The organism is Lentimicrobium sp. S6 (assembly GCF_013166635.1).
Lineage (GTDB): Bacteria > Bacteroidota > Bacteroidia > Bacteroidales > UBA12170 > UBA12170.
In genome coordinates, this window is sequence record NZ_JABKBZ010000013.1 from 1 (window position 1) to 57,671 (window position 57,671).

Annotated in this window: 40 protein-coding genes and 1 other RNA gene (1 of these 41 running past the window's edge); 20 read left to right on the forward strand and 21 right to left on the reverse strand. The window is 34.7% G+C overall.

Annotation, left to right across the window (positions count from 1 at the left end; all coding sequences use genetic code 11):
- Positions 1–285: 285 nt before the first annotated feature.
- The 5 genes from HNS40_RS06520 to HNS40_RS06540 all read right to left on the reverse strand — a co-directional run bounded on the left by HNS40_RS06520 (position 286) and on the right by HNS40_RS06540 (position 9,019).
- Positions 286–591 (reverse strand): hypothetical protein, encoded by a 306-nt coding sequence (locus HNS40_RS06520; RefSeq protein ID WP_172278898.1) that lies wholly within the window; start codon positions 589–591, stop codon positions 286–288.
- A gap of 151 nt (positions 592–742) precedes the next feature.
- A complete protein-coding gene (locus tag HNS40_RS06525; protein WP_172278900.1) occupies positions 743–1,606 on the reverse strand; it encodes a pseudouridine synthase in 864 nt (287 codons plus the stop codon).
- Between the two features lie 313 nt (positions 1,607–1,919).
- Positions 1,920–6,053, reverse strand: coding sequence for a hypothetical protein (locus tag HNS40_RS06530; protein WP_172278903.1), 4,134 nt, complete (start codon positions 6,051–6,053; stop codon positions 1,920–1,922).
- Positions 6,054–6,144: 91 nt separating this feature from the next.
- Entirely contained in the window at positions 6,145–7,167 is a 1,023-nt protein-coding gene (locus HNS40_RS06535; RefSeq protein ID WP_172278905.1) for a 2-oxoacid:ferredoxin oxidoreductase subunit beta, read from the reverse strand.
- Between the two features lies 1 nt (position 7,168).
- Positions 7,169–9,019, reverse strand: coding sequence for a 2-oxoacid:acceptor oxidoreductase subunit alpha (locus HNS40_RS06540; RefSeq protein WP_172278907.1), 1,851 nt, complete (start codon positions 9,017–9,019; stop codon positions 7,169–7,171).
- A gap of 202 nt (positions 9,020–9,221) precedes the next feature.
- Between HNS40_RS06540 and HNS40_RS06545 the strand changes: the two genes are divergently transcribed.
- Entirely contained in the window at positions 9,222–9,389 is a 168-nt protein-coding gene (locus tag HNS40_RS06545; RefSeq protein WP_172278909.1) for a DUF362 domain-containing protein, read from the forward strand.
- Between the two features lie 79 nt (positions 9,390–9,468).
- On the opposite strand, the gene HNS40_RS06550 is transcribed toward HNS40_RS06545, so the two are convergent.
- The 8 genes from HNS40_RS06550 to HNS40_RS06585 form a co-directional block, all read right to left on the reverse strand.
- Positions 9,469–10,302 (reverse strand): enoyl-ACP reductase, encoded by an 834-nt coding sequence (locus HNS40_RS06550; RefSeq protein ID WP_172278911.1) that lies wholly within the window; start codon positions 10,300–10,302, stop codon positions 9,469–9,471.
- Positions 10,303–10,319: 17 nt separating this feature from the next.
- A complete protein-coding gene (gene recN / locus HNS40_RS06555; protein WP_172278913.1) occupies positions 10,320–11,981 on the reverse strand; it encodes a DNA repair protein RecN in 1,662 nt (553 codons plus the stop codon).
- Positions 11,982–11,990: 9 nt separating this feature from the next.
- Positions 11,991–12,887 carry a DUF4835 family protein gene (locus HNS40_RS06560; protein ID WP_172278915.1) on the reverse strand — a complete coding sequence of 299 codons (897 nt, stop codon included), beginning with the start codon at positions 12,885–12,887 and terminating at the stop codon, positions 11,991–11,993.
- Between the two features lie 81 nt (positions 12,888–12,968).
- A complete protein-coding gene (coaBC, locus tag HNS40_RS06565) occupies positions 12,969–14,171 on the reverse strand; it encodes a bifunctional phosphopantothenoylcysteine decarboxylase/phosphopantothenate--cysteine ligase CoaBC (RefSeq protein ID WP_172278917.1) in 1,203 nt (400 codons plus the stop codon).
- Positions 14,172–14,265: 94 nt separating this feature from the next.
- Positions 14,266–14,607, reverse strand: coding sequence for a DNA-directed RNA polymerase subunit omega (locus tag HNS40_RS06570; RefSeq protein WP_172278919.1), 342 nt, complete (start codon positions 14,605–14,607; stop codon positions 14,266–14,268).
- A gap of 4 nt (positions 14,608–14,611) precedes the next feature.
- Positions 14,612–15,463, reverse strand: a complete 852-nt coding sequence (locus HNS40_RS06575; protein ID WP_172278921.1) for an outer membrane protein assembly factor BamD — start codon at positions 15,461–15,463, stop codon at positions 14,612–14,614.
- A 151-nt stretch (positions 15,464–15,614) separates the two neighbouring features.
- Positions 15,615–16,625 carry an endonuclease/exonuclease/phosphatase family protein gene (locus HNS40_RS06580; protein ID WP_172278923.1) on the reverse strand — a complete coding sequence of 337 codons (1,011 nt, stop codon included), beginning with the start codon at positions 16,623–16,625 and terminating at the stop codon, positions 15,615–15,617.
- 99 nt (positions 16,626–16,724) lie between these two features.
- Positions 16,725–16,979, reverse strand: a complete 255-nt coding sequence (locus HNS40_RS06585) for a hypothetical protein (RefSeq protein ID WP_172278925.1) — start codon at positions 16,977–16,979, stop codon at positions 16,725–16,727.
- A gap of 453 nt (positions 16,980–17,432) precedes the next feature.
- On the opposite strand from HNS40_RS06585, the gene ruvB reads away from it, so the two are divergent.
- The 4 genes from ruvB to HNS40_RS06605 all read left to right on the forward strand — a co-directional run bounded on the left by ruvB (position 17,433) and on the right by HNS40_RS06605 (position 20,873).
- Complete coding sequence (ruvB, locus tag HNS40_RS06590) at positions 17,433–18,476, forward strand: Holliday junction branch migration DNA helicase RuvB (RefSeq protein WP_172278927.1); 1,044 nt, start codon at positions 17,433–17,435, stop codon at positions 18,474–18,476.
- A complete protein-coding gene (gene queG / locus HNS40_RS06595) occupies positions 18,477–19,412 on the forward strand; it encodes a tRNA epoxyqueuosine(34) reductase QueG (protein WP_172278929.1) in 936 nt (311 codons plus the stop codon).
- A 124-nt stretch (positions 19,413–19,536) separates the two neighbouring features.
- Positions 19,537–19,854 (forward strand): thioredoxin, encoded by a 318-nt coding sequence (gene trxA, locus HNS40_RS06600; protein ID WP_172278931.1) that lies wholly within the window; start codon positions 19,537–19,539, stop codon positions 19,852–19,854.
- Positions 19,855–19,940: 86 nt separating this feature from the next.
- Positions 19,941–20,873, forward strand: a complete 933-nt coding sequence (locus tag HNS40_RS06605) for a DUF58 domain-containing protein (RefSeq protein ID WP_172278934.1) — start codon at positions 19,941–19,943, stop codon at positions 20,871–20,873.
- Between the two features lie 82 nt (positions 20,874–20,955).
- On the opposite strand, the gene HNS40_RS06610 is transcribed toward HNS40_RS06605, so the two are convergent.
- Together HNS40_RS06610 and HNS40_RS06615 are read right to left on the reverse strand one after the other, a co-directional pair.
- Complete coding sequence (locus HNS40_RS06610; RefSeq protein WP_172278936.1) at positions 20,956–28,053, reverse strand: immunoglobulin domain-containing protein; 7,098 nt, start codon at positions 28,051–28,053, stop codon at positions 20,956–20,958.
- A 13-nt stretch (positions 28,054–28,066) separates the two neighbouring features.
- Complete coding sequence (locus HNS40_RS06615) at positions 28,067–28,423, reverse strand: DUF4907 domain-containing protein (protein ID WP_172278938.1); 357 nt, start codon at positions 28,421–28,423, stop codon at positions 28,067–28,069.
- A 174-nt stretch (positions 28,424–28,597) separates the two neighbouring features.
- On the opposite strand from HNS40_RS06615, the gene HNS40_RS06620 reads away from it, so the two are divergent.
- Together HNS40_RS06620 and rnpB are read left to right on the forward strand one after the other, a co-directional pair.
- Entirely contained in the window at positions 28,598–29,662 is a 1,065-nt protein-coding gene (locus tag HNS40_RS06620; protein WP_172278940.1) for a DUF2027 domain-containing protein, read from the forward strand.
- 223 nt (positions 29,663–29,885) lie between these two features.
- An RNA gene (gene rnpB / locus HNS40_RS06625) (RNase P RNA component class A) lies at positions 29,886–30,274 on the forward strand.
- A gap of 54 nt (positions 30,275–30,328) precedes the next feature.
- Here rnpB and HNS40_RS06630 read toward each other — a convergent pair.
- Positions 30,329–31,132, reverse strand: coding sequence for a DUF1338 domain-containing protein (locus HNS40_RS06630; RefSeq protein ID WP_172278942.1), 804 nt, complete (start codon positions 31,130–31,132; stop codon positions 30,329–30,331).
- 162 nt (positions 31,133–31,294) lie between these two features.
- On the opposite strand from HNS40_RS06630, the gene HNS40_RS06635 reads away from it, so the two are divergent.
- On the forward strand, positions 31,295–32,488 hold the full coding sequence (locus HNS40_RS06635) for an aspartate aminotransferase family protein (protein WP_172278944.1): 1,194 nt from the start codon (positions 31,295–31,297) through the stop codon (positions 32,486–32,488).
- 17 nt (positions 32,489–32,505) lie between these two features.
- On the opposite strand, the gene mfd is transcribed toward HNS40_RS06635, so the two are convergent.
- The 3 genes from mfd to dinB all read right to left on the reverse strand — a co-directional run bounded on the left by mfd (position 32,506) and on the right by dinB (position 37,334).
- A complete protein-coding gene (gene mfd / locus HNS40_RS06640) occupies positions 32,506–35,862 on the reverse strand; it encodes a transcription-repair coupling factor (protein ID WP_216663702.1) in 3,357 nt (1,118 codons plus the stop codon).
- Between the two features lie 33 nt (positions 35,863–35,895).
- The gene (locus HNS40_RS06645; protein WP_172278946.1) at positions 35,896–36,054 is read right to left on the reverse strand and encodes a hypothetical protein; all 159 of its coding nucleotides are present in this window, start codon (positions 36,052–36,054) and stop codon (positions 35,896–35,898) included.
- Positions 36,055–36,140: 86 nt separating this feature from the next.
- The gene (gene dinB, locus HNS40_RS06650) at positions 36,141–37,334 is read right to left on the reverse strand and encodes a DNA polymerase IV (RefSeq protein WP_216663703.1); all 1,194 of its coding nucleotides are present in this window, start codon (positions 37,332–37,334) and stop codon (positions 36,141–36,143) included.
- Positions 37,335–37,855: 521 nt separating this feature from the next.
- Between dinB and HNS40_RS06655 the strand changes: the two genes are divergently transcribed.
- From HNS40_RS06655 to HNS40_RS06685, 7 genes are all read left to right on the forward strand, one after another.
- On the forward strand, positions 37,856–38,662 hold the full coding sequence (locus HNS40_RS06655; RefSeq protein ID WP_172278948.1) for a LexA family transcriptional regulator: 807 nt from the start codon (positions 37,856–37,858) through the stop codon (positions 38,660–38,662).
- Between the two features lie 27 nt (positions 38,663–38,689).
- Positions 38,690–38,983: a transporter suffix domain-containing protein gene (locus HNS40_RS06660; protein ID WP_172278950.1), complete on the forward strand. Its 294-nt coding sequence runs from the start codon at positions 38,690–38,692 to the stop codon at positions 38,981–38,983.
- A complete protein-coding gene (locus HNS40_RS06665) occupies positions 38,952–39,254 on the forward strand; it encodes a DUF3795 domain-containing protein (RefSeq protein ID WP_216663704.1) in 303 nt (100 codons plus the stop codon). The genes HNS40_RS06660 and HNS40_RS06665 overlap by 32 nt, the downstream gene beginning before the upstream one ends.
- 59 nt (positions 39,255–39,313) lie before the next feature.
- Complete coding sequence (locus HNS40_RS06670; protein WP_172278952.1) at positions 39,314–39,685, forward strand: TfoX/Sxy family protein; 372 nt, start codon at positions 39,314–39,316, stop codon at positions 39,683–39,685.
- A gap of 91 nt (positions 39,686–39,776) precedes the next feature.
- Positions 39,777–40,304, forward strand: a complete 528-nt coding sequence (locus HNS40_RS06675) for a hypothetical protein (RefSeq protein ID WP_172278954.1) — start codon at positions 39,777–39,779, stop codon at positions 40,302–40,304.
- A gap of 125 nt (positions 40,305–40,429) precedes the next feature.
- Complete coding sequence (locus HNS40_RS06680) at positions 40,430–42,067, forward strand: ABC-F family ATP-binding cassette domain-containing protein (RefSeq protein WP_172278956.1); 1,638 nt, start codon at positions 40,430–40,432, stop codon at positions 42,065–42,067.
- A 234-nt stretch (positions 42,068–42,301) separates the two neighbouring features.
- Positions 42,302–44,056, forward strand: a complete 1,755-nt coding sequence (locus HNS40_RS06685) for a T9SS type A sorting domain-containing protein (RefSeq protein ID WP_172278958.1) — start codon at positions 42,302–42,304, stop codon at positions 44,054–44,056.
- 67 nt (positions 44,057–44,123) lie between these two features.
- Here the strand turns inward: HNS40_RS06685 and HNS40_RS06690 are convergent, their stop codons facing one another.
- A complete protein-coding gene (locus HNS40_RS06690; protein WP_172278960.1) occupies positions 44,124–44,885 on the reverse strand; it encodes a dimethylarginine dimethylaminohydrolase family protein in 762 nt (253 codons plus the stop codon).
- A gap of 82 nt (positions 44,886–44,967) precedes the next feature.
- Here HNS40_RS06690 and HNS40_RS06695 point away from each other — a divergent pair, with 82 nt between their 5' ends.
- Both HNS40_RS06695 and HNS40_RS06700 read left to right on the forward strand, forming a co-directional pair.
- Positions 44,968–45,192 (forward strand): hypothetical protein, encoded by a 225-nt coding sequence (locus HNS40_RS06695; RefSeq protein ID WP_172278962.1) that lies wholly within the window; start codon positions 44,968–44,970, stop codon positions 45,190–45,192.
- A 124-nt stretch (positions 45,193–45,316) separates the two neighbouring features.
- Positions 45,317–45,997 carry a T9SS type A sorting domain-containing protein gene (locus HNS40_RS06700; protein ID WP_172278964.1) on the forward strand — a complete coding sequence of 227 codons (681 nt, stop codon included), beginning with the start codon at positions 45,317–45,319 and terminating at the stop codon, positions 45,995–45,997.
- Between the two features lie 69 nt (positions 45,998–46,066).
- Here the strand turns inward: HNS40_RS06700 and HNS40_RS06705 are convergent, their stop codons facing one another.
- Entirely contained in the window at positions 46,067–47,470 is a 1,404-nt protein-coding gene (locus HNS40_RS06705) for an aminopeptidase P family protein (protein WP_172278966.1), read from the reverse strand.
- Positions 47,471–47,952: 482 nt separating this feature from the next.
- Between HNS40_RS06705 and HNS40_RS06710 the strand changes: the two genes are divergently transcribed.
- The 3 genes from HNS40_RS06710 to HNS40_RS06720 all read left to right on the forward strand — a co-directional run.
- A complete protein-coding gene (locus tag HNS40_RS06710) occupies positions 47,953–51,186 on the forward strand; it encodes a T9SS type A sorting domain-containing protein (RefSeq protein WP_172278968.1) in 3,234 nt (1,077 codons plus the stop codon).
- A gap of 260 nt (positions 51,187–51,446) precedes the next feature.
- Positions 51,447–53,219 carry a tetratricopeptide repeat protein gene (locus HNS40_RS06715; protein ID WP_172278970.1) on the forward strand — a complete coding sequence of 591 codons (1,773 nt, stop codon included), beginning with the start codon at positions 51,447–51,449 and terminating at the stop codon, positions 53,217–53,219.
- A gap of 627 nt (positions 53,220–53,846) precedes the next feature.
- Positions 53,847–57,671, forward strand: partial view of a T9SS-dependent choice-of-anchor J family protein gene (locus tag HNS40_RS06720; protein WP_172278972.1) — the 5' portion only. 204 nt of this gene lie beyond the right edge of the window; the window shows 3,825 of its 4,029 coding nt (coding positions 1–3,825); it begins with the start codon at positions 53,847–53,849; its stop codon lies off the right edge, out of view.

Sequence of the window (57,671 nt, forward strand, 5' to 3'; positions counted from 1 at the left end):
TGACTGTACATGTTTATCAGAACCAAAGCAGTCGGTTCTATTTCCATCACCTCCAATGTCATTATTTTAAAAGCTAAAGCCCTTTGCTGAAAAATCTAATATTCTATAATTCACCGATTACACTTCGACGTGTTTGGGAAAAGCCACCCCGCCTAATTCCTAAGTCTATTATTGCTTAATAGCATTGTAACTATGAAAAGGCTAAAAACCATTGCTCCCCATAATTTTTAATGTGACCCCTAATTATTTGAAAATGTGGCCTTATTTAATGTAGAACAGAGGTTTTTAATAACATAAAAGCTTCGAAGGTTGAAATAAATAATCAAAATTGGAAGCATCGTAAAAGTCTGTATATATAAAATCATAAGGGTCCCTATTAGTCAATACTTGTTGGCATTGAGCCGATGGATATATTCCTTGTGTATCTGGATTGTCAATAATATCTTGTGAGGCTACATGGAAATTCCACTCTTGATAATAATTATCCCAATTTGCAAACGTATCGTTGGTTTGGCTCATGGCCATCGAACCTATGAGTACATAAGTAATTAGTAAACACAGTTGTAGGCGGTGGTAAAAAGAGTTTATCATTAGTTTTACTAGTTTGTATCTGCTTCAAAGATAAATAAACCAAATTAATGGTTTACTACCGCCTTCTCATTTATAATACCTATTTCAATAAAAAACAAAAGCTTCACAAAACGAATTTCATGAAGCTTTAATATCTTATTCTTTAATGGAATTAGGACAGTACTTTCAACATATTAATCTCAGGAAGAGTTAAGAATCTCCATTTACTCCTTGGTAAGTCTTTTTTGGTCAAACCTCCAAACTTCACTCTATCCAGCTTGAATACTTGATAATCGAACTTTTCAAAAATACGCCTTACAATCCTATTTTTACCTGAATGTATCTCTATTCCAATTTCTCTTTTATTATCATCATAAACATAGGCAATGGCATCGGGTTTTATTAAGCCATCCTCTAGATCTACTCCCTCGTTCATTATGGTCTCGAAATGCTCAAGCTCAAGGTCTTTATCTAAAGTAACGTGATAAATCTTTTTAATTTGATGCGAAGGATGTGTTAGCTTCTTAGCCATTTGTCCATCATTGGTAAAAAGCAATAATCCTGTAGTATTTCTATCCAATCTGCCTACTGGGTATATTCTTTCTTTCACTGCATGTTCTACCAAACTCATTACTGTTTTTCTTTCAAAAGGATCGTCCATAGAAGTAATGAAACCTTTAGGCTTATTTAATAATACATAAACCAGTTTTTCACGTTTTAGGGTTTTCCCATCATACTGAATTCTATCAGTTGGATGAACTTTATGCCCCATTTCTTTAATCACTTCCCCGTTTACTCTCACCATTCCGGCTTGAATATGTTTATCTGCCTCTCTCCTGCTACAAACACCAGAATGTGCAAGAAATTTATTGAGTCTAATTAATTCATCTTCTGAGCGATTTTGAATTGAAGTTAATGTACTGGCAGAAACACGTTGTCTCTTCTTTTTAGGCTTTACAGGTTCTTGCTTTTCCAATTCTTCCATTTCTGGCTTTTCTTCTCTATAAAACTTTCTAAAACCTTTATTACTTTCCATCGCGTTAATTATTTTGAGCCTGCAAAAATATTTCTTTTATTGATACCAATTTACTCATTCTCTAAAATATCTAAGAATAAAGTAAAATATTATGTTCGAATGATAAAGTTAGCACTTTTTTTTTTAATAACCAGAATAGAAACTTTAGATCATCTACCTAGGTTAAAACTACTCCTTATGATAATCAGAAAGAATTTGCCAAGCAATTAAAACTCCTAAACCACCAAGGCAGATAAAAATATTACACCATCCAAAAAAGAAACGGAGGATGGCTATCATTATTAAAGAAAAGACTAAAACAATATGGAAGAGTCTATTTTTGGAGAGCTTTTTCAATTTGTTTAATTTTTCTTGCTGTTTTACGGGTGTCAATCCCTAGACTTGTTTTAGCTCCCATAATGGCAAAATGTGATAAATAATGTATGACTCCTCTATAAGGGGTTCTCTCATAAAAAATAGGCCCCTTCCGTATTCTAAATATATTATTATTGTTTTGTTTAATGAGAATAGAATTGGCTAAAAAAGATGCCAAATTACTTTCCTCCATATTTTTTTTCAGAACTTCAACTTTTAAATCTTCATAACGCAAGACCATATATCCATAACCTTCTTTATCATTACCTTTTACATTCATCTGTAACTGACTTAAAACACCAGCTTTAGCTTGCATTCTTGTTAAGGGCTGTAATAGAGGATTTAAAGAGGTCGCATCTAAGGTATTCATAGAAGCAAGCACAACAAAATTCTGTTCTTTCGAATTTAAAGGAAAATAGGCATTTAAGGAAACATCAGCTTCAGACATTAGCCTTGCCTGAGCATTAATCTTCAAAGTTCCACCAAAATTTCTAAAATCGGTATCATTGCTAAATCCTATTATTTTCCCATTCATTCGATCAAAAAAAATGACTCCATTATCATCTACAATCTGACTTCGCTCCTCATATTTAACAAAGCCATCATTAAATTGAATGGTATCAATATTCAAATAAAAACGAATATTTTCAATAGCCTGTGCCGGCATAGTTTTATACTTAGAAGTATCAGGAGGAAGCCTTTTATCCTTATAAATAAAGATTTGAGCTTCAGAAAATTCTAGTTTCTCTAAAGTATATCTATTTCGAAAAATAGCTTCCCTATACCCTATTCCCTCTAATTTCAATATAGGAATAGTGATATCCATTTGATCTGTCTGATACGTCTGATTGGCTACAAAAGTCTTTCTATCATATCTAGAGACTATCATCACTGAATCAAAGTGAATAGATTTATCATGGCTACTCAAACTCATATTCTCGAAGCTATAATTATAAAAACGATCTGGCGAAATCATTGAAAATTGTGGAAGATTCAATCTCACATCATCGCAGTAAAAAAACTTGTCGTTTGTAAAAGCTATATTATTACTATCGATCACGATTCCTTCTAAAGTCAAATCAATATTTTTAAAATCATAGATTTTGGAACTTTGCTTAATCCTTATTGGCATGCTGAAATCAAAATCAGACAATTCAATTCGGTTAATATTTATGGCCGAGAACTGTCCTTTTATGGAATTAAAGAAATCTATTTCCTCTAAACTAAAAGCCTTTTTCTGCTCTTTTTTATTTTTATAACTTTTTAAATCGAGTTCAGGTTCTTGAAATAACAGACTGCCTATAAATAAACGGGGCTGTATATTTCCTGGACTCATTTTTAAATCATTGAGTAAAATGTCTTTCACTCGTATATTGGCAGGAAACCTAATAGAATCTCCTAAAGACAACACCTGTAAATCACTAACCTGAAGCCTATTATCTGAAGTAGAACCTTTGGCACTCTTCAAATAAATAAGCCGCTCTCCATTATTTACACTTTGGAAGTATTCATTTAATTCAAGCTCAGTGTTCTCTGAAAATAAAAAACGATCTAATTTATGGAATACTTTATAATCCACATAAAAATCGTGAACATGTAGGTCAAAAGATTCTAAGCCAATATGATCCATCCTTTCCATATATTTATTTTTTATAGAAAGATTTAAATCTTCTACAACAAAGTCGTTTACCCCTACTGCTTTTACTTTGTCTATATAGTGCCCTAATGACTCGTAAAAACTTTTAGCATTGGTTTGGTAAACTATTTTGGTTTGTCTATCTCCATTAAGCTTTAATTTAGGATTATTAATATAGATGGAATCAAAAAGAAACTGCTTCTCCAAATACATATCAAATGGCTCTATACCCCCTATTGATAACTTATCTATATCTATTTGTAGATGAGATTTTATTTTGGAGGAATCTTCTTGGTTTTCATATTGAAACATAACCTGATGACCATCAAACCTCTTTTGGGCTAAAGTAAAACTCCAACTAGCTATTCTCAGCAAAAGTGAGTCTTGAATTTGTGAATAGAAAGATTTCATAGCAGAAAACTTCAATTTCTTAGCTTCCAAAAAGTAGGGCCTAGCGAAATCTAAATTTAAGCCAGCACCTTCAATGTCTAGCTCCTCCAGGTTTATCTTCGATGTATTATTTAAAGCTGAATGTTCAATATGGGCATATATATTAGGTAAATTTATATAGGAACAAAAAGCTGACCAAGGTATTGTATTATTTCTCTTAGAAGATTGATTTTGACTTATGATATTCCCTATTACATTCAAACTCATACATTTTATTGTATCAACCTTTATTAAGGAAGAATGATTCAATAACTCTTTCCAATTAACCCCATTAATCATCAATTCTTCCGCCTGAATCAGTCCAGGATTTTCTTTAGAAAAATATAGCGACTTCACATCTATTTCTTTTAAAGCCAATAATCCCAAATTTGTATCAAATTTAAAATCCTTTGAATTGACTTGCATTTTTCCATCATGAGACTGATATTCCAACTTGCCGATAAGCCCTTGTCCACTTTCAAATACACTTTCCCAATGACCTGAAAACCCAGGAGGAATTATAATATTATCGATATAAAGGTCTGTTTGACCTATTTCAATTCCTTTTTCTTTCCATTCAAATCTAGCGTTTTGCATATCGAATTTATCAATATCTAAAAGTATAGGAAACGTATTGCTTTGATTATGTACAAATTCTGATTTATTTATATTCACTTCAGGTGTCATAATATGCATGTGATTTAATTTCAGAATATCCTCTTCTAAAAATTGAAATGGAGAAAACCCCTCCAATTTAAGCATCGCAATATACCAAGCACTAACCAATCCCTTGTTTTTAACAAAATGAATGTCCTTTATATTTAATGTAGATTGAGATTGATCAAATATAAAAGACGAAAAAGAAAGACTATCTCCTTCCTTTTTTAGCAACAAAGACATAGTATCACTTTCCAAAGTATAGCTATTCATCTCAAACTTTTGCTGATGGGTCAAAGCTTGGATTATTTGATAATTCAAATCTACAATCTCAAAATCCATTTGAGGATGCTCTTGTTTTAAATTTTTCAGTTCCACATGTATTTTATCAACCTCAAAATCTAATCCGGAATTTTCAATTACGTTTTTAATCTTTTGCAAACTTGCTTCAGGCTTTTCACCAGTCAGTGTATTAACAGTGTTTACAAGTCGCGACAAGCTAAGTCTTAAGGTATTTCCCTTTAGAAAAGATTTTTCAGGGTGTTCTATCCATGCGATTGAATCAAGCTCAAAGCTAGCCTCCTCAATTCTTTGCTGATTATCATTTAATAAGTTCTTATGCAGCAATTCTTTAAATTTTAATACAGCCTGATGAATAGTCTGGTTTTCGCTGAACGTTAAATCCTGAATGGAAATAGAAGTTTTCTTTTTTTGAAAATCAACATTTTTTGCATTGATGTTCACAGCTTCAAAAATTGGCAAGTCAATAGAGTTAGGATAATTCAAAGAATCAGCAAATAATTGAAGAACACTAAAATCTGCTTTGCGAATCTGTAATAAGCTGTCTCCATCTAAGTTAATATCCATATTAAATTTATCCAAATTAAACTTCTCTAACTCTAAAGAGTGTAAAAAACCAGATCTATTTACCACTTTAGTATTCATTTTTTCACTGCTATCTATCTCTGTATAAATATTTAATCCAAGATTAAGATTTATAAGCTCAAGAGATTTAACCTTTGCCTCCCCAGTTAATAGATCAAGGTATTGTATCCCATTAATAGATAGGGTATCTAGTTCTACATATTGAATATGAGGATTATATACACTATCATTAGCTTGTTGAATTCTAATGTGATTTAAAAAAATACTTCGATTAAACAATTTCCATCTCATTTTATCAAAATCCAATTGATACCTCTCGTTGGTGAGCTGCGAAAATGTTTCTTCCAACATGGGTCGCAATATATATTTTGTATATAGTGGAGGAAATAGAAAAATGGTCAGAATCAAAAGAATGAAAACAGTAGAAAATAGATATTTTATCCATTTTCGCCATAAGCTTCTATCTATTTTCTCTTCTTTTTCCATGATTTATCAAATTTAAGAAAACTTTGATGACTAGGTGCAAAAAAAGCCCGCAAATGCGGGCTTACTCATTATCTTAATTTGGGTACAGCAACTAATCAACTTGCCATGTAGCTCCTGAATGTAAGAGATCATTCATGGTCTTAATTGATGATTTCTCTTTTCGTTCAGCCACTTGAGCTTCCATTTTGTCACCATAAGTAGTACCTTCAGTCTCTCTAATTACACCTAAAGCTATTGGAAATTCTGGCCCTTTCATTCTGATTAACATCCAATGTAAAAAAGGACTTTCTTCATGGGCATCATGAACAAGGATATCATCCTCAGAAATCCCATCTTCACCTATTTTCACCACTTTAAGTTTCATTCCATCAAGAATTAAACCTTTGTCATTCTCTTTTCCAAAAATCATCTTCTCACCATGACGCAAAATAATCTGACGATCTAATTTCTCAGCTTTATCAGTATAGTAACCATGAGTTTTATCATTAAAAATCACACAGTTCTGAAGTATTTCAACAATAGATGTTCCATTATGAGCTTCCGCATTTTCCAATATCTCATTGGTTAATTTCATACTGACATCTATGGAGCGAGCAAAATAATGACCATTAGAACCCAATACAAGTTCACCAGGGTTAAAAGGATGTTCAATACTTCCATTTGGAGAAGTTTTTGTTACCAAACCTTCTTGAGTAGTTGGACTATACTGTCCCTTGGTTAAACCATAAATCTCATTATTGAATAATAAAACATTCATATTGATATTACGGCGAATAGCATGAATAAAGTGGTTTCCGCCAATAGCTAAACCATCACCATCACCTGTAATTACCCAAACGCTTAAATCTGGATTAGCAGTTTTAGTTCCACTAGCAATAGCCAATGCACGTCCATGAATAGTATGAAAAGCATAGGTATTCATATAGTATGGAAACCTTGATGAACAACCAATACCACTAATTATGGTATAGTTTTCACGTGGCTTACCAATAGCTGCCAAAGTCTTATGAACTGAATTTAAAATGGCATGATCCCCACATCCGGCACACCATCTAACTTCTTGGTCACTTTTAAAATCTTTAAAAGTAAGTTTTACTGTTTCTTGCGTAGCCATTTTATTTCTCCTCCATTAATTTGTTAAAATGATTGGTCAATTCTTCTACAGTAAATGGTAAACCCATCATCTTGTTATACTGTAAGAAATCAATATTAGTGAAATTCTGACGCAGATATTTCGCAAATTGACCATTATTTAATTCTGCTACAACAACTTTCTTAGAACTTCTTAAAATATCTTCTGTATTTTTTGGAAGAGGTTTAATATAGTTAAAATGAGCAAGAGCGATACTCTTACCTTCAGCTTGAAGGTCATGAACTGCAGTTAAAAGGTGACCATAGGTTCCTCCCCATCCAACAACTAATAAATCTGCATCAGGTGCACCTATTAGTACTTGTTCAGGGATTACATTCTCAATGTAATCGACTTTTCTCTCCCTATAATCAGTCATGAGCTCGTGATTTTCAGGAACATAAGATACAGTGCCTGTTTTATCCATTTTCTCTAAACCACCAATACGATGTTCTAAACCAGCAACTCCAGGAGCTGCCCATTTTCTAACTAAGGTTTTCTCATCACGCTCATAAGGTAAATATTCTTCTCCTTCTTTAAAAGTGGCATGAGGTACTATAATATCTGGAAGTGTATCTGTATTTTCAATTTTCATGGGTTGACTACCATTTGCCAAGAACCCATCAGTTAAAAGAATAACGGGTGTCATATGTTCCAAAGCAATTTTACTTGCTGCAAAGGCATAATCATAGCAATTAGAAGGAGTACTTGCAGCAATTACTGGTACAGGAGCTTCTCCATTTCTACCTTGCACTGCTTGTAATAAATCCGATTGCTCCGTTTTAGTTGGAAGTCCGGTACTTGGCCCTCCTCTTTGTACATTTACAATAACTAGAGGTAATTCTGTAATCATAGCTAAACCAATAGCTTCCGTTTTCAAGGCTAAACCTGGACCAGAAGTAGTTGTTACAGCAAAGTTTCCAGCAAAACTAGCACCAATGGCTGATGTAATACCTCCAATTTCATCCTCTGCCTGAAAAGTTCTAACATTTAAACTATTGTGTTTTGCTAATTCTTGAAGAATTTCCGTAGCAGGGGTTATAGGATACGAACCACAAAACAAAGGCAAGTTTGCTTTTTCAGCAGCAGCAATACATCCCCAGGCAGTGGCTGTATTACCATTAATATTTCTATAAGTTCCTTTTTCAATTTCGTCAGCAGTCACTTTATATGGAGTCAATTCTTGAACCACATAACCATAATTATACCCAGCTTTTAAAACCATTTTATTGGCTTCAATAATTTTTGGAACTTTTTTAAATTTCTTTTCAAAGAAAGCTTCAGTAAATTTTAATGGTTTATTGAATAAGTAGAAACAAATACCAAGAGCAAACATATTTTTACTTCTTAGGACTGTTTTATTATCCAAACCTGAGTTTTTCAATGTTTCTTGAGTCATGGTACTGATAGGAGCATAAATAATATTGAATCCTCCAATTCCATCCTCTTTTATTGGATCGTCAGTTTCATAGCCAGCCTTTAATAGGTTTTTAGCAGTAAAAGCATCACGATCTAGTAACATTGTACCACCTCGTTTGGTCCATTTTGCATTGGCTTTAAGAGCTGCCGGATTCATGGCCACCAATACATCGGCATAATCACCAGGAGTATTGATATCATAACCAAAATGAACCTGGAAGCCAGATACGCCGCCAACGGTACCTTGAGGAGCTCTGATCTCTGCAGGGTAATCAGGAAAGGTTGCAATTCCATTCCCTAATATTGCAGCGGTGTCAGAAAACAGGGTTCCAGTTAGTTGCATCCCATCACCGGAGTCACCTGAAAAGCGAATTACGACATGGTCGAGTTCAATCGCTTTATCTTTATTGTTAGTCATTTCAATGAGTTTTTTTTATCTATACAAATGTAGTGCGAATTTCATTTGCTATTAACAAATACCAATGCAAACGTTTGTTTTTGTTATCTATTTAGAATCTATTTAAATTTTCTTTAACATGAATTTTAGTTTTTACCAATTAAAAAAAAATATACTTTTGCAGGGAATAACTAAATTAAATTTAATTTTAAAACTTATCATTATGGCCTATGTAATTAATGATGATTGTATTGCTTGTGGAACTTGTATTGACGAGTGTCCAGTAGATGCAATCTCAGAAGGTGATATTTATAAAATCGATCCTGAACTTTGTACTGATTGTGGTGCTTGTGCTGATGTTTGTCCAACAGATGCTATTTCTCCAGAATAATCAGAATCAAATAGAAAAAAAAGCTTCTAAACAATTGTTTAGAAGCTTTTTTTTGATATAAATCGTATCATTTGATCTTCTACTCTTCAATATCCATGTCTAAACTCTTTCCATATTGAGTCATTGCCCTTAAACTCATACCCATACTACTAAATCCACCATCATGGAATAAGTTTTGCATGGTCACCTTTCGGGTAAGGTCACTAAATAATGTCAAACAATAATCGGCACACTCTTCAGCAGTTGCATTTCCCAGTGGTGACATTCTTTCTGTGAAATCCATCAAACCATCAATTCCTTTAACTCCAGAGCCTGCAGTTGTAATAGTTGGAGACTGACTAATTGTATTTACTCTTACTTTATTCTCTCTTCCGTAAATATATCCAAAGCTTCTTGCAATCGATTCCAATAGAGCTTTAGCATCGGCCATATCGTTATATCCATAGAGTGTACGTTGTGCTGCAACATATGATAAGGCAACGATAGAACCCCAATCACTCATGGCATTATGCTTCTTCAAAGTTGCAATTACTTTATGAAAAGAAAGTGCACTGATATCTAATGTTTTATGATAATAATCATAGTTCAATTTATCATAAACTAATTTCTTTCTTACGTTTGGTGACATTCCAATAGAATGCAATACAAAATCAACTTTACCAAACTTCTCAATAGCTTTCTGAACTAGGTTCTCTATGTCTTTGTCATTTGTTGCATCAGCTGGAATAACTTCAGTATTACATTTTTCTGCCAATTTATCCACAGAACCTAAACGCATACTCACAGGAGTATTAGTTAGGATAAACTCTGCACCTTCATCATATGCTTTTTCGGCCACTTTCCATGCTATCGACATATCATTCAATGCACCGAAAATAATACCTTTTTTACCTTTTAATAAATTATAAGCCATAATTAATCTGTTTTTGTTTAGCTTTTTGTTCCCAACAATTCTTTCGCATGCTTAATGGCCGAATCCCCAACCTTGGAACCACTGAGCATAGCTGCGATTTCTTCGAGACGTTCTTGTTGGTTAAGTTTTTTGATTTTTGAGCGAGTAAAAATAGAGTCATTTTCCTTATAAACCAAATAATGATGATTGGCTTGTGCAGCAATTTGAGGAAGATGAGAGATAGAAATTACCTGAAGTTTTTCTCCTAAGCCCATCATTAATTTTGCAAGTTTATCGGCAACTTCACCTGATACCCCTGTATCAATTTCATCAAAAACAATACTAGGCAAAGCCTTCTTCAATGCCAGTACATACTTGAATGACAGCATTAACCGTGACATTTCTCCACCTGAGGCCACTTTAGTCATATCAGAAAAACGAGAGCCTGCATTGGCTTTAAAAAGAAATTGGATTTGATCGGAACCATTTTTTGCAAGCTCGCCTAAATCGTTCACCTCTATCTTAAGCTCAGCCTTCTCCAAGCCTAATTCTTTTAACTGCTTCTTAACTAATTCTTCAATTTTCTTGGCCGCATTAATTCGGGTTCCTCTAATTTTAAAGGCTCGATTCTTCAGTTCATCTAATTGTTTAGTCAATGAAAATTCTAATTCCTGTATTTTGGCATCTAAATTTTGTACTGAAAAAATTTTTGAGGAGAGTTCTTCTTTAAATTCGACTAATTCATCTGCATTATTGAGTCTATGCTTTCTGCATAATGATAAATATGATTCCAATTTATCGTTAAGGTATTGCATTCTAACTGGATCATACTGAAATTGATCTTCTAAAACTGAAGCTTCATTTCCCAAATCCTTCAATTCAATAATACATGAATTTAATCTTTCATCTAATAGAGCAATATCTGTTTGAAAGCTTGATACCCTTTGTAACTGTGCCAAAATAGATTCTAATTGCTCAACAATACTATTATCTTCACCTGTAATATGAGAAGAGGCTTGAAATAAAGCGAGTTTTATATCCTCAGCATGTGATAATACCTGAAGCTCCTCCTCTATTTCTTTCTGCTCACCTTTATGAACCTCTGCTTTTTCAATTTCATCAAATAAGAACTGATGATATTCTTGTTCATTTATTTGTTTCTGATAGTTCTCTTTTAAAAGTTCTAACTCTTCTATTCCATTTTTGTATGTGGAAAAAAGGGATTGATATTGAAACAATTGTTTATCATGATCGGCATAAGCATCCACTATATTCATCCTAAATTCAGCCTGATTTAATTGCTGATTTTGATTTTGTGAATGAATATCCATTAACCGAATACCTAATGCTTTTAAGACCTGTAAATTTACTGGAGTATCATTCACAAAAGCTCTGCTTTTGCCTGTTTTGGACACTTCTCTTCTAACTATACAATTGGCCTCATAATCTAAATCAAATGCTTCGAAAAATGCTTTTAGATTCAATGCCTCAATTCCAAAGCTACCCTCGACTATGCATTTTAGCTCTTTATCTATTACCACTTCCTTGTCGGCTCTATCCCCTAAAAGCAATCCTAATGCTCCTATAATAATAGATTTACCAGCTCCTGTTTCTCCTGTAATTACAGAAAAACCCGATTGAAAATCAATAATCTGATTCTCAATGAGAACATAATTTTTTATAGAAAGTTGTTGTAACATTTTACACTATTACTTTAAAATAGCTGAGTATTTATCTCCGTTGGCTGGATCTATCTCTTTCATGATATTCACTACTTCAGTCTTGGTGTTTGGGCTACCTTCTCCAAAAACTTTAATTATTTCATCTCGTTTTGAATCCACATAAAGCCTCAATAGAAAAGACCCCGGTTTTGTACGGTTGGCTTTTTGAAGATTTTTCAAACTTTCCGCAATATTATTCCTTCCAGATTCTACGTTGTCATACATTAAGTCTAAACCTTTTCTATGGTATTCATAAATACTCTCTCTAATTGGTCGGTATTGGGGATTCATTAGGTTTTCAGTCAACCAATATCTATTTTTCATATTCTCAAATGCTTTCCATCCAGGTTCACTAGTATTTTGAGCATCTTGAACTACTCCTTGGGCTTTTTCAAAATATGGAGTTCCACCTAAGTTACTATATGAATCGGCATCTATACCAAGAAAAACATATACATAATAGGCAATCAAACTTGTTAAATTATTTGAGAAGCTATTCTCAGCATATAACAATGGCTCACCTAGACTATAAGTAAATTCGACATCACTATCCACATAATTAAACATAGTAGAATTATAATTGGTTTTATATACTGGGCGACGAAGTACTAAATTTAACTTCCCTCTATATTGATCCGAAGAAATTTTTTCTGATAAGGTTAAAAGAATAGTACATTCTATCCTTTCTTCTAATTTATAATTGTAGTTGGTCCAAATGGTGTTATTTACAAATTCATAAAGAGCTTGTTGAAGTTCTTTAAATGCCTCTCTATCTGTACCTTCTATCTGCCTTGCAGACACTTGAACTGAGCCATTAATTTCTTGGCCAATGGTAGAAAAACTAATGAGTAGAATGCTAATAAAAAGAAAAAATCTAGTTTTCATAAATCTAAGTTTAAACAATCATGTTGTTAGTAGTAAACGCCATATAAATCAATATATTTTAATGTAAAATTACAAAATAAACTATTGGGAAATATGCTTTTCAATATAATTGCAAATATCCTTTGCTACTTCTGTTTTTGGCTTTAAACCAAAAGCGATGGGTTCATGATGATGGCCTAGAATAAATATCTTATTCGTATCATGACCAAAACCTGCACCAGCATCTTGCATAGAGTTTAGAATCAGTGCATCACAGTTTTTAGATTGAAGTTTCTTTTGAGCGTTTTCCATTTCATTATTAGTTTCTAAAGCAAAACCAACTATAAATTGCTTATCTTTCTTCTTACCCAAACTTCTCAGAATATCAACATTAGGCTGAAGTTTGATTTCTAAAGACTCATCCCTTTTTTTTATTTTATTAGCACTAATAATTAAGGGCTTATAATCGGCTACAGCAGCTGACATTACAGCAATATCAGCATCATCAAAATGTTTTGAAGTATTCTCAAACATCTCATCAGCAGATTTTACCATAATCAAATTGATATTTGAATGGGTAGCTTTTATTGATACTGGTCCACTCACTAAGTCAACTAAAGCACCTCTCTGGGCAAACTCTTCGGCAATAGCATAACCCATTTTACCTGTAGAATGGTTTCCAATAAAACGAACTGGATCAATAGCTTCATAAGTAGGTCCAGCAGTGATTAGAACTTTTTTATTGAGGAAACTATTTTTTTTTTTGAAATGTTCAATAATAATTTTCACTATTTTCTCTGGCTCTTCCATTCTACCTGCTCCACAAAGCCCGCTAGCCAATTCACCTGTTTGCGCTTCAATCATCACATGACCAAAGGACAATAGCTTTTCGATATTAATTTGTGTACTTGGGTGAGCATACATATCTAAATCCATAGCTGGAGCAAAATACACAGGACATTTGGCTGACAAATAGGTTGTAGTCAACAAACTATCACTTAAGCCATTGGCCATTTTCGCCATAGTAGATGCTGATAATGGAGCCATTAATAGCAAATCGGCCCATTGGCCCATATCCACATGACTATTCCAGCTTCCATCAACTGGATCAAAAGGCTTGTATAATGCAGGATTTCCTGAAAGTGTGGATAAGGTTAGAGGAGTTACAAAATCTCTTGCAGATTCTGACATGACCACCTGAACATCAGCACCTTCTTTCTTTAATAGACGTACTAAGATTGGAATTTTATATGCAGCAATACTACCAGTAATTCCTAATAGAATTTTCTTTCCTTCTAATTGCATGAATCACTATTTTTTCAATTTTAATAAAAATACAAAAAAACTCCTTTCTAATGCAGAACATTAATAAAGGAGTCCAATATGCTCTTTTAAAAAATTACGAAATTTTATTATTCGCAACTTCTTTAGCTGGATTTCTGTAATAAATTTCATCCTCAAGAAACTCTTGAATAGCTAATAATGTAGGTTTTGGAAGTCTTTCATAGAACTTAGCAATTTCTATTTGTTCTCTATTCTCAAACACTTCTTCCAAATTATCACCCGTAGTAGAAAATTCTTCAATCTTACGATTCAACTCTTCTTTTAAATCTTTACTAATTTGATTGGCTCTTTTTGCTAAAATAGCAATAGATTCATAAATGTTTTCAGTTGACTCGTCAAAATCTCTTAAGTTTCTGGTTACGGCAACCTTATCGGTTTTTACTTTTTTGTAATCCATATTATTATTTATTATTATTTTCGTCCTCAATATTTTCCTCGTCATCAGTTTCAGAACTCACAACTTCTCTTCCAATATATGCAGATGCTTCAGCATGCATCTCATCAGCTTCTTTCCTGTATTTGCTTTCAGGATACAAAGCTACAAAATCAACATAAGCACCTATAGATTTAGTAAATCTATCCTCCTGCTTGGCACTAAAACTTAATAATGCATAATCGTAATAGCACTTCATCACATAAAACATGACATCCTCACGATAATCACTTTCATTATAATTCTTTAAATAGGTTTTTAATGCTGTTATGGCTGCATTATAATCCTCCATTTTATAATATTGTTTAGCAATATCATACTCTTTTTTCTCGAGCTTAGCTTCTAACTCATTCACAATGATTTCAGCATTTACATACTGCTTGCTCTCTGGAAACCGAACCATAAAAAGCTTCATCTCTTGAATTGCAGCCTTTGTGGTTTCCTGATCCAATGAGGAGCGCGGACTATCTAGATAATTACAATAGGCACTATAATACAATGCATCTTCTGCTTGTTCACTACTGGGATAATTTTTATAATATCTCTTAAAATAGTAACTAGCTAGAATATAATCATTTTGCATGAAATAACTCATAGCATACATGAACTCCAATTCTTGAGACTTTGCTGTTCCTTTATATATAGGAACAATTTGATCCATCAATTGAAGAGCTCTATTATAATCTTTCTGATTGTAAAACTCCAAGGCCATGGCGTACTTCTCATCGTAGTCACTACTCTTCAATAGCTTCTGAAAACGACATCCTGAAAACAGGACAACCACACTCACGAACAATATAACCCGTACACTATTAATCATGCTGCAAAAATATATGTTTTTATGGAATATAAAACCTTCTTAAATAATATTTTCAAATCCCAATAATTCTATTTCATTTTAAGCTTGCAAATATCCACAGATATTAAGCATAAACCTACTATTTAACGATAATTAACCCAAAATGATTGTATTAATTATTTGACTTTTTTATTTCAAATCGAGCAAAAATGGGTAGATGATCCGATATATCCTTCGCTTCTTGGAGGACTTTTGATTCAACACAATTCAAAAACAGCTTATTATAAAATATATAGTCGATTTTCTGAAAAGGCTTTTCACTATAAAAAGTATAAAATTCTTCAGGTTTTTGCATATATTTAGATTCATCAATTACTGAAGATATGCTCGGAATATTAAGTAATCTCTTTATTGTGTATTCATTAAATGCATCTTTACTATATGGTGGAGTACAATTGAAGTCTCCTAATAATACTATTGGGTATTCTTTTTCATACTTTTTATATAGCGAGATGACAATATCAGTTTGCAATTCTCTTGTAGAACCATCCCAGGCTTCAAAATGAACATTTAATATTAATAGGCTATCTTTCTCAATATTAACCCAAGTTTGTTGTACCAATCTGTCTAAATAAAAGTCATTAAAAAAAAAGAAATTACTTTTTGGTTGAGGTAATACTATTCTTTCATTTGAAATAATGTTAAAGTTAGACAATGTTGCTTGTCCAGAATAAATTTTGCCAAAATGATATTTAAAAGGCCAATATGGAAAAGGAACATAGGTTTTATCCCAGTTTATTGCAATTCCACCATTAGTAAAATCACAGGCACTTGCTATTTGTTCATATTGATTAATGTAAAAAGAACGTTTGGACATGAAATCGATTTCCTGTAAAGCTACAATTTGAGGATTGTTGTCCAAAATTAAAGCAGTGGCTTTTTTTAAACTACGATCAAATTCTAAAGGACTTCTTTCCAATGGCAAATTATTGTTCATTCCAGATAAATAACCAATATTATAAGTCATAATGGAAAAAGTATCTGAAGGAATGTGATTTACTTTTGAAAATCCTGAAATTTCAGTATACTCAGATTCTGGAAAAGTAGGTTCTTTAGCCCAGAAATAAAATATTAAGATGAATGCGCAAATAATTAATAAAGGAGTGAGAACATAATATTTCATAGGGGCAAATATATAAAATAAAAAAGCTTGTTACTAAGGTTTGAGTTCTATAAAAACCTTTGTAACAAGCTATAAACTGACAATTTAATTCTTTCAGTGCTAGATAGCAGCAGAAATGATTTCGTATCCACTGTAATTTATGTCTTCTAATGCTGCTGATTGGTCAGATAGCTGATCATTATAAGAGAAGATATTCAATTCTGATTCATCATAGTTATTTCTATCAGGCATTTCAAAGCAAAACTGGTCAGGATTTTTGCTCATCGCTTCTTCTTCTAAAAATTCTAAGTATTCTTGATATTCGGGAGAATTGATAATTTTTGCTTCTGTAATCTTCTGTGTAAAAACGTTCATAATTTTTGTCCTCTCTAATTGTTCGTAAATAAATAAGCCTAGTTAATCTTAATTCTGTCCAAATATAAGACGAATATGTCCAATTTCCAAACTTTTCACGATGATTTTTTTATTTTTTTCTAAATACTAGGATTTGATTATAAATTTCAATATATTATATGAGCTAACAATTGAAGAATATCAAGTATTACAGAGTGTTTTTAATAAAACTCATTGATAATAAACTATTTTAATAATTTTTATGAATAAATTAGTTGCATGTTAATATCTGCCATATGGATTCCATTTTTTAAAAACTCAAGAATAATAATCCTCGATATTTAAATGACGAATATTATTATAAATTCAACCTTTTTAGGAAGGCAGGTTAAATTATCCAAGAAACGCTATCTAATTTTAAATCGGATTAATTTGAGTTGAATATTTCCTATTTTTGCATGATTAACAAAGCCTATGAACGAATACTTAGATGCCTCTGGAGACGGTTTAAATCCTAGAGAACAAGAAATGGAACAAATGCTGAGGCCTGGTCAATTTGAAACATTTGCTGGCCAAGGCAAAGTAGTGGAGAACCTGAATATTTTTGTGAATGCTGCAAAAAACAGAAATGAAGCTATGGATCATGTATTATTACATGGCCCGCCAGGCCTTGGAAAAACAACCCTATCTAATATTATAGCTAATGAATTGGGTGTTGGAATAAAAGTCACCAGCGGCCCTGTATTGGACAAACCAGGTGATTTAGCAGGCTTATTAACCAATCTTGATGAGCGTGATGTTTTATTTATTGATGAAATTCACAGATTAAGTCCAATAATTGAAGAATATCTATATTCTGCTATGGAAGATTATAGAATAGACATCATGATTGAATCTGGACCAAATGCAAGAACCGTACAGATAGACTTAAATCATTTTACTCTAATTGGAGCAACTACTCGTTCTGGCTTATTAACAGCTCCGCTCCGCTCCCGTTTTGGCATCACATCGAGACTACAGTATTATGATGCAGTTACATTAGAGAAAATTATTATCCGTTCAGCAGGAATTCTTAATGTTCCCATTACTGAGGAGGCTGCTAATGAAATTGCTCGCAGAAGCAGAGGGACACCAAGGATAGCTAATTTGTTACTTAGAAGAGTGAGGGATTTTGCAGAAGTAAAAGGAAACGGGTCTATAGATTTAACAATCACTCAATACGCCTTAAATTCACTCAATGTAGACAAGTATGGGTTGGACGAGATGGACAACAAGATATTGAGTACTATTATAGAGAAGTTCAAGGGAGGTCCTGTTGGCTTAACAACCATAGCTACTGCGGTAGGTGAAGATTCTGGAACTATAGAAGAAGTATACGAACCTTTCCTTATTCAAGAAGGATTTATGATGCGTACTCCACGTGGTAGACAAGTCACAGATATGGCTTACCGTCATTTAGGCAAATACCCAAACATCAAACAAGAAGACCTTTTCAATCAAAACCTCAAAGGAGAATAGATGAACAGCTCCTCTCTATCTGATTTTCTTGCAAATGAATGCCTAAAGGAAGGTTTTTTAGATTATAGCATCTCTAAACCTGAAACTTTAGAAAAGGAGAAAGCGAATTATATTCAATGGTTAGAACAGAACTATCATGGAAAGATGTCTTATCTAGCGAACCATATTGATATGAAATTCAACCCGGAATTATTGATGCCAGGTCTAAAAAGCATCATTACGGTTATCCTCAACTATTTTCCTCAGGAGAAAATGGCCATTTCTGATAATTATAGATTGGCCAAATATGCCTATGGTAAAGATTATCATGATATCATTAAAAACAAACTAAATCGAATAGCAGAAAATGCTGTTTCTCAATTTGGCTCAATGAACTATAGAGCCTTTACTGACTCTGCTCCCATTCCAGATAGAATTTGGGCTCAAAAAGGAGGATTAGGATGGATTGGAAAAAACACACTTCTTATTAACAAAGAACACGGCTCTTTTTTTTTTATTGGACACTTATTTATCGATCGGGAATTAGAACCGATTAATAAAACTCACGAGGATTTATGTCTCGAGTGCAATAAATGCCTCAAGGCTTGTCCAACTCAGGCACTTTTTGAACCTTACAAAATGGATGCTACAAAATGCTTAAGTTATCAAACTATTGAAAACAAATCTGCTTCTAAAGATATCCCTCCTCAGCAATTCAGGAATACCATTTATGGCTGTGACATTTGTCAGGATGTATGCCCATTTAATAAAAACCCAGAACCTCACCAAACCGAATCCTTCAATCCCCATCCTGATTTACTAAAATTAAGAAAAAAAGACTGGCAAAATTTAAAGGCTATGCATTTTGGTGAAATATTTAGAGGCTCTGCTGTTAAAAGAGCAGGGTATAAAGGTATGATGCAAAATATTGATTGGTTGCAAAAGCTCTCAGAATAAGGAATTCCACTTCCAACTGGCTTTTATATCAAAATTTCAAAATATTTATAAAACTTTATCAACAGCAGCCCTTATGTATAGGCATAAATAACCTATATTTGGCGTGGAAAATAAAACATAAGATATGGCTTTAGAATTAACAGATGCTAACTTTGAAGAGTTAGTAATAAAATCGGACAAACCAGTTGTAGTAGACTTCTGGGCAGTATGGTGTGGACCTTGTAGAATGGTTGGACCTATCGTTAATGAATTAGGTGAAGACTATCCTGATACATTAGTTGTTGGAAAAGTTGACGTGGACAACAATCCTGAGACTGCAGCAAAATATGGTATTAGAAATATCCCTACCATTCTTTTCTTTAAGAATGGCGAAGTTGTTGACAAACAAGTTGGTGCTGTACCTAAGCAAGTATTAGTTGGTAAAATAGAGCCTCTTTTTTAAGAATCTACAACTAAATATCATAAAATAAATTTAGCTGTCTTTTCTGGAAAAGTAACCAGACAAGACAGCTTTTTTAGTCATTATATATGAGCTTTACTATAGATAGACAACAAATAGAACGATACGGTAATCTTGAATTACTTGCCAAACAAGTAGTAGAAGGATTTATCACTGGATTACATAAAAGTCCTTTCCATGGGTTCTCTGTTGAGTTTGCCGAGCACCGTTTGTATAATAATGGAGAGTCTGTTAAACATATCGATTGGAAACTATTCGGAAGAACTGATAAACTATTCGTAAAAAGATTTGAGGAGGAAACTAATTTAAGATGTCAAATTATTTTAGACACATCTTCCTCTATGTTCTACCCTCCTCTTAAAGAGTATTCTTTAGAAAAACAAAATAAGATATCATTCTCCATAATTGCTGCAGCAGCCATCATTAATATATTGAAAAAACAAAGAGATGCTATAGGTTTGACATGTTTCGACACTCAAATTACTGAACACACAGAAACGAAGTCGAACTCCGCCCATATTAGCCATCTCTACCAAATCCTTAGCCAGCAGATTAATAATAACTCAGGAGAAAACAAAGAAACAAATGCAGCTGCCATCTTACATCAATTAGCTGCAACGCTTCACAAGAGGAGTCTTATCATTCTATTTAGTGATATGTTCGAGAATATGCTAGAGATGGATGATTTCTTTGATTCTTTGAGACACTTAAAGCATAACAAACATGAAATCATTATTTTCCATACTCATGATAAAGAAACCGAACTCCATTTCAATTTCAATTCTCAACCTAAAAGATTTATAGATCTTGAAACTGGTGAGGTTATCAAACTCCAAGCCAATGAAATTAAAGAGGCTTATCAAGCAACGATGAATAGGTTTGAAAATCAGCTCAAACTAAAATGTACACAATACTCAATCGATCTAGTTTCTGCTGATATTCAAAAAGGCTTCAATCAGATTCTTTTTCCTTTTTTAAGCAAACGAAAAAAAATGTATTAGGTTAATAAGATAAAACCAAAAGACAAGACAAGACAAGACAAGACAAGACAAAAAAAGCAGGCATAGTAGCCTGCTTTTTTTGCTATCTAACCAGCATCACTGTTCCTACTTCACTTCCTTTCTTACCCGGAGCAGAAGTTCCTTGTCCTTGATAATCTATTCGCCAAACATAATTTCCAGCTGGACAAGCTTCACCATTAACGTCACCGTCCCAACCTTCATGGATATCATAGGTTTCGAATAACATCTTACCTAATCTATCAAATATCATCATATGGAATTCCACACTAGGATCTGATGTAATAGGTTTAAATCTCTCGTTTAATCCATCAGCATTTGGTGTAAAAGCTGTTGGCATAAACATTCTACCATTACAAAGAGATACATAGCCCGTATCACTAACCTCACAACCTGGATTACCTACAATCACAGAGTAGTTTCCAGTTTCATAAACTGTAATAGCACGAGTTCTAAATCCATTATTCCAAATATAATATTCAGAGCCATCTCCTCCTCCTGCATCTAACTGAACAGGCTCACAAGAATACATAAATAAAGAATCTCCCAAATCAACCAAAGGCGTTGCATAAACATCAATAGTAAAGCTAACAGAATCTAAACAACCTTCACTACTTGTACCAATAATATAATAATCAGTAGTAACATCAGGGCTAAAAACCATTGGATTACCTTCTTCAATTGGTTCATCAGAATCAATAGGCTTCCATATATATTCTTCAGCACCTTCTCCTGTTAGAGTGATAATTGAATCCCGACAAATTGCAGTAAGCAATGGATTATACGTCAAGAACGGAATTGGATGATGATATAATTCTATTGAATCAATCGCATCCTCACAATTAGCTTGCCCATATGCTTTTAGTATTAAGAAAACTCTAGTGGTATCATGATTGATTAAACCCGGATCATAATAAGTTGGGTACATAATATTAGCTGTATCAAAATATCCAGTTAAACTAGTAGTAGACCATTGTAATGAATCATAATAATTAGCTACAACAAGCTCTGGAGTATACTCTTGACCTGAACAAATGGTATCACCATCAGTAAGATACACTTCAGGAAGAGGAACAACATTCACTTGAATGACAACACTGTCTGAATGACCACAGAAATTAGTCCAATGTGCAGCATAAATGGTAGTGTCTATTGGTTGCACAACAGTTAAACTTTCTCCATGACCTATATATGTTTCATCTGAACCATCAATAATAAACCAGTTCAGTCGTTCTCCAAATCCACCACTACCAGATAACGTGATGCTATCATAAGAAGTGATACAAAAATCATTAACATTCACAATTACGGTTGTTGGTGGTTCAGCATATTCAATATAATGAACAGTCACCATTAATGGATCACCAGAACCTCCTCCAGTACCACCATTGCCTATTCCAGAGCCAGAAGGTGCACAGTCATTAATCCAGAATGCAAAGTAATTTGTAGTACTTGTAGGAAGAGCTACATTTATAGAACTTCCAACTCCAACTACATTATCAGGGGATACTTCATCAACATACCACTCAATATAGTCTCCATAACCTCCCCCATCACCATAAGCAATCAATTGAATAGAATCATAATCACATTCAGGACATATTGAATCAGGAACAGCTACTAAGCTGTCTAATAAATTAGGTAAATAGTCAACAAGCAGTTCTACAGGAACAGACTGATCCTCACCGCAATTATTAATTACATCAACAGTATAACTACCTTCATCTCCTCTAATAATTGGGTCGAAAGGAAGAATATTATTCTCTTCAGATGGAACAATAAAACCATTTTTATACCATACATAATTTAATGAATCACCTTCCGCCAAAACTTCGAACTGGAAGAAAGTACCCTCACAAACAGTAGCTCCATATGGGTTATTTAAGATATGAGGAGGCTCGTTAATGTTTAATATAGCATAATCTGAAGTAATCTCTCCGCAAGTATCAGCTATTACACAGTAATACTGTCCTTCATCAGGGAAATCAATATTTGCAATTACCAGAGTTGATTCTGTTCCAATTACTGTTGGATTAGTATCTTTATACCAAGTATATGTAACAAATTCAGTAGAAATAGTTTCAACAGAGAAAGAAACTGTTTCCAATAAACAAGAACTTACATGTTGTGGATGCTCCGTAATTTCTAAATTTTCTAATGCTCTAAGATTAATGGTATCACTATAAGTAGTAGTACATTCATTAAATACCTTCACATAGTAATCAGCTGTTTCCAAAACCGGTTCAATAGCCAAAATACTGTCATTAAGAAAAGGTGCACCCTGACTATTGCCATCTCTGAACCATTGATATAATAATGGACTCTCACCAGTAACATGAACTATCAATTCAGCATTTGTTCCAATACAGAATGCAGTATCATTTAGTAAAGGCTCTACAAACCTTGGGTTTTCTTTCATACTAACCACAATTACCTCTGAAGACACAGTATCACAATCAGAATGAATATTGCAATAATAATCTCCTAAAACAGGTTCAAGAACAGCATCTATAAATAAGGTATCATTAGATTCTCCAGCTATTGCAACACCCTCATAGAACCACTGATAAGTAAATGGTTCAATACCATCTGCAATAACAAATAAGAATGCTTCTTCACCTTCACAAACATTAACCTCATCAGTTTGAAGACTAATAGAAGTTTGATCATTGATATCTAATAAAACCTGAGTTAAGAAAGAGGCTCCACAAGCATTCACCCATTGTGCACGGTAAACATTATCATTAGCAGGAATGTCAGTCTCATAAATAAATGTATCCACCGTGATTTCAAATGGTTCAGAATCTATGCCTTTGAACCAGTAAATACTATCACCAGAACCACCATAAGCAGTTAGTCGCAATGAATCGTATTGATTAATACAAATACCATTATCTTCAAACTCTAGATAATCTATAGCTTCAGGGTCTTCAGACACTGTAATAACTATAGAGTCACAAGCACTCACTCCACAAGAATTCTCCCATCGAGCATAGAAGGTTGTTGTTCCAGCAGGAACCTCAATACTAAGTGTCGTGTCTACAGTTATAGCATATTCTTGACCTTCACATGAACCAGTAAACCAATGAATGCTATCACCCACTCCACCATGAACAGTAAATTCAAGATAAGTAGGATAATTATAGCATACATTATAAACATCACTGACAATACTATCCATTACTTGAAGCTGAGAATACATCTCTAGAGCCACTGTATCAGTTGATATTCCATCATAACATTCATTGCTCACTAAGCAATAATAATGGTAAAGCGTATCTATTACTGTTACTGGTGTAATTTCCAAATCTGGACTACTTTGTCCTGATATCACACTAGAAACTCCAGCTCCATCAATTTTATACCACTGATAAGCGACAGGTAATGTTCCTTCAGCTTCAGTATTGAATTGAGCTGTTCCATTTAAGCAAACAATTTGATCGATGGGTTGAGTAGTAATATAAGGTATAGTATCTACTTCAACATGAACGGTAACTGATGTATCAGAACTACAACCATTAGAAACTATACAATAATAGTTGCCCGTATTTAAGAAGCTCGCTGGATTAATAATAAAAATAGAATCATTGTCAGAAGTGGGTACACCTTTGAAATTCCACTGGTATTGTAATATTGGAGAACCTTGAGCTTCCACAAAGAAAGACAAACTATCACCTTCGCAAATAGTATCAAAAACAATAGGTTGCGTAATAATTTCTGGAACCATATTCACTGTTAAAAATGCGGAGTCAGAAGCCAGCGTATCACAGGCATGATAAACTTTGCAATAATAATATCCGCTATCAGCAGGAGTAACATCATAAACAATTAATGTATCATTTGTTGCGCTAGCAAGAGCAATATCATTTTGGAACCATTGATAGCTTGAACTTGTCAATGCTTCAGTTTGGTCTGTTTTTATAAAGAACATCACAGAATCAATTCCTTCACATACACTTTTGTTCTGTGGATGTCTAGTGATGGTAATTTCACCATCCACATAAATAGTGAATGTTTTACATTCCGAGTAAGATTCATCAGGGCCACAATAAACTTCATACCTTACAGAATACATAGTAGTTTCCGTGGGTATTTGACCAAGTGCAAATAAATCAAGAGTATCGCCTGCCACTATAAACTCGGCGGCTGGATTAGTACAAATATCACCTTTATACCAAACCAATGAATCACCATAACCACCTTCTGCTTTCACAAATAATTCATCATTATAATTATAACATATAGTGTCGAGACTAAGAATAGTTGTATCAGGAATAATGGGATCTTCTTTGATGATGATGGTTAGAGAGTCACAGTTACTCACTCCACAAGGAGTTTCCCATCTGGCATAAAAGGTGGTCGTTTCACTTGGAGCACCAATTTCTAAAGTAGTATCAGCTGTAACTGTAAATAAATCTCCATCGCAGGCACCAGAGAACCAACGAATAGAATCACCAAGACCACCATATACTGTAAGTTCTATGTAAGTAGGATAATTTAAACACAAATTATTGGTATCACTTACAATGCTATCCATTTTAACAACTTGTTTATACATGGACAAACTCACGGTATCACTACTTGGGCCATCTGAACATTCATTACTCAACATACAGTAATAACTAAATGCGGTATCCGCTGCCAAAACAGGGGAAACACTAAAAGTAGATCCTGTTTCTCCAGGTAAGACAACAGAAACATCTGCATCGTCTATTTTATACCATTGGTAATTGATTGGTAAAGTTCCATTTGCTATTACCTCAAACACAGCATCTGCATTCAAACAAACAATTTGATCGAGGGGTTGTGTGACCACAAATGGGATGGTATCTACTTCAATATTAACTTTAGCAGAGGTATCACTACCACAACCATTAGTGGTGATACAATAATATTCTCCTGTATTTGCAAAAGAAGCAGGATTAATGGTTAAGAAAGTATCTATAGCCGAAATAGCCACATTATTAAAATACCATTGGTTTTGAATAACAGGAGTTCCTTCCACTTGAAGATGCATAGTCAAGCTATCCCCTTCACAAATCGTATCTAAAACACTAGGTTCTAAAATAATATTAGGAAGCAAGTTAACAGTTAACTTGGCACTATCAGAAACTAAAGTATCACATGAATTATAAATCTTGCACTTATAGTATCCATCATCTGCAGGTGTAATTCCTCCAGTTAACCAAAGGGTATCTGAGGTAGCGCCACTAAGTGCATTATTTCCAAAATACCATTGATAAAATAAATCTGTTAAAGATTCTCCTGAATCTATATCTACACTGAAGAAAACAGATTCTGTTCCTTCACAAACTGTTTTGTTTTGAGGATTAGGAGTGATAAAAAACTCACCATTCACATATACATCAACTAACAAACAAGAAGAACTAAAGTCACTACCTCCACAATAAGACTCCCATCGAGCAGAGTATGTAGTTGTTTGAGTAGGTATTTTTCCAAGTGTAAAAAGGTCGATTCTCATTCCTGTATCTAACCTTTCAGCATTTGGGTTAGTACAAATATCACCAATATACCAAACTAAAGAATCACCAGCTCCTCCCTCAACAGAAAGGAATAGAGAATCGCTAAAGCTTAAACAGATCGTATCGAGAGAAGTAGTTATAGTGGTTGGTTCAACAGCTATTTCTTTTATCATAACACTATCAAAAACACAATCTGTAACTCCACATTGATTCTCCCATCTGGCATAGTATTTTGTTTCAGCCAATGGATCAGGAGCAGCTACAATTAAATCGTTATTTACAGGATAACCTGTGCCTAGTAAAATTCCCCCACAAGCTTCGGTATACCATCTCAAAGTATCAGTATTAACACCATTATTATTGGCCGATAAGGTTATATCGAAATTATTATCAGGACATAACATATCTGGAGTCACACTCAAGCCTGTAGGAGAATTTACAGGAATAGCTGTCACATTTAATAGTGCAGCATCAGATGTTGCTGTTCCACATGCATTTGTGATTTCACATATATATGAACCATTATCTGCTGTAGTTACACCAATGATAGACAAAATATTACTATTTCCGCCAACTGGGCTACCATTCCTTGTCCATTCATAAGTTTCAGTACTTGGATTTCCAATCTCAACTGTCAGTGTAATATCATAGGCTTCACAGACATCCAAACCCACTGGATGGACCGTAATTTGAGGAATCGCACATGGATCCCATTGAAAAAAATCTTTATAATCATTTCCCCCAAAACCGGTGCCCACATATACTTTATTTCCTACAGCAGATGCAACAGCCAGCTCTCTAGCATTGCCAGTAAAATCTGTTTTCTGATCCCAATTAGTTCCATCGAAACTCCAAAAGTCTGTAAGGTATGTCCCATTATTTCCTAATCCTACATATCCAGTGGTTCCATTACTACAACCAATAGCTCCACCTCTTATTCCACCTGGGAAATCAGCCAATGGAGTCCAAATATCAGTATTGGTATTATAGGAATAGAAATCTTGGCTATATGCCCCCACTCCAATATCACCCGTTCCATAATAAGCCATGGTACCAATTGTAAATGCAACTGCTTTAATCCTTGCCGTGCCCGGAAAGGCAGCCCTACTAGTCCAAGTATTATTATTGAAATTATACTTCCAAAGATCATTTCTAAAAGAACCATCATCACCTCCAACAACAAACCCACTTGTTCCAATAGAGAATGCAGAAGCATAAGATCTAGCTCCTCCTGAGAAAGCAGCAATAGCTGACCATGAATTTGACAATGCATTATATTTGAAAACTGTATTTGTTCTCGAACCACCGGCCACTTCACCCGTACCAACAATAGCTTGATTATTCACTACCATTGCGAAAGCACCAATTCTTCCAACACCAGCAAAATTAGCTTTCTGCGTCCATGCTTCAGTAACAGTATCATATTGCCATAAATCCTGATGATAAGTTGATCCCGCCTTACCAAGTGCAATGTATACCTTACCATTAATTGTAAAGCTTACCGCTCCAGTTCTTTTCAAGCTCGGTGAACCATCACCTAAATCGGCTTTTGGAATCCATAAATCGTTTTGTGAAGTAGCTGAGAAAGCGAAGAATAGCCCTAGTAAAACTATCCAAAGTCGATAACCTATTGGGTTTATTGACTTTTTTAGAAATGAAAATAGTAACATATTTTTCATAAATATTGATTACTTAATAAATAATTTGAAGACTTTTTAATTCAGATACCTGAACACTTGGTGGGAAATCCCCATTCTCCAATTTCGACAAAACTAAAGAAGCAACCTTGGCTGCTTGACTAGAATCTACAAATGCTCGGTTTCCTGTAATTGCTGGGATGTTTTTTTGAATAATTAAGATTTTGTCACTTTTTAAAACCTGATAATACCATGCGTTAGTATCATTTTTCAACACAACAAAATCAAAAACTGAAGAATCCACTTGAATTCCACCATAATCTTGGCCATTCCCAAGCAGCCTGATTGGACTAAAGGAGAATAACAAAATCAAAAACAAACCCAAAGCAAACATGCTCAAAAACAGTCTCATGTATTGATTTTAACTTTAAATAGCACTTACTTACATAAAAGGCGCCATTAACTTGTCAAATCTACAAAAAAACTTTAGAAAAGAAAACATATTTTTATTCTGGAAATGCACAAAAAATAAGGCTTGTAATTAAATAAATTATGCGAAATTTGCACACTCATTAAAACAAAAAAAATGGCTTATAATTTAGGTGATAAAGTAAAGTTTCTAAACGAAGAAGGCGGAGGATTCATTACAAAAGTAATTAGCCCATCCATGGTAGAAGTAAGTATTCAAGATGGCTTTAACATCCCCTATTCTACTACTGAATTATTGAAAGTAGATGATCAAGGAACAGCCAGTCAGTTTTTTGATGAAGACTTTGGAAATAAACCAGAGGCTAAAGAAGGTGATAATCAAAACCCAAGTCATATTTCATCAGAATTATTCAAGCGTCAGAGCCTTGATTTAAAGAAAGGAATTTATCTCGCTTTTGTTCCACAAGACCAAAGGTGGCTAATGACTGGCTTGATAGATATTTACTTAATGAACCATAGTGAGTATGATATCGTATTCAGTCTTAACCTATTAAGAGACAATGCATTTATCAACCAAGAATATGATGTACTAGGTCCTCATAATAAATTCCTTATAGATACTATTGACAGAGAAGATATTAACGAATGGCTTAAAGGTCAGCTTCAAGTGCTATTCATCAAAGACAAATCTGAAAAGTTAATTTCACCATTGAACAAAAGCTTCAGCATTAAAGGAGCCAAATTCTATCAAGAGAATAATTTCAAGAATATTGATTTATTAGATGCCAATGCCATGGTTGTAGAATTAATTACTATGGATTATCAGCAAATGATAAGTAAAAATAGTGATGAGCTTAAAGATCTTAAAATAGAAGAATCACCAAAAGCTATTGTAAAGCAACAAAAATCATTGATACAAAAATATAAGTATGCTCCATTAGAAGCTGAAGTTGATTTACATATTTCAGCATTATCTGATGATTTTAGAGATATGAAACCTCAAGAGATACTTGATGAACAATTGATGCATTTTAATAAAACTCTAGAGGATGCCATGCAACACCAATATGTGAAAATTATTTATATTCACGGTATAGGTAATGGTAGCCTTAAGAAGAAACTAAAGGACGAGTTGAGGGGTTATGAAGAGATAGAAGTAAGAGATGCTAGCTTCCAAAGATATGGATATGGAGCTATTGAAGTTCATATTCATTATAAGTAGGTTGGAAGTTGGATGACAGAGTTAGAAGACGGAAGTGAGAAGTGAGAAGTGAGAAGTGAGAAAGTAAAAGTTAGATACTGAACAACAGGTATCAAATAAAAATAAGTTTTATAGAAGGTGACTGAACTTATCGATTTACCAGTAGACTGAAGATAGAAGACCGATGCTTAGATATTGAAATCAAGGCTTCAACTTCGCTCAACGAAAAAGTTCTTAAAAATATAAAGCTCTCTGATCTATCGCGGCAATTTTAGGATTGACGAGGAAAGTCGGGGCAACACAGGGCACCATACTTCTTAACGGGAAGGGCTCGATTTATCGAGAACAGAAAGTGCAGCAGAAAGTAAACCGCCATGGCATCTCGATGTCAGGGTAAGGGTGAAACCGTGGGGTAAGAGCCTACGCTTGCTATAGGCGACTATAGCTCGATGTAAACCTTATGGGTTGAAAGACCAAATAAACCGGAGATTTTTCGCGCGTCGGAAAGGGAGGTCTGCCCGGCCAAATCCGGAGGGTAGGTTGATAGAGGTATTGAGCAATTAATACCCTAGATAAATGATAGACTCCGTCTTAGGACGGAAACAGAACCCCGCTTATAGGAGAGCTTTTATTTAAAACTCCCAATCGTTTGATTGGGAGTTTTTTTTGCTTTCAGGGTCGACGACCCTATTTATTATCGGTACTTTCAAAAATTTTATCGGCTGATTTGGCGATAAAACCAGTGTAAAGCACTCCATGAGCATCTTCATAACGTTTGGCGAATTCATAGAAGCATGATGGAATTTCTCTTGGACCATCTTCAAACTCGACAGCGATCTTTCCTGCTCGTATACTCGATTGCTCCAATAACTGTTCTGGCGTTCCTTTCACCTCTCCTCCTACCTCTAATATAGCAAAGCCTTTATCTCTCAAAAACTGATTGAGCTCATAGATATCAGTATGGTTTTTTAAGGCATTGATGTTCACCGTAAAATGATTGGCTCTATAACCATAAACATACAACCATGCTGCATATTCAGACTCCTCTTGAAGTTTTAAATAGGTATTGTAATTTGGTTTTCCCCATGGACTGCCTCCCCATAAGAAACTGGCATCTTTAGCAAAACCTTCTGGAATTCGACCTATAGTCTCTGCAATGGCTTTTTGAGCAAATACACTAAAATATTGTGGCTGCAATGCACTGATAAATACTTTGGGAGCATCTTTATCTGTTTTATGCTCATAGTGATGGGCTATTAGCTTTTTGGCTTCGAAATGATAAGTGCCATTTTCTTTATAACCTGCATCTAAAAAGGGCTTGGCTAAAACGTCAATATTCACTTTGGGATGATCGAAAGTACGAAATGCAATATGATCGTTAATTACAGTTTCTCCTTCAGTAATAAAAAGGTCGTATATTTTCTTTGTTTCTGGATTTTGTTTGATATAATCTTTCCAAAGATTCTCAAATATCTCCTTATAGCTTGTCATAATGATTTTGTTTTTTTTACAAAATTAGCCATTCAAAGGTTCGAAACAATTAAAATTGAATTATTAGATATAATTTATGATTAGAAAAACTATTTTTGCTGAAAATTGGGAATATAGTTTATATTCTCTGTTTATAGAACATCAAAATATAGAGAATACATCATGCAATTAACAAACAGGCAATTATACTATCAAAACTTGGCTACACCAGCTTTTGTACCAGAGGCTATTGAAGTAGTAAAAGCAGAAGGAATATATTTAATAGACGATAAAGGAAACAAATGGGTGGATTTAGTTTCTGGTGTTTCCGTAAGTAATGTTGGGCATAGAAACCCGAAAGTAGTAGAAGCCATAAAAGAGCAAGTGGACACCTATATGCACCTGATGGTTTATGGAGAGTTTATCCAATCTCCACAAGTACAATTAGCAGGACTCATTAGCGAACAGCTCCCCTCTTCTTTAGATTCTGTTTTCTTTGTTAACTCTGGCTCAGAAGCCAATGAAGGTGCCATGAAGCTAGCCAAAAGGGTGACCGGAAGAAGCGAAATCATCGCCTTTAAAGATGCTTACCATGGCGGAACTCATGGTGCTTTAAGCCTATTGGGAAATGAAGAAATGAAATACGCCTTTCGTCCCCTACTACCAGATATCAAATTCTTGGAATTCAATAATGAAAGCCTAATTTCTGAAATCACAAAAAAAACTGCAGCAGTTGTTATCGAATCAATTCAAGCAGAAGCAGGAATCATTCTACCAAAAGAAGGGTACCTCAAAGCCATTGAGATAAGATGTAAAGAGGTCGGCGCCTTATTAATATTAGACGATATTCAAATGGGGTTTGGAAGGACTGGAAAATTATTTAGTTTCGAAAATTTCAATTTTATTCCAGACATACTGACCCTTGCCAAAGGGATGGGTGGAGGAATGCCTATTGGAGCTTTTGTGGCCTCTAAAGAAATGATGAATCAATTACAGTCAAAGCCCAACTTAGGACATATTACTACTTTTGGTGGTCATCCGGTGAGTTGTGCAGCTGCGAAAGCAAGTCTTGAGGTTATTTTAGACGAAAAGCTCTGCGAACAAGCTGAAGAAAAAGCTCAGCTTTTTGTTGAGGCCCTGCAGGCACATCCTTTAGTAAAAGAAGTAAGACAAAAGGGCCTTATGCTGGCTGTAGATTTAGGCTCCAATGAACTCGGTAAAGAAGCGATGAAGGTATTGTGGGAAAACAGATTAATTGTTGACCAGTTTTTATTCAACAGAACCTCCTTTAGAATTGCTCCTCCCCTTACCATATCTAAAGAAGAAATACAAGAAATTATAAACACATTAATTAAAAGCTTAAACCAAATCAATTAAGTAATTCTCCAAACTTCTTAGGCTTCCACAGCTAATTGCTGTTTTAAATCCTCAAGAATCATTAAGGCAGCTTTAATGGTTTTCACATTTTTGAACATCAAACTCAGCTTACCATTTTTCTCTCTCATTTTGCAACTCGTATTGCTTTGAATATGCTGAATCATCATTCCAAAATAAGGACCTGAGAAAAACTGACTATCCTGATTGCTGATAAAATAGGCATAGAGATATCCTCCTTTTAACCTGACTTGCTCAAAACCTAAATCCTTACCCAACCATTTCAATCTCATAGACTGGAGTAAACTTTCTACTGCTTCAGGCAATGATCCGAAGCGATCCTCTAAGGATCCACCAAACTTAATTAGCTTTTCTTCTGTATCAACTTGCGATAATTCTTTATAAAGAGATAATCTTTCCGCCACATTCTCCACATAATCATCAGGTATCAAAGCATTTAAGTCAGTATCGAGTTGGCATTCAGAAACATAATCCGATGGGGTTTCATTTTTACTCAATTCTTGAAATTTAGAATCCTTAAGTTCCTTTAAGGCTTCATCGAGAATCTTCTGGTACATTTCAAAGCCTATATCAGAAATAAACCCTGACTGTTCTCCACCAAGAATATTCCCAGCTCCACGAATATCTAAATCTCGCATGGCAATATTAAATCCAGAACCTAGAGTTGAAAATTCTTCAATGGCTCTCAAACGCTTTCTAGCATCATCAGTTAGAGCCATGTCTGGTGGTGCTAAAAGATAGCAGAAAGCTTTCTTATTACTCCTGCCTACACGTCCACGCATTTGGTGTAATTCGCTTAATCCATAATGATTGGCTTCATTAATAATGATGGTATTCACATTTGGAATGTCCAATCCAGATTCAATGATTTTGGTCGCTAATAAAACATCATAATCTCCTTCAATGAAATCGAGCATGGTTTTCTCAATCTTTGCTCCCTCCATCTGCCCATGAACTATAGCAATCTTCACATCAGGAACAAACTTCTGAATCATACCTGCTACTTCCTGAATATTCTGAACTCTATTGTGGACGAAGAAGACTTGTCCCCTCCTACTTACTTCATAGTGTATTGCATCTCTTATGATCTCCTCAGAAAAAGATCGGACTTCGGTTAATACAGGTTGGCGATTTGGAGGAGGCGTATTAATCACACTCATGTCCCTGGCTCCCATTAGTGAAAACTGTAGTGTACGAGGAATTGGAGTTGCAGTAAGTGTGAGGGTATCCACATTCACTTTAAATTGTTTGAGCTTTTCTTTAATGGAAACCCCAAACTTTTGCTCTTCATCAACAACTAGAAGCCCTAAGTCTTTAAATACAATATCTTTTCCAACCAACTTATGAGTTCCAATCAATATATCAACTTTACCTTCTTTGGTATCTTTCAGAACTTGTGTGACTTGTTTGCGAGGACGGTACCGGCTTATATACTCTACTCTGCAAGGGAAATCTTTTAATCGCGCCAAAAAAGTTTTATAGTGCTGGTAGGCCAAAATAGTTGTGGGTACCAAAACAGCCACCTGTTTACTATCTGCTACTGCTTTAAAAGCAGCTCTAATAGCTATTTCTGTTTTCCCAAAACCCACATCTCCGCAGACCAATCTATCCATTGGGTTTTCGGCTTCCATGTCTTCTTTTACCGCAAGGGTTGTTTTCACCTGATCTGGAGTGTCTTCATAAATAAATGAGGCTTCCAATTCTGTTTGTAAATAAGTATCTGGGGTAAATCCGAATCCAGGTTTTGCTTTTCGCTCTGCATAGAGTTTGATCAGCTCCTCAGCTATATCCTTTACCTTTTTCTTGGTTTTAGCCTTAACTACTTTCCAAGCTGGTGAACCTATTTTATGAAGCACAGGAGCTGTTCCGTCTTTGCCACTATACTTTGATATCCGATGTAAAGAATGGATATTTACATAGAGTAAGTCTTCATTTTTGTATATAATTCTGATGACTTCTTGGGTTTTTCCATCATTCACAATCTTTTGCAAACCATCGAAACGCCCAACTCCATGATCGATATGAGTAACATAATCGCCTTTTTGCAAATCATATAATTCCTTTAAGCTAACGGCTTCTTTTCCTCCAAAGCCTTCACGCAAACGAAATCGTTGGTAGCGATCAAATATCTGATGATCAGTATAAATTACTAATCCATTATCTTCATCTATAAATCCTTGATGCAATCCAACTAAAATCCCTTGGTAGATTTTATCTTCAGTATCTGGTCTTAAATCCTCAAAAATCTGTTCCAATCGAGTCAGCTGTTTCTCAGATTCACTTACAATGATAGTCTTTAAACCATTATTCTCATTTTCTTGAATATTACCCAAGAGCAAATCAAACTGCTTATTGAAATTAGGCTGAGGCTGGGTATTAAATTGAATATCTATCTTCTGATTGGATTTGGCATGGGTATAAATGATTTTATAATTGAGGATGTCATCAGCGAAACTTTCTCCACTGATAAACATTTCTTCTGGATGTAGATGTTTGATTTCGCCACTCAATTCTTCGTAGTGTTTTATGGCATTTTCATAACCTTTCTTCAGTTTCTCTTTTATGAAATCCTGATTCTGAATCCAAACATTACAATCCTTTGGCATGAGTTTGAAGAAAGAATTTCTTTTCTCTACAATTTCCTGGCGTTGAAGATTTGGAAGAATCTTTGCTGTTTTCAGCTTTTTCACACTCAACTGACTGGCTGGCTCAAAAGTACGAATAGACTCCACTTCATCCCCAAAAAACTCAATTCTATAGGGATGGTCATAGGCATAGGAGAATATATCCATTAAACCTCCTCTAAGTGCAAACTGACCCGGCTCTACCACAAAATCGACTCTAGAGAATCCCATATTCACCAGCCTCTCCAACAAAGCATCTTGCTCCAATTCATCATCCTGACGAATCATTAAAGTATTATCAGTAACATATTTCTTAGAAACAATTTTCTCAGATAAAGCTTCAGGAAAACTCAATAAAATCAAATCCTTAGTACCCGAATTGTTTCTGGCTATCACCTCTGTTCTGGATAGCAGGTTCGCGCTATCAGGATGATCGGTTTCATAAGGTCGCTTATAGGCCGAAGGATAAAACATCACTTTCTTACGAGGATAATCTACACCTACATCCTCTAATAGATTTTCTAAATCATTATATAAATAAGCTGCTGTTTCTTTATCGGGCATCACCAAAAGGTGAAATCCTTTTCGCTGCTGAAATACAGAAGCCACATATAATGACAATGCAGATCCCGACAAGCCTTTTAAGCCAATCTGTTCTTGATTATCAAATAATTGCAGAAATTGCTGAGTCTTTTCAGACTGATAACGGGAAAGTAAATCGTTTATCTTCAAACCTAATCTTATTTTTTTGCGAAAATACGAAGATTATTGAAGTTTTCCCTCAACTTTTATACTTGCTCCAGCCTCATGCATAGAATTAATAAGCTGAAATCGAAATCCATCTCGATATTCTCTGGTCATATCGCTGAATTTTTGTTTAAAGGTCTGCATGGCTTTTAGTTTTTGATATTTCTTGTATTGCATAATATTGTTTTAATTTGTTAGTATTTGTTGATGACGGATGTTTGATGACGGATGACCGATGTCCGATATTGAAGTCTCTTCTTTACTTAAGGAACTTCCTTTGGTTTTAGGTTTTCATCCCGCGTAACTAAGGAGCTGGCTCGTTTAATCACATGGCTTCCAAAACGGAGGCGTACCTTATCCATAGCTTGGTAGAGATTAATCATTTCGGGCGTATCTTCGAATAAATTGAGTTGTTGTACTCCATATACCAAATCACTAAATCGTACTCCAATCAAACGAATGAGCATACGTCGGTTGTAAAGCTTTTCGAATAATTCTGTGGCCGTTTTCATTAATACATGATCGAAAGCGGTATATGGAATATGTTTCTGCTGAGTATGCGTATCGAAGTTGGAATAACGAATCTTTACTGTAATACAACCCGTCATCTTTTGTTTTTTTCTCAATTGAAAAGCCAATTTTTCTACCATGGAAATCAATAAAAGGCGAAGGCGAACCACATCAATGGTGTCTTTTTGGAAAGTTCGTTCGCTACTGATGCTTTTACGCTCACTATAAGGTTCCACAGGAGTAAAATCTATGCCGTTGGCCTTTTTCCAAATCACTGCTCCAAACTTCCCCAATACCTGTTCCATCATCTCGGGTGGAATGCGACTCAAAGTCTCTATATTAGAAACCCCCATGGAACGCAATAAATGGTAGGTCTTCTTGCCAATCATGGGAATCTTACGAATGGAAAGCGGAAACATAAAAGGCTGTACCATATTTGCCGGCACTCGTAATTCGCCATTGGGCTTGGATTCGCTGGTGGCAATTTTGGCCACCGTTTTATTGATAGACAAACCAAAAGAAATAGGAAGTCCCGTTTCTTTGATAATACTTTGTCGCAACTCTTTTGTCCACTGATAAGAACCAAAAAAACGATCCATTCCACTGATATCTAAATAATGTTCATCAATACTGGCTTTTTCATAAAGAGGTGCTTTATCGGCAATCACATCGGTAACCAAACGCGAATACTTGGTATACTCATCCATATCGCCTCTTATAATCACGGCATCTTTACAAAGTCGCATGGCCATTTTCATAGGCATAGCCGAATGCACTCCAAATGCTCGTGCCTCATAGCTACAAGTACTCACCACTCCTCTATCTGACCCTCCTCCAATAATGATCGGCAAACCATTTAAAGCACTGTTTGCGAGTCGTTCTACCGAAACAAAAAAAGTATCCAAATCAAAATGGACTATGGTTCTATTATCTTGAGCTATCAGCATAAATTATCTAAAATATTTGTGTTTTAAATTATTTTATTTACTTTTGATTATTATTTAATCATTTACATGACGGTAATATAATCATTATTTTGAAAGTCGGAAGAAAGTTTAGGAAAATTGTGGGAAGTGGGATGACGGAAGTGGGATGATACAACGCTAGTGCGGATTTGTAATCCGTACGGTAACCATTACCTTTATTGCTCTTATATATGCACGGAAAACATTTCCGCGCTAGCTTTTTATAATTAAAAAAGAGTGCGTTTGCCTTGGGGAAGTGCAGTGTTAGATGTGGGATGACCAATGATCTATGCGGGATGATGGATGACTGGTACATTCTGAAATTAATACTAGTAAGAAAACTATAATATTTTTCAAGGGCTGATAAGAAAGCTTCGAGAACGAGGCTTGATTTTTCTAAAAACCAAGGAGTTTACTTATGTAAATGACTGTTTTTAGAAAAATTGTAACGAAGTTATCGGAGTTTTCTTGCAGCCACTAAGTTAAAAAAAACAAACAGAGATATGACAATATTTAGCAGCAATATTAAATTATTAAGAAAAAGAAGACGCTTTACCCAAGAGGATATTGCGCAAACATTAAACATGAAACGCTCTACCTTGAGTGGTTATGAGAACGAAGTAGCGCAGCCTAATATGTCTGCTTTGGTCAGTTTCTCTGAATATTATAATGTATCGGTGGATACTTTAATAAAAATCGATTTGGGGAGTCTTCCAGAAAATCAACTCAACCAACTAGAAAGAGGCTATGATGTTTATATTAAAGGTAGCAAATTGAGGGTTTTAGTAACTTCAGTAAGTGAGGACAACGAGGAAAATATAGAGCTGGTTCCAGAAAAAGCCAAAGCAGGTTATACCAGCGGATTTGCCGACCCAGAGTATATTAAGATACTACCCACATTTAGGCTTCCTTTCCTATCTAAGGAAAAGAAATACCGCAGTTTTCAAATCAGTGGTGATTCTATGCTTCCCATCCCCGATGGCTCTTATGTAACAGCGGAGTTTGTTCAAAACTGGACTCATATGAAAAGCAAGCAAGCCTATATCATTCTTACCATTGACGATGGTGTAGTATTTAAAGTTGTGGAAAACAAAATAGAAAATGAAGGAATGCTCAAACTCCACTCCCTCAATCCACTCTACGAACCTTATGAAATACATATTCAAGAGGTAAAAGAAGTCTGGAAATTTGTGAATTATATAAGCGGAGAGCTCCCCGATACCAACGAAATGAAAACCGAAGCTTTAGCTCAAAGTCTTAAATCTTTGCAAAAAGAGGTCCATCAGATACAAACTAAGCTACAGTTATAATATATTTGGCTTCTGATTGAGAAAACCATGAAAAAACAAAACTGGAAAATAAAACTGGGCATAGGATTAATGCTTGCATGTATTCCATTCTTTCTAATTATCCCTGTTTTCCCATTTATTGAAATAGAAAACACAACAAAAGTGTGGCTTAGTACCGCATCGCTAGTTATTGGAGAAATTTTATTTTGGGGCGGAGGACTTTTAGTGGGCAAAGAATTGTTTACCAAATACAAATCCTATTTTAATCCTAAAAATTGGTTTAAGGGTTCTAATAATAAAGATTCAGAGCTTGAAAGAAAAGAAGAAGAAAAAGAAGTATAAAGGAATCACTCCTCCATGTGGCATCGATTGTAATGGATGCCCTCGTTTTGGTAGAGAGAAAAATGGATGCGATGGAGCTGACAAAGGATGTAAGCATTGCAAAACCATATACCAATGCAACGAAAAGAAAGGAATTGACTATTGCTACCAATGTTCAAAGTTCCCATGCAGTAAGTTTAAAAAGTTTGCCAAAACTTGGGAGAAATATGGACAAGACTTGATTGTAAATCAAAGAGAGCTTAAAAGAAAAGCAGAAGGGGAAAGTGAATAATGGCTGTTGTAGTATAATCCCCTCACCCTCATATCTTTTTAACATATTAACCTAACAACATGGCTTACGATGAAAATTTAGCAGAACGAATAAGACAAGTTTTTAAACAAAAACGAATTTTCTTTACAGAAAAGAAAATGATGGGCGGACTCACATTCATGGTTGATGATAAGATGTGTGTAGGGTTAGAATCAAACAAATCGAGCAAAGCCTCAAGAATGATGGCTAGAGTTGGTGAATTTGCATATGAGGAGGCTCTTCAGAGGGAATATGCTTCAGAAATGACCTTTACAGGCCGACCCATGAAAGGGTTTATTCATGTTGATTCCTTAGGCTTAGATATGCAAGAAGATTTGGAAGAATGGATTCAACTATGTTTAGATTACAATCCTTTGGCTAAAAAGAGCCAAAAAAAGCTTAAGAAACAATAAATTAGGCCCATTACTTTTCTTAATTTTTCATGATTTCATTTGAATTAATAATAGAAAATTCTATTTTTATCCAAATTTAAAACCACTTATCATGAAATCAAGACTATTAACACTTATATTTGTAACTATTTTAATTTCAGCTTTTTCACAAGAAAAAAGGCATCAGTTTAATGCTGGATTCCAGTTAGGTCAGTACCAAAAAGACTTTGGAATAGGATTACAAGTTACCACACCATATTTCGCAAAGCAAAAAGTAGCGTTCAGATTACGAGGAAATTTAATGTTCAATGAGCATATTCACAAAAAAGAAACTACTTGGACTCCATATTCCAATTTATCTCTTGGCATAATTGGGGTTGCCGGAGAAATCAATGACAAAATAAGGTTATATGGAGAAGGTGGAGCGCTTTTTATCTTTCCTAGCACCGAATTATCCTCAGAACAAATGGAGTTTGGTGGATATGGATTATTTGGCTTTGAGTTTTTCATGAGTAATGGAAGCAATTATTTTATAGAAATTGGAGGTGTAGGAACCGGAGCTATAGCTGATAAGGTATTATACAAACCTATTTATTCTAATGGACTCATCATTAACACTGGATTTCGTTTCTTTTTCTAATTAAAAAAACGGAATTTCTTATCGAATCCTCCTCAAGAAACCTATTCTTGAAAACAATAACAAATCCGAATCGAGCTACATCTCGTATTTAATTATATTTGCCGCTTCATTTTTAAAAGAATACTATGATTTCAATTGATGGTTTGGCAGTAGAATTTGGTGGCACTACCCTATTTAAAGATATTTCGTTTGTGGTGAACGATAAAGATAGAATAGCATTAATGGGTAAGAATGGTGCTGGTAAATCTACCCTCCTCAAAATTATTGCTGGAGCTCAAACTCCAAGTCGTGGAAAGATTTCAGCGCCCAGAGATGCTGTGATTGCCTATCTTCCTCAGCATTTAATGACAGAGGATGACAGGACGGTTTTTGAGGAAGCAGCTCAAGCATTTTCTCAAGTTCAAAGTATGCAAAAGGAGTTGGACGAGTTAAACCAACAGCTAACCACTAGGACCGACTACGAATCGGAGGAATATTACGAAATCATAGAGAAAGTTTCTGATATCAGTGAGAAACTCTATAGTCAAGCTGAAATTAACTATGATGCTGAAATAGAGAAAACTTTATTAGGCTTGGGTTTTGTTCGTTCCGATTTTCAACGTCCTACCAGTGAATTTAGTGGAGGATGGCGAATGAGGATTGAGTTGGCTAAAATTCTATTACAAGACCCTGATTTAATTCTTCTGGATGAGCCTACCAATCATTTAGATATCGAATCGGTGCAATGGTTAGAAGATTTCCTCATCAATAGTGCAAAAGCAGTGATGATTATTTCTCACGATAGAATGTTTATCGACAGAATTACCACACGTACCATCGAAGTCACCATGGGAAGAATTTACGATTACAAAGTGAATTATTCTGCCTACCTGCAATTACGTCAAGAACGCAGAGAACAGCAGCAAAAACAATTTGACGAGCAACAAAAATTCATTGCAGAAACCCAAGTATTTATTGATAGATTTAGAGGAACCTACTCAAAAACACTACAAGTACAATCCAAAGTAAAAATGCTAGAGAAGCTGAAGATTGTAGAAGTTGACGAGGTAGATAATTCACATTTGAAACTTCGCTTCCCTCCTTCTCCACGTTCTGGTAACTATCCGGTAATGGCTGAAGATTTAGCCAAACACTATGGTGAACATACCGTTTTTAAAGATGCTTCTTTTAGTATTACGAGAGGAGAAAAAGTAGCTTTTGTGGGTAAAAATGGAGAAGGCAAGTCTACCTTAGTAAAAGCCATCATGAATGAGATTGAACATGATGGAAAGCTTACTATTGGCCATAATATTCATATTGGCTACTTTGCTCAAAATGAAGCTTCTAAATTAGACGAGAACAATAGCGTATTTGGCACTATTGACGATGTAGCCAAAGGTGATATCAGAAATAAGATAAAAGATATTCTGGGCGCTTTTATGTTCGGCGGTGATGATTGGGACAAAAAAGTAAAAATTCTTTCAGGAGGAGAAAAAACTCGTCTCGCTATGATTAAACTGCTCCTCGAACCCGTTAACTTACTCATACTCGATGAACCTACCAATCACTTGGATTTAAAAACCAAAGACATCCTCAAGCAAGCTTTAATGGATTATGATGGAACTTTAATCCTCGTTTCTCACGATAGAGATTTCTTAGATGGCATGGTCAGTAAGATTTACGAGTTTGGTAACAAAAGGGTAAGAGAGCATTTCGAGGGCATCCAAGAGTTTTTAGAACGTAAAAAGATGGAGCATTTGAGAGAGTTGGAAGCTGGGAAGTAGTGGAGACGGATGACAGATGTGGGATTTGGAATTCCCGTTAATTTGATGAAGGCATTATTATCCTAAAGAATTATCTATACCAATCCGCAATATTCTAATAATCGACTCTAATACTTTTCAACATTATTACATTAACGGTTAGAAACTTATAATTCTATCCGTGTCTTTTTTGATTATATTTGGGCTTATGGAGATTCTAAATCCATTAAATAAAATAAACCCCAATTTAACCCAATGAAAAAAAACTACTATTTTGTATCAATCACATTGATAATGCTATTCTCCACCTCTATTTATGGTCAATATACCAATGGAAAGAAAGCAAGTTTAAGTACTGATGGAACCATATTACTCGAAAACATCCTTTTACCAGATTACAGTGAAAAAAGCACTGCTGAAATGCTAAATGGATTCCCCTTTGGAAGTCCTGCCAATGCCAGTTTTAAAAATTTCAGAGGTGCTGCCATAGCAGATATTGATGAGGATGGCGCAGATGAAATTATCTTTGGTGCCAATAATAAACTATTCGTTCTCAAAGGAAACGGCGAAACCCTTTGGACAAAAAATGTAAGTGGTACCATTATATATCCACCTAGCATAGCTGATATGGATGATGATGGACATTTAGAGATCATTCTTAACACTGGAGGCTCGCCTAATGCTGGACGAGTTTATTTGCTCGATAAAGATGGAAATGATTTAGAAGGCTGGCCACAAAACTTTGAAGAGCATTGGATGTTTAATGCCCCAGCCATATCTGATTTGGATGGAGACAATATTATGGAAGTCATTACCTGTGAAAGAGGAAATTCAAATTATGGTATGCTTCATGTCATCAAAATAGACGGAACTCCATTTAGTGATGCTTGGCCATTAGAGCTACCTGGCAATTTAGCCTTTACTCCTTCTATAGGTGATATTGACAATAATGGAACAAAAGATATTATCATTTCAATTTCCTCTGGGTCTCTCTATGCCATTAATACAAATGGCAGCTTTATTTTTGGTTTTCCATTAATAGAGGCAGGTAAAAGCTTTTCTTATCAATCGCCAATCATCTATGACTTTGATGGTGATGAGCTTATGGAAATTGTTGGAGCTAGACATGGGGATGCTTCAGATTATTATATGGTAAAATCAAATGGATCTTATCCTTTTGGCTGGCCAATCACTAGCCCTAGTGGCTGGAGATATTCCCCACCAACTGTGGTAGATGCTGACGATGATGGTGAATATGAGATATATGTTGGACATCCAAACACCGACGGTGGCGGAGCTCCATTAGATGTTGTTTTTGGATATAATGCAGCCGGACAAATGCTAGATAACCTACCTATCAACAAAGCTGGCGGTTGCGAAGGAGTTATTTCTGTCGCTGATGTGAATAATGATGATATTATGGATCTAGTGTTTACCAGTAATATTACTGATGCTGATGGATATGGTTTTATCCATGCCTACTCACTTGATGGAAGTGGAGAAATCGAAGGATTTCCTTTAAGACCAAAAGGATTTACATTTATCAATTCTGCAGTCTTAGGTGATATTAACGGTGATGAATTATTAGACATCAGCTGCCTTTCTTATACCAATTTCACAGGCAATGATTCTGTTTTTATCACTTCTTATAATTTAAATGTTCCGTATGATGAGTCAAAAATATTGGCTAATGGATATAAAGGAAATCAACTTAGAGATGGAAATGTCAATATTCAAACCAATGTTGGAATTTCTAAAATCAATGACAATTCTTTCGATTTCACAGCCAGTCCAAACCCATCTGATGGCATGATTAACCTTCAATTAAATCAAAAAATGGAGGATGCTCAAATTTCAATAATCAACTATTTAGGAGAAATCATATATTCAACTAGAACTTCAGGTGAAAACAATATACAATTAGATATGAGCAATATAAACAATGGCTCATACCTGATTAAAATAGAGACTGACAATATGTCAATGAGTCAAAAATGGATTAAATATTAGAATCCGCATTCATAATAAAGCTCCATAACTCATTATTAGTAATGGAGCTTTTTCTATTTTATTATTTTTAATATCTCAAGGATAAACAACTCAATCCACCATCCAATTTCTGGAATTCCGACATGTCTAATTCTATGATTTCATAACCTGTTTGCCCAATGACTTCTTTAGCTTTTGGAAATCCCTTTGGTATGATTACCGTATCATTTACCCAGATGCAATTTGCGGCGTAAGACTCCCCTTGCTCAACCTCTAGAATATTAAACTTCTTAAACTCGTCCTTCTCTAAAAACTCTCCACAAGCTACTAGATAATTATTCTCCAAATAAGCTAAACCGGTTTTTAAATGTAGGACCTCTTCCAAAGAAACTAAAGAACCTGTCATCCCATATTTCTCCAGAATAGAAATCATCTGCTTTGCACCATCCTCATTTGTTCTGGCTGACAAACCTATAAAATAGTGATTCTCAACCATCATAATATCACCAGCCTCAACAGTACCCGGAGCTTGAATAAACTCAATATTCTTGTATTCATCCTTCAAAACTTCTTTCATCTCTTCAATCTCTCCCCTCCTGCTTTCGGCCCCAGGATGAGTGATTATTGCGCAATGAGGTGTACACAGGGCAACATCCTCCACAAATGTACTGTCTGGAAAGTTCTCATCAGCTTCCAAAGTAATCACTTCGAGCCCACAGCTCAAAAGAGCGTCTACATAGGCTTCATGTTGTTTTATGGCCAATTGATAATCAGGCTGACCAAGGTTAACAGAACTCAGCCCATTGATCATGCTTTTACTTGGAATTCTTACTATCGCTTTTTGAAACATACCTTCATTATTTTATGTTGGTGAAGTTATAAAATCTTAGGATAAAATGAATGTCTTTTCTACTTTTACAAAAAAAATATGCATGAATAAATACGCCATCATTAGTTTAGTTGTTATCTTTATTGTACTTATCATCTTAAAAGTCAATTTCTTTTGGTTAGCTGTTTTAGCAGTAGCTGCAGCTTATTTTGTCCGAAAACATCTACAATCAGTAAAACAAGAAAATACAAATGAGGAGATTCATAAAGAGGTAGATAAGCTAGATATGCCAAAGGAAAAGACAAACTCAATAGAGGAAGAAAACTAAACCAATATGGATTGAAAGTACCATAGAAGAGCTGTTAATACCCTGTTAAAGGAAAATATTTTTTTAATTCTTTGTAAGGAATTCATTTTCTTTACGACTACAAAGGAAAACCAAAACTATTTTTATGAAAAAAATATTTACAATTTTACTAATTATTACAGCAAGCTTACAACTATCAGCGCAGAATTTCTATTTTGAACCCAGCAATGAATTATCAAAAGTTATTGGTATTTCTAGTTCAAGTTATTTACGTTTGAATATTTTAAGAAATCCAGCTGTTGATACTGTTAGGCTCAAATACGAATTAGTCACTAATACTATCCCTGATGAATGGTACCGTTCATACTGTGATAACCATGGATGTATGTCGAGCCTTCCTGAATATGGTGAAATGTCTCCTCTATTTGATGAGTTCACAAGTTATATTGAGCTATCCTTTGATCCACTATATATAGACGGCTCTGGTGCGGTAGCCTATTATATTTATGAATCTGGTGATTATGATAATGGTCAAACCATGACTTTCAATGTTGAAACAGAAGGTTTTGTTGGAATCGAAGATCGCTTTGCTGAAAGTATATTTATAAGCCCAAATCCTTTCCAGAATTTTATTAATGTAAGCAATGACCAGGATATTCAGGAGTTAAACCTTTACGATATTACCGGCAAACAAATCCAAACAATCTCTACCATAGCTAGCACACAATATACTATGGAAACAAGTCAATTGAATAATGGTATTTATTTGCTTGAAATTATAGATATGTTTGGAAACAAAACAACTCGAAAATTGACAAAGAATTAAATTGAACTGATTTATATTACATAAAAAAAGCTCCTAAATAAGGAGCTTTTTTATGTTTAAGAACAAGCTTTATAATGGATTTGCCATTACCGCTTCTATCTCTTCAATAGTCTTTGGAATTGGTTTTCCTAAAACTCTATATCCAGTCTCTGTAACTAAAATATCATCCTCAATACGAATACCTCCAAAATCTTTATAAGTCTCTACGACATCGTAATTAATAAACTCACTTTGTTTGTTTTCAGCTTTCCATTGGTCGATTAGTGCAGGAATGAAATAACAACCTGGCTCTACTGTTAAAACAATACCAGGTTTTAGTTCTTTTCCTAATCGAAGATAGGCTGTTCCGAAATTCTTACTTCTCACAGTTTTTTCATCATAGCCTACGTTATTTTCTCCTAAACCTTCCATATCATGAACATCTAAGCCCATTTGGTGACCTAAACCATGAGGCATAAACAAAGTATGTGCTTCTGCATCAACAGCTGCTTGAGCATCCCCTTTCATGATTCCAGCTTTAATTAAACCTTCAACCAATACCCTAGCTGCTAAAAAATGTATTTCTCTATATTCTAAACCTGGTTTAATGGCTTCAATGGCCTTCATATTGGCATCGAGTACAGCTTGATAAACCGCCTTTTGGCGCTCATTGAACTTACCTCCTACTGGAACCGTTCTGGTGATATCACTTGCATAATGCATCGTGGTTTCAGCACCACCATCAGTAACCATCATTTGGCCAACTTCAATAATATTATCGTGATGATGATTATGCAAAGTCTCTCCATGCACACTTAAAATAATTGGGAAAGAAACGGGTCCTCCTTTTGCTAAGGAAATACCTTCGATGGTACCTGCAATTTCTCGTTCAACTCTACCAGCTGTAGCTGCCATTCTCATTGAAGTAGTATGCATTTCGTAGGCAATATCCACCGCTTTCTCAATTTCTGCTACTTCAACATCCTCTTTAATTTCTCTTAACTTAACAACAGCCTTAATCAAGTCTAAGGAAACATAATCGTTAACTGAAAATGGCTTCATTCCTAATAAAGAAGATAATTGTAATTTATGTTCTCCTCTATAAGGTGGAAGGAAGTGTATCTTTCGGCCTTCTTTTATGGCATCATTAAGCACTGTTTCTAAATTGGCTAATGTATTAGAGTTGGATACTCCTACCTTTGCGGATAAATCTTTAATACTTGGCTGAGGTCCCATCCATATGATATCATCAATATCTACATCATTACCAAAAATATAATCTTTATCAGCATCTACATCTATCACTCCAACCAGGTTATAAAGGTCTAAGCCAAAGAAATAAAGGAAATTACTGTCTTGACGAAAAGCATAGGTATTGGCAGGATAGTTAAAACTGGCTTCTTCATTACCAATGAATAATAATAAACCATCCTTAATTTCTGACTTCAATTTTTGACGTCTATTTATATAAGTTTCTTTATCAAATAAATGCATATGTTGTGTTTTTTTTGTTATGATGACGAAATTACAAAAAAAACAAAGTAAAGATATCTTATACCTTCCTAATTTATCCTAAAAAATGCCTATTAGAAATTATTAACTAAAGATGATGTTGAAAAGCAGCAAGCTTCTTCTTATATTTAAATAATACTTACAGCAAAAGTTAATATTGAATATTTAAACCAATTTCCATTTACTTTAACGACTGAATGTTTATGTAATTGGACTTTATATACTTTTCACATTCAATGATTAGGCTATTTAAATTTGAATTTTCATTTTTCAGATCTCGCAAACACAAAACACTTATCACCCTGTATTCCTGCCAATTAACACATGCTGTAGTAATAAAATAACATCATACTAGCCTACTGTAAAACTATTGTATGGTTTATTTTTTTTCAATTAGGAATTAATATTATCTCCTTTGTCCCTGTAAAAAAATCATGAATTAATGTTAAACAAAAACGATTAATATGAGACAAACAACTAACTCTTTAAAGAAATTAAAGCTGCTGATGATAATGTCATTGATGATGTTATCTTCATTTTCCTTTGCTCAATTTGACATATTCATTTGGACTACTGACGGCATGTTACCCATGGCAGATGTAACCGTAGTCCTTGATGGTGAAACTATCGTAACTGAAGGTGGCCCAATGGGTGGTGAGGCTGTTTTTACTAATAAAGCTCCAGGAACATATAACTATACTGCTTCTAAAGATGGATTCATCACTGTTAATGGTTCTGTTACCATTACCGATGCTAATGGCTCCGACTTTGCAGTTATGCTTCCCACTCCTGAAACCTATGATATTTACATCTGGACTAGTGATGGAATGCTGCCCATGGCAGATGTAACCGTAGTCCTTGATGGTGAAACTATCGCAACTGAAGGTGGCCCAATGGGTGGTGAGGCTGTTTTTACTAATAAAGCTCCAGGAACTTATAACTATACTGCTTCTAAAGATGGATTCATCACTGTTAATGGTTCTGTTACTATTACTGATGCTAATGGCTCCGACTTTGCAGTTATGCTTCCCACTCCTGAAACCTATGATATTTACATCTGGACTACTGATGGAATGCTGCCCATGGCAGATGTAACCGTAGTCCTTGATGGTGAAACTATCGTAACTGAAGGTGGCCCAATGGGTGGTGAGGCTGTTTTTACTAATAAAGCTCCAGGAACTTATAACTATACTGCTTCTAAAGATGGATTCATCACTGTTAATGGTTCTGTTACCATTACCGATGCTAATGGCTCCGACTTTGCAGTGATGCTTCCCACTCCTGAAACCTATGATATTTACATCTGGACTACTGATGGAATGCTGCCCATGGCAGATGTAACAGTAGTTCTTGATGGTGAAACTATCGTAACTGAAGGTGGCCCAATGGGTGGTGAGGCTGTTTTTACTAATAAAGCTCCAGGAACTTATAACTATACTGCTTCTAAAGATGGATTCATCACTGTTAATGGTTCTGTTACCATTACTGATGCTAATGGCTCCGACTTTGCAGTTATGCTTCCCACTCCTGAAACCTATGATATTTACATCTGGACTACTGATGGAATGCTGCCCATGGCAGATGTAACCGTAGTTCTTGAGGGTGAAACTATCGTAACTGAAGGTGGCCCAATGGGTGGTGAGGCTGTTTTTACTAATAAAGCTCCAGGAACATATTACTATACTGCTTCTAAAGATGGATTCATCACTGTTAATGGTTCTGTTACTATTACTGACCAAAATGGTTCTGACTTCGCTATTATGCTTCCTGCTCCTCCATCATACTATGCTTTCTTCTGGTGTTCAATTGAAGGAAGCGCTACGGGTGTTGAAGGTATTGATGTAACAATCGATGGTCTTACTGTTAGTTCTAGATTTGATGGTTTAGCACTTTTCGAAGAGCTTATTGGTGGCGATTATGATTATTCTGTTTCTTTTGACGGATATATTACTCAAACTGGTACTATTTCTATTGTGGACCAAAATGTTCAAGAATTCATAAGCCTATCTCCTGTTCCTGTATTTGATGCTTTCTTTTGGTGTTCTGTAGAAGGAAACCCAATGGGTGCTGAAGGGATAGAAATCACTATTGATGGGATAACAGTTGCTTCTGGGTTTGATGGCTTAGCTTTAGTTGAAGGATTAACTGTAGGTGATCACGATTATTCTGCTTCTTTTGATGGATATATTACACAAACCGGTACTATTTCCATTATTGACCAGAATGTTCAGGAATTCATAACTATGATTCCCGCTCCTATGTTTGATGCTTTCTTCTGGTGTTCTGTGGAAGGAAATCCGATGGGAACAGAAGGTATTGATATCACTATTGATGGTGTTACTGTAAGTTCTGGATTTGATGGTTTAGCTTTAGTTGAAGGATTAACTGTAGGTGATCACGATTATTCTGCTTCTTTTGATGGATATATTACACAAACCGGTACTATTTCCATTATTGACCAGAATGTTCAGGAATTCATATCCATGATTCCCGCTCCTATGTTTGATGCTTTCTTCTGGTGTTCTGTGGAAGGAAATCCAATGGGTGCTGAAGGTATCGAAATCACTATAGATGGTGTGACTGTTACTTCTGCATTTGATGGACTTGCTTTATTTGAAGGCCTTTCAATTGGTGACCACGATTATTCTGCTTCTTTTGATGGATATTTTACTCAAACCGGTACCATTTCTATTGTTGACCAGAATGTGGAGCAGTTTATTATTATGATTCCTGTTCCTACTAATTTTGATGCTTTCTTCTGGTGTTCTGTGGAAGGAAATCCAATGGGTGCTGAAGGTATCGAAATCACTATAGATGGTGTGACTGTTACTTCTGCATTTGATGGACTTGCTTTATTTGAAGGCCTTTCTATTGGTGAACACAATTATACAGCTTCTTTTGTTGGATATGAGACACAGACTGGTACCATTTCTATTGTTGACCAGAATGTGGAGCAGTTTATTATTATGATTCCTGTAATTAATACTTATGACATTTTCTTCTGGTGTAATGAAGCTGGTAATCCAATGGGATTAGAAAATGTAGAAGTAACTATCGATGGAGTCACTGTAATTTCAGGATTTGATGGCCTTGCACTATTTGAAGCTTATGAAGCTGGAGAATATGATTATACAGCAGTTTTAGATGGTTATGAGTCTGTTAGTGGTACAGTTTCTCTAATTGATGAAAATGTACAAGAGTTTGTAATATTGAATCCTCTATATACTGTAAACTTCACTGTTGCTGACGGTAGTACTCCCCTTGAAGGTGCTGAAATCACCATTGATGGTTTAACTATGATAACAGATGCTCAAGGTGAAACTAGTTTTGAGAACATGCTAAATGGAACCTATAACTATAGCGTAAGTATGAATGGTTATATGGCTTATGATGATGAATTTATCATAGATGGAGACGATGTATCTATAGATATTAATCTAGTTATCTCTGGCATTCAAAATCCAAACAATTGGATCATTAGCCTATATCCTAATCCATCAACTGGTCAATTCAGTATTACTGGTGCTATAAAATCTGATATTCAAATTTTCAATCAAAATGGAGAACTCATCTTGAGAAAAAAGATTGAAAATAATGACGAAACGATTTTCCTAAACGAACATGCTACTGGTTTATATCATATTATCATCAACAATGGAAACAAAGTGTTTTCAGATAAAGTATTATTGGTGAAGTAAAGTATGTATGGTGAAAAATGCCGCATGATCGAAGTAAAAAAGTCACCTACTTCTGTACACTAAGTGGAGTCGAAGGATACAAGTGATAAATACTGAATAAATAATAGTTTCACAGAATGAGAGAGGGGTCGCAAAGTGCGACTCCTTTTTTATATGCTTACATTTGAGTTAATAATTCAGTTTTCAAAAAATCAATTTCATTGGATTATACATTCGAAAAAAAAGGCTAAATTTGAATGTTTTTGAAAGCAGATTATCATATGAAAAAAATCACATACATCCTCATAATATTTACTGTTCTATTAAACTTACAGGCCATAGGAGATATAAAATCTGACAGCTTATTAATGGAATTAAAAAATGCAAGAAAGAATAAAGAAAAATCCATCCTCCTTAATAATCTCTCTCAATCCTTTAAGAACACGCATATTGATTCCGCAGTATTCTATGCCAAAGAAGGATATAACTATGCACAGGGAATCAACTATCAACTAGGAATAGCAGAGAATGCAGCCAGTTTGGGTGATTATTACGTTATTTACGATAGCCTATCAAAAGCAAGAAGTTTTTACAGTATTGCCAGCGACTATTTCCAGGACTTAGAAATGGACTTTGACTATGCACAAGTAAGCATGGTTATCGGAAATATCTTTCTTTCTCAGGGAAATCATTCAGAGGCCTTATTTTATTACCATAGAAGCCAAATAATAAGTGAAGAGTTTGATTTTATTGATATCCTGCCTCATATTTATAATAATACTGGAATTATTTATAATGATTTAGAAGAAAAAGATAAGGCCCTCTCCTATTATTTAAAAGCTTATGAGGGATTTAAAGAGATTAACCTAAAAGAGTATCTAGCACATACAGTAAGTAATATTGCCAATATCTATTACCAAGAAGGAAATGATAGTTTGGCTATGGAATACTATTCTGAGGCATTATCTATGTTCAAAGAAACCAATAACTTGGTAGATGCAGCTATTGTATTAACTGAATTGGGACAATATGAAATATTAAAGAAAAACTACCAAAAAGCTTTACATTATTATAACGAAGCCTACGATTTAATCTATCATCAAGAATCAGACTACCTAGGCCCAAGATCGAGATCCATGGTGATGATATTAGGAAACTTAGGTCGGGTTCATTTCTATTTAGGAAATAAGGAAAAAGCCAAAAAGAATTTAAAGGAATCCTTAAAAATGGCTATACAAAATCATTATGCCGATTGGATAGAAGCAAGCACATTTGAGTTATCCAAGATTTATGAAAGCGAAGGTCAGTATGCAAAAGCACTTGATTATTTCAAAACCTATGAACAATATGGAGACAGTATCCTAAACGAAAACAGCATCAAAAGAATCACTCAATTGGAAATGCAATTCGATTTCGATAAAAAAATGAAAGAAATTGAATTAGAGGATGCTATTAAAGAAGCTGAACAGCAGAGAAAAGAACTCATATATATCTTGTTAATTGGTCTAGGTATTTTTGTGGCCATTATAGCCTTTCTCCTTTTTGCCAACCAGAGAAATAAAACCGCCAAAGTAGAGCTCAAGAGATCTAACTTAAAATTGGAGCATGACAAGTTGCAACAAGAATTAGAACATAAAAATAAAGAACTGGCTACCAATGTCATGTACCTCCTTAGTAAAAATGAGTTTATTACCAACACTGCAGAAAAGCTGACTCAAGCCAAACTTAACTTCAAAAAAGAAAATCAAAAAATCATTCAAGACGTTATTCGCGATTTATTGATGAACTCCTCTAAAGACGTTTGGAAAGAATTTGAAGTCAGATTCCAGGAAGTACATTCCGATTTTTATAATAATCTAAATGAGAAATACCCAGACCTCACTCCTAATGAAAAGAAAATCTGTGCCTTTCTCAGACTCAATATGTCCACCAAAGATATTTCTGCCATCACCTATCAAAGTGTGAGAAGTATTAATATGGCGCGCTTTCGTCTTCGCAAGAAAATGGAATTAGAAACTGATGAGAATCTGGTTTCTATTTTGTCGCAGATTTAATTAAATCTCTGTTTCGAATGCTCCTCCTTTTATTTTAGTACTAGAATAAATATCTCAATACAATCAAAACGACTCCAACGCTTTATTTAACTTCTCAGGCTAGTGTCATTTCACCGGAGTATGATGTAAAATAGGTTCTTTAATTGTAAACCAGAGGAGAATTAGATTTCTAATGACACTTTAATTGATTCCAATTCTATATAAATGAATTTTCATAGGATTACACTTTGGTTTCACATCATATTTTATGGTAAAGATAAATTGAAAAGGCAGACTTTCATCTATTCTAATTTCCCAAAACCTGTTTTAAATTGTTTCTATGAGAATCTAACCATTTTCCAACAACACAACAAGTACCACTAATTATCAATATCTTAAGACTATTGTGAAACAATTATTACTCTTTTTAAATGCTTAGTAAATACTTTATAACCTCTTAAATGACAGCCGTCACCATTTCTTGTACTAATATTGCTCCATCGGAATAATACGGTAAAAGGAATTTAAAATTCTTCGATAATAAAGAAATTACAATGAATGAAAAGCATCCAAACGGAAAGCTAAAACATTTAAAGAATACACAAACAATACTTTTTTTTTGAAAAATGTCAAATTAAAACAAACAAAATGAAAAACTATCTATTAATTTTAGGATTAGCTTTATTTTTGAATCAACTATCGGCCCAAACAACTGCGGTAAACGAAAGTTTTGAAACGTGGCCTCCTTCAGATTGGAGTGAATATATGTATGAAGTTGGAGGTTGGGAAGGATCAATCCTATGGGGTTCTAACCAAGGATATGGTGGAGGAAACTGTGCCAAACATAAAATCAACAACGATGCCACTGACGATTGGTTAGTAAGTCCACAAGTAGATATCATCAGTGATAATTACGAATTAAATTTCTTCGAACAATCCACTGACTTAGTATATTACACCTATCAAGGCATCTATATTTCTACTGGAAGCGGCGATCCTGAAGATGGTGATTTTGTAGAACTTGCTGAAAGTCTTCAAGTAGAAAGTACTTGGGTAGAACATAGCATTGATTTAAGTGCATATAATGGGGAATCCATCTATATTGCTTTTGTTTATCAGGGAGCTACAGATTGTTGGACGCATTGGGATATCGATGAGGTGACCATCGCTCCTAGTGATTTAATCGATGGTGCCTTAACTGAAATACTAAATCCTGTTGGAATCAACCCTAGCCCAAGCACTGAAAATGCGACCCTTAAACTTCATAATTTTGGTTCAGATAATATAACTAGTGCCAGTATAGAATGGAGTATCAATAGTATTGCACAAACACCATATACTTTAAATGGTGTCAGTATCGCTCCAGGCGAAGAAATCAATGTAAATATAGGTTCTTATAACTTTGCTAGTTCTGGAGATTATCAAATAGATGCTACTTTGCTATTAGATGGTGATATCAACCTTCCTAATAATGAAATTACTGGAATGTATTATGTATCCGATCCTAAAGATGCCAAAATCACAAATATTAAGCCTAATGGATACTTACCCAGCGCTGGAGAACAAGAAGTAATCGTATCCTTAATAAATAATGGTGACTTTTTGATAGATGATTTTGCTATTGCATGGAGTGTAAATGAAGTTGAACAAACTTCCTACGAAGCGACTGGTTTAGGTTTAGCACCTGGTGAAGAAGCTCATATTAGCATTGGAAACTATTCTTTTGCAGATGGTATCAATAATCTATTCGCTCAAATCAACTTAAGTGCTGATGACGATCTCACTAATAATTCAATGACAAGCTATGTAGCTGTTAACATGCTATGGGAGAGCTTTGAAAGTGATATGTTCCCACCAGAAATGTGGTCAGCAGATGACTATCCTTTAAAAGACTACTTTTATCCACAACCACATGGTCCAAATTATTATGTAGCCATGACAGACAATAATATGTTTGGAGCCATTTCGGATACCCTATATACTCCCCTTCTGAATATTGAGGATGGTGATGTATTTAGCTTTTGGGTAAACAATAGCGCCTATTTCACAAATAGTGATGTGCTTATTTGGAAAGATGGAAGTACAGGTGAAGTTCATCTCATTGGTGAAATTGAATCAATATTAGAGGATTGGACTGAAGTAACTATGGATATCTCTACTGCATCTGGTATTAATTATATTGGTGTAGTAAATGAAATGCCAAGTAGTTTTGGAACCAGCTCCTATGATTTATTTACTTCTACAGCTAATGTTCATCATTTCGATAATGACTTAGGTATTAAAGGTCTTGACTTTGAATACTTAGCTAAACAAGATGAAGAGCATGTTTTTAATGTAAATTTAAGAAACTATGGACTAAATACCATTAATGGAAGCGATTACAGTGTTCAAATCATAAGTGAAGCTGGAGATATCATAGCAGAAGAAACAGGAATAAACCTAGATTCTTGGGAAGAAGCAAACATTATCGTTCCTCATACTTTTACCAGTATCACCGATATGAAAGTCTATGCTAAAATCGTTTTCAGTGCAGATGAATATCTTGAAAACAATAAATCAACAAAGCATGGTGTATATGTAGTTCCAGCTGATTATCAAGCTTATGATATTGGACAAGCCGACGATGTAAATTTAAATATCCCATTCAATACCGGTGGTGATACATGGACACTTGGATCTGATGATATTTCTCAAATTCTTTATTATGATGAAGAACTTGGTGGAACAGGTTTCCTTTATGGAATTACATTATATTATCATGAATTACACGGAGTTGGCCAAAACCTCCCCCTTGATGTTTGGATAAAACAAACCAATTTAGAGAACCTAGAAGGTGGATGGATTCCTATAGAAGAAATGCAAATGGTTTTTAATGATAGCATAGAAGTATTTCCAGGACATAATTCTGTTTATATTCCTTTTGATGAACCTATTCTAATCACCGATAATAATAATGTGGCTATTCAGTTCTATCAGTATAATCCCAGTTGGCCATCAACAGCATGTAGATTTTACGCAAGTATTATTCCTGAAGGCCCTATTCGCTCTATACGATTAAACGATGTATACGAACTCGATCCTTATGATTTACCAGATTATTTTGGAAGCCATTCTGATCATCCATTTACTACCTTCATATTCCAAAACATTAATGAGACAGGTGATCTTAATGGTATGGTCAGCAATGAATCCAGCGAAAGCATTGAAAACGCATTGATTAGCGTTATAGAAGCAAATACAGAAACTTATACCAACAGTACTGGCCATTATAACTTTGCCGATTTAGCTTATACAGATTATACTATTACAGCCGAAGCTTTAGGTTATTATGATCAATCTCAAGAAATTAGTCTTGACGCTCCAGAAGTCACAGCCGACTTTACCATGATAGCACTACCTATTATCAACATTAATGGCCAAGTATTTGGCAGCAATGCACCAAGTATCCCATTAGAAAACGTTCTAGCACAGTTAAATGGATATGAATTCCTCTCTACCAATACCAATACTGATGGGCAGTTTAATTTTGAATCTGTTTATGGTGCTCACAACTACACGCTTAGTCTTCAATTAACAGGTTATGATGAGTATATCGTAGAAATAGAAGCTTTGGAAGAAAACATTGATTTAGGAGAGATTATTTTAACTGAAAGCAAATTAATTCCTTTCAATGTATATACTGTTGCAGGTTCCAATACTGCTTCTATAGAATGGGAACAACCTATTGATGCAGAAAGCATAAAACTTCAGAACGACAATAATACAGTGAGTTATAGTTTGACTAACGAACCTTATGAGGATGTTAGACTTGGTAATTACTTCGAAAACAACGAACTCATCACCATTACATCTGTGGAGATTCAATTCGATATTTATGATAATGCCACAGACTTGGTAAGTATTGATATTTTAGATGAATATGGTGAACTTTTAATTTCAAGCGCCAGCTTTCTTACTTATAACGATACCATTTTAACAGTGGACATCCCTAACCTCTCCATTGAATCAGACTTTTATGCCATGCTACATTGGAAAGATAATGAACTAAGTACTGATGCTCTTGCAATAGATTATAGCGAATCTGTTCCAAACAGTGCCTATATTCAATATCCAAATTCCGATCCTCAGCTATTATCTGACTTCTTAGGAATGCCAGTAGTTTCTGCCTTAATTAGAGTGAATTCCTTACAAATGTCAGAAGGAAAATCAGCTAATGAAGTTGTTTCATATAATATATACAAAGGACCATCACACGAAATTCATATCGCGCCATGGGAATGGGAAGCTCTAAACGCAGAACCAATTACCGATCTTTACTTTATAGATTATAATTGGGGTTCAACAGGTTCTAATACTTTTTCTTATGCTATTGAAGCCATCTATACAGAAGGAAATTCAGAGTTTTGCTTTTCAAATTTTGTTGAAGTAATAACCGCTACTGATGATATAGAGAATATGAGCTATAGTATTTAT

Bases quoted from the DNA above. Each gene is read 5' to 3' on its own strand.
- HNS40_RS06520 (WP_172278898.1), bottom strand. From the start codon at position 591: ATGATAAACTCTTTTTACCACCGCCTACAACTGTGTTTACTAATTACT.
- HNS40_RS06525 (WP_172278900.1), bottom strand. From the start codon at position 1,606: ATGGAAAGTAATAAAGGTTTTAGAAAGTTTTATAGAGAAGAAAAGCCA.
- HNS40_RS06530 (WP_172278903.1), bottom strand. From the start codon at position 6,053: ATGGAAAAAGAAGAGAAAATAGATAGAAGCTTATGGCGAAAATGGATA.
- HNS40_RS06535 (WP_172278905.1), bottom strand. From the start codon at position 7,167: ATGGCTACGCAAGAAACAGTAAAACTTACTTTTAAAGATTTTAAAAGT.
- HNS40_RS06540 (WP_172278907.1), bottom strand. From the start codon at position 9,019: ATGACTAACAATAAAGATAAAGCGATTGAACTCGACCATGTCGTAATT.
- HNS40_RS06545 (WP_172278909.1), top strand. From the start codon at position 9,222: ATGGCCTATGTAATTAATGATGATTGTATTGCTTGTGGAACTTGTATT.
- HNS40_RS06550 (WP_172278911.1), bottom strand. From the start codon at position 10,302: ATGGCTTATAATTTATTAAAAGGTAAAAAAGGTATTATTTTCGGTGCA.
- recN (WP_172278913.1), bottom strand. From the start codon at position 11,981: ATGTTACAACAACTTTCTATAAAAAATTATGTTCTCATTGAGAATCAG.
- HNS40_RS06560 (WP_172278915.1), bottom strand. From the start codon at position 12,887: ATGAAAACTAGATTTTTTCTTTTTATTAGCATTCTACTCATTAGTTTT.
- coaBC (WP_172278917.1), bottom strand. From the start codon at position 14,171: ATGCAATTAGAAGGAAAGAAAATTCTATTAGGAATTACTGGTAGTATT.
- HNS40_RS06570 (WP_172278919.1), bottom strand. From the start codon at position 14,607: ATGGATTACAAAAAAGTAAAAACCGATAAGGTTGCCGTAACCAGAAAC.
- HNS40_RS06575 (WP_172278921.1), bottom strand. From the start codon at position 15,463: ATGATTAATAGTGTACGGGTTATATTGTTCGTGAGTGTGGTTGTCCTG.
- HNS40_RS06580 (WP_172278923.1), bottom strand. From the start codon at position 16,625: ATGAAATATTATGTTCTCACTCCTTTATTAATTATTTGCGCATTCATC.
- HNS40_RS06585 (WP_172278925.1), bottom strand. From the start codon at position 16,979: ATGAACGTTTTTACACAGAAGATTACAGAAGCAAAAATTATCAATTCT.
- ruvB (WP_172278927.1), top strand. From the start codon at position 17,433: ATGAACGAATACTTAGATGCCTCTGGAGACGGTTTAAATCCTAGAGAA.
- queG (WP_172278929.1), top strand. From the start codon at position 18,477: ATGAACAGCTCCTCTCTATCTGATTTTCTTGCAAATGAATGCCTAAAG.
- trxA (WP_172278931.1), top strand. From the start codon at position 19,537: ATGGCTTTAGAATTAACAGATGCTAACTTTGAAGAGTTAGTAATAAAA.
- HNS40_RS06605 (WP_172278934.1), top strand. From the start codon at position 19,941: ATGAGCTTTACTATAGATAGACAACAAATAGAACGATACGGTAATCTT.
- HNS40_RS06610 (WP_172278936.1), bottom strand. From the start codon at position 28,053: ATGAAAAATATGTTACTATTTTCATTTCTAAAAAAGTCAATAAACCCA.
- HNS40_RS06615 (WP_172278938.1), bottom strand. From the start codon at position 28,423: ATGAGACTGTTTTTGAGCATGTTTGCTTTGGGTTTGTTTTTGATTTTG.
- HNS40_RS06620 (WP_172278940.1), top strand. From the start codon at position 28,598: ATGGCTTATAATTTAGGTGATAAAGTAAAGTTTCTAAACGAAGAAGGC.
- HNS40_RS06630 (WP_172278942.1), bottom strand. From the start codon at position 31,132: ATGACAAGCTATAAGGAGATATTTGAGAATCTTTGGAAAGATTATATC.
- HNS40_RS06635 (WP_172278944.1), top strand. From the start codon at position 31,295: ATGCAATTAACAAACAGGCAATTATACTATCAAAACTTGGCTACACCA.
- HNS40_RS06645 (WP_172278946.1), bottom strand. From the start codon at position 36,054: ATGCAATACAAGAAATATCAAAAACTAAAAGCCATGCAGACCTTTAAA.
- dinB (WP_216663703.1), bottom strand. From the start codon at position 37,334: ATGCTGATAGCTCAAGATAATAGAACCATAGTCCATTTTGATTTGGAT.
- HNS40_RS06655 (WP_172278948.1), top strand. From the start codon at position 37,856: ATGACAATATTTAGCAGCAATATTAAATTATTAAGAAAAAGAAGACGC.
- HNS40_RS06660 (WP_172278950.1), top strand. From the start codon at position 38,690: ATGAAAAAACAAAACTGGAAAATAAAACTGGGCATAGGATTAATGCTT.
- HNS40_RS06670 (WP_172278952.1), top strand. From the start codon at position 39,314: ATGGCTTACGATGAAAATTTAGCAGAACGAATAAGACAAGTTTTTAAA.
- HNS40_RS06675 (WP_172278954.1), top strand. From the start codon at position 39,777: ATGAAATCAAGACTATTAACACTTATATTTGTAACTATTTTAATTTCA.
- HNS40_RS06680 (WP_172278956.1), top strand. From the start codon at position 40,430: ATGATTTCAATTGATGGTTTGGCAGTAGAATTTGGTGGCACTACCCTA.
- HNS40_RS06685 (WP_172278958.1), top strand. From the start codon at position 42,302: ATGAAAAAAAACTACTATTTTGTATCAATCACATTGATAATGCTATTC.
- HNS40_RS06690 (WP_172278960.1), bottom strand. From the start codon at position 44,885: ATGTTTCAAAAAGCGATAGTAAGAATTCCAAGTAAAAGCATGATCAAT.
- HNS40_RS06695 (WP_172278962.1), top strand. From the start codon at position 44,968: ATGAATAAATACGCCATCATTAGTTTAGTTGTTATCTTTATTGTACTT.
- HNS40_RS06700 (WP_172278964.1), top strand. From the start codon at position 45,317: ATGAAAAAAATATTTACAATTTTACTAATTATTACAGCAAGCTTACAA.
- HNS40_RS06705 (WP_172278966.1), bottom strand. From the start codon at position 47,470: ATGCATTTATTTGATAAAGAAACTTATATAAATAGACGTCAAAAATTG.
- HNS40_RS06710 (WP_172278968.1), top strand. From the start codon at position 47,953: ATGAGACAAACAACTAACTCTTTAAAGAAATTAAAGCTGCTGATGATA.
- HNS40_RS06715 (WP_172278970.1), top strand. From the start codon at position 51,447: ATGAAAAAAATCACATACATCCTCATAATATTTACTGTTCTATTAAAC.